This window comes from Vibrio thalassae (assembly GCF_900089835.1).
GTDB classification, from domain to species: domain Bacteria; phylum Pseudomonadota; class Gammaproteobacteria; order Enterobacterales; family Vibrionaceae; genus Vibrio; species Vibrio thalassae.
On sequence record NZ_OANU01000025.1, the window covers coordinates 1 to 57,671 of the forward strand.

Sequence of the window (57,671 nt, forward strand, 5' to 3'; positions counted from 1 at the left end):
TATGTTCATCATGCTGACTACCTAGCACTCACCCGATTTTGTGGTTATCAGGAGGATCGTCCTCTCACGATTTAGATCCCGATTGGCAAATGCCAACCTTCGTTACATTGTCAGAGCCGCTACTTTATTCAGGCTCCTAGGTTCATCTGGTGATACAGATGGTTCACTCGTTAAGCGGTGAACAGCGCTTCATACGACTTCACGTCGCACACCCCAGGGTTTATTGTTTGAGTTTTTGTTGCCATAGAGTCTTGTGAAAATTTGATAAAGATGGATTTTAGATTGGTGGTTCATAGTCATCTCACAGTCAAGTTAGAGGTCTTGATATAGAAAAAATCTATTATATGGTTGGAGTGTAGAGTAAGGCCGAGACAAAAAACTCATCCTTTTGGGTGGAAAATAGGGGCGTAGGTGTGAGGTGTGTGGCAAATGCAGACAATGGCGAGGTCATTGCCTGCATCGGTTAAGTCGATGTGCTTTTTAGCTAGACGAGTGGGTTATTTAAGATATTTAACGTGTGCTTCCATCTCTTCGCCGATCTCTTTGCGCATGTTCATCAGTTTGATGGCAGAATCACGTAACTTAACGTCTTCTTCAGTTTCAGGAATCCATTCAGGGACGGAAGTGGGTTTACCATCTTCATCAACCGCCACCATAATGACAATGCAGTGAGTGGTAAGACGGTTTTTAAGTTCTTTAGGGTCACTGGCTTGCACGCCAATGGCGATATGCATTGACGAGCGTCCGGTGTAGATAACTTTGGCGCTGACTTCGACGAGGTTGCCAACGTGTATCGGTTGAACAAACCGAATTCCGCCAGCGTAAGCGGTAATGCAGTATTTGCCACTCCACGCTGCCGAGCAAGCATAAGCGGCTAAGTCGATCCACTTCATGACCGCACCACCGTGCACTTTTCCGCCGAAATTTACATCACCCGGTTCAGCAAGAAAACGCAGGGTGATGTCTCTTTTGCCACGACTCATTTGAACATGTCCTTATTGTTATTTGAGACTTCGATGAGTATGACAAAATTGTTAACAGTAGGCTACAAGGATTGAAGACCAATCGTCGTTATTGTTTATCTATGGTTAGGCTCTGTTCCACCGCATTCGTGGCTACTTTGCGACGTTTTATCTTAACTTGAGAAAGAATAACGCCCGAGATGACCATAAGCCCGCCAATAACGTGGAATTGAGTGATAGTTTCACCTAGTAAGGCCGCAGCAAGAGCCACCGCGATGACAGGTAAGAGGTTCATGAACATTGCGCTGTTGTCAGCACCAATAACGTCAATAGCTTTAACCCAACAAAGTGGTGCAACGAGTGACGCCAATAAGCCCGCATAGGCAATAAGAGGCCATGAAGCCGGTGTTGGCAGTATTGTTTCGCTGGTCAACAGCAGAGGGAACAGCATAATCACGGCAAATACGCCTTGCGTGTAAATAAGCATCCAACTAGATAATTGCATTTTCCAGCGTTTTAGAAGCACGCAGTAAGTAGCATAAACAAAAGCAGCAATCACCATTAAAATGTCGCCTTGGGCAACCGTTTGTTGCATAAAGAAAGCAAGGTCGCCTTGACCTAACATGAAAGCCAGACCAGCTAAGGAAATAACGCCGCCAGCAATACTGAGCATCGAGATTTTCTTGCCCAGCAGAGGCACCGACATAAATACGCTGATAAGTGGCACCAAAGAGGTGATAAGTGCCATATTAGAAGCGGTCGTCGTCAACGCGGCGTAGTAGCCCAGAGACTGATTGAGTACCATGCCCAAAAAGGCGAGAAAAGCGAGTTTGCTAATGTTGCGACGAATTTCTGGCCAATAACGTTTTAGCTTAGGTAAGCAAAACGGGGTCATGATTAGCATCGCAAGCGCCCAGCGATAAAAGCTCATTGCACTTGGTTCGATGATCGATGACGCGATTTTATTCACAATGGCATTCCCGCCCCAAATAAGTACGGTTAGGAAAGGGAGTAAGTAAACCATTGTGAGCCTCGTCGCGTTTTGTGGATTGATGCATAGTGTGACAGGTCGTTATAATTATAAATATCTCCACTAAGACATTCAGCGCGATAGGAAGACAAGTTGAAAAAAAAGTCACGTAACCTTCATCCATCGCTTTCTATTGATAGAATGCCATCTGATGTGTTTATGAATTTCGATGCGTTTCTTTCCAATACAGAGACTCGGGTTCATTGCCACCCTTGGGGGCAAATTCAGCTAATTAGTGGTGGGATCCTTGAAATGGAAGCACAGGATACCCGCTTTCTTGCTCCCCCTCATTTGGCGATTTGGGTACCTGCTGGTGTCATGCATTGCAGTTATAATCGTAAACCACTGGAATATTGTTCACTGAATATTGCACATGAGCTCACATCCACTTTCCCAGAAAAAACTAGCTTAATTAAGGTGACGCCAATTGTCTCTTCTATTATTGAGGACTTTCGCCATCGACATATCAACGTGGCTCAATCAGACAAAGACAAACGTTTAGTGCAAGTTTTATTGGATCAACTGAGCGATCAGCAAGAGCAACATCACTTTTTGCCTTCTAGTAACAATAAGTATCTCGCGCCAATTCTGTCAGCTATCGAAGAGGATCCAACCAATGACATCAGTTTAAAGGAGTGGGCGAGTCGGGTGCACACCACCGAAAGAACGTTGGCGCGCTATTGCCAAAGTGAACTAGGGATGAGCTTTACTGAGTGGCGATTAAGAGTACGTTACTTGTATTCCATGGATTTACTTCGCGGCGGTCATTCTGTTAAAGAAGTGGCGTTTACCTTGGGCTATAACCAAGCTAGCCCCTTTATTGCCATGTTTAAGAAGTATTCGCGCCAAACTCCGGAGCAGTACAAGAACAAACTGCTTCAGGAGTGATTGAAATGAGACGACAAGCAAGTTCAAAAAAGGAGTATGTAACATACTCCTTTTTTGTTTTTTGAAGACTAACCGCGGTTGGTTACGGACTCTCGCGTGACTAAACGTCCGGTAATTAGAGGTCTTGGGCTCATAGGTTTGTCATCCAAAATGGCATCCAATTGTTCCATTGCAAAATCGACAATTTGTTGCGATGGGTAGCTGATACAGGTAAGCGGTGGATTGAGCTGGCTTGCCAATTGAGAGTCTTCGAGTGACACGATGGACACCTCTTGCGGGGTTGCAAGGTTAAAGTCTCGAAACAAATTCATGGCTACCGCAGCTTGGCTATCACGCATAACCACAAGCGCGGTAAAAGGATGATAGCTATTGAGTAATGACATGATGGCTTGTTCGCTGTTGCCGTTGGCGGTCACAATCAACTGGCGATTTACAGGCATTGCTGAGTTTTGTAATGATGTTTTATAGCCGTCAATGACTTGGCTCGAGGCGAAGCTGTCATCATCGACGACAATGGCAATGCTGGAATGTCCTTTGCTTGATAAAAATCGACACGCGCTTTCTGCGGCAAATTTGTAGTCGTAGCCAATGGCATGAGAAACATCGGCTAAGCTATCGATAGCAATGATGTTGTCATTTTTCAGCTCTTCGACCGTTCCACCGAGAGAAATAATTGCGTCGCAATGTCTTTGATTAAGATCCTCCACCATACGGACTTGCTCGGCTGGGGTTTCCGCAAACTGTACCAGCATGTGTTTACCTTTGGCCTTTAGTGCCTTTGCTAACAAGGGCAGGTAGCTGGAAACTTGGCCTGCATCGGTAGAAGATAGGATCACGCCGATATAGTCAGAACGCTGATTTGCCAATGTTTGCGCGGCCGCGTTTGGGCGGTAATTGAGCTCTTCAGCGGCGCGAAGTACCGCTTCACGACTCTCCGGCTTGACTCCACGACTACCGCTCATTACACGCGATACCGTGGCTTTCGACACGTTTGCAAGCAAAGATACGTCTGTAATAGTAGCCATGAAAACAACCTTATTTCATTTGCAGAATTTTTGATGTTGGGAAACCGATTCCCGAAATTTCCAATATTGTACTCTTTTACTAGCACGTAGCTCAAGCTTGATGAAGGTAGGTGTGTCGTTAAAACTGAGATAAATAAGTAAAAGTGAATAGCGGTTGAAAAAAGCAGCTCTCGAAAGTAGGAGCACAAGAAAGCTGCTTCGACCAAATGTAAGATGCTCCTAGAAAACACCTTCCCTCTGACTCGTTCCCTGAATGATCGACAACTGTGAAAAAATGAAAGGTTTTAGCCGCTTATTTTGCGGTGCGCTTATGAAGTTCAATCATTTCCGCTACAAGCTCTTTCGCTAACATGGAAGTCATAAGGTGGTCTTGTGCATGAACCATGACTAGGGTCATCTTCATTTTGCCAGTGCCTTCATCGGCTTCAATGAGCTGTGTTTGCACAAGGTGTGCTTGGTTTGCAAATTCTTGAGCTTCTTTCATCAAGCCTTCTGCTTCATCAAATTCGCCATTTTTAGCGTGGCGTAGTGCTTCGTAACATAGGCTACGAGACTGGCCTGCGTTGATGATGATGCCCATTACTTGCTCTTCTAAATCCATTGTGTCCATTTGATACCTCTTAATTCTAAATGACTCTATCTCAAAGATAGGTGCCGCCCCTTTGCTTATTCCCAACTAAGACTGAGGGGGCGACGGTGTGAAATGTGATGCTCTGGGGGATTACGCTGTGACAGGTTGTCCTGCAGCTTCTTGTTGTTTCTTCTCTTCCGCCGCTTCTTGGTCAAGAAGCTGTTTCTCATAGGCTTTCAAAAATGGTAGGTACATCATTGCTGACATAGCCATACAGATAAAGCACATGATGACAGGACTGAAAGCCCAGTTGGCTGCCCATGAAGCGCCGATAGGACCTGGAGTTGTCCAAGGTGTTAGAGAAACAACGCGCTCAACTAGTCCCCAATCAAGAGCGAACCAACCTAATGTTGCGTTAACCATAGGAACCAAAATGAATGGTAGGAAGAACACAGGGTTCATGATGATTGGTGCACCGAATAGGATAGGCTCGTTAATGTTGAACATGCCTGGAACTGCTCCCATTTTACCGATAGTACGAAGATGAACGGCTTTACTACGTAGTAGTAGGAACGCAAGTGGAAGCGTCGAACCTACACCACCGATCAGTAGGTAGTGATCCCAGAAACCTTGAACAAAGATATGTGGGATCGCTTCACCTGCTGCCATTGCCGCTTGGTTTACCGAAAGGTTTGCCATCCAGAACGGGTTCATAATACCTGTCACGATAAGCGCACCATGAATGCCAGCAAACCAAAGAATTTGACAGACAAGAACCGCAAGAAGTACCGCTGGTAGAGTATCGGAAGCTGATACTAGTGGCTGTACAAGCGCCATAATTGCTTCAGGAATGATCATGCCTGTTTGTGCTTCAATGAATAGGTTCAATGGATGCAGGGTCATGATGATGACTAACACTGGGATTAGGATTTCGAACGAACGAGCAACACCGGTTGGTACTTCTGGTGGAAGTTTAATGGTGATGTTGTTGCGTTTTAGGTAAGCGTAAACTTCTGTTGAGTAAATAGCGGTAATAATCGCAGTAAAGATCCCTTGGCCTGAGAAGTACTGCATAGACAGCATACCGTCTTGTACTGGTGCAGCAACCAAAAGGAAACTCATCAATGACAGTAGACCAGTGGTGACAGGGTCGAGATTATGATGACGTGCCAAGCTTGAGGCGATACCCACAGAGATGAATATCGTCATAATCCCCATACTTAGGTTAAACGGCAACATCAGTTGTTCACGGTAAGTATCAGAAAAGTTTAGCCATGCTCGTGCAAAACCCCACGTAGTTTCCGAAGAAAATGGAGGGAAGATAAACACCAGCATGAATGAACCAACAATCATAAAAGGTAGTGCCGCGATAAAGCCGTCGCGGATAGAGGTGATATATTTTTGTTGGCCGATTTTACCAGCAATAGGAGTGACCTTTTGCTCGATAACATTGACCATTTTGTCGTACATAGCGCCCATGTTGAAGCTCTCGTTTGGATGTTAAGAAAAAGAGAGCTCGGTGTCGGAATATGACTAAGGGGGGACACCGAGCTGAAAACCTAGCCAATAAGTTCTAGAGCGAAATCAAGAACTTTGTCGCCTTTCTGCATGCCGTAATCCATCATGTTGATAGGCTCAACTTTGATGCCGTGAGCATCGGCTTTCTTTTGGAAATCGGCTTGCATGTATTTCACTTGCGGGCCAAGTAGAACCACTTCGTAGTTACCAACTTGCATATCAAATTCACTTGCGCCGAATGCTTTAATCTCAGCCGCGATACCACGTTCTTGAGCTGACGCCTCCATTTTTTTAACTAGTAAAGAAGTAGACATACCAGCAGAGCAACAAAGCATAATTTTTTTCATTTTTAGTTCTCCAGAATCTTGAATTCCTTTTTACTATGCTCTTTTGGAAAACATTTGGAAACCGGTTTCCAAATGTTTTCCAGTCAAGTGTGAAAACGATCACTAGAAAAGGATTAACAAAGAAAGATTTCGTGACTCAGTTAACGAACTATAAGATGTTTGGAAACGTTCAATGAAATACTCCAGTTTCCCTAGGGAATACTAAAGAACATTCGTTTGATGGGTGGTGTCAGTTGAAGGTAACAAGTGTGACTTGATCAAATGGTAATAAAAAGTGTGCAGCACTCATCAGAATTGGATGCTGAGTTTCCGCCTTATTGAGTATTACGTTATTCTTGCTCGCGTCTCGATATCCGGTAACTCAAATGAACCACTCCGTAATGCGACTGTTTGCTAATCAGGTTGAACAGTTCATGAATCCTATCGCTAAGTTGCTTATGCGCAGTCAGCATTTGATGGCAATGCGTGATGGTTTTCAGCTGGCTATGCCGTTTATTTTTGTTGGGTGCATGTTTGTACCCATAATTTTTCCTCCTTTTGCTAATCCAGAATCATGGATGTCCGTGGCGTGGCTAGATTTGTCTTATACATTGAGACCGATTTTGCTGCCTACTTACCAGTTAACCCTTGGTGTGGTCGGACTTATTGTATCGTTTGGGGTATCAGCCAGCCTGGCCAAAAGTTATCAGTTACCAGAACGGTTATCAGGACTTACAGGCTGTATGGCGTTTCTCATGCTCGCTGGGTTTTATTTGAATGGCCAAGAGGACGTACGGTATTTAGGTGGCGCTGGGCTATTTACCGCACTGATCGCTAGTATTTACTCTATTGAAGTGGTGAGGCTTTTCATTCGTAAAGGTTGGTACATCAATATGCCTGAAGATGTCCCAATTTTGACCATTCAAAGCTTCAAATTGATGATACCGATTTTTGTTATTTTGAGCACTATTTCAACGTTTAACGTTGCATTAGAAGCCCAGTTTGGTGTTCATTTTCCTCAATTGATTGAAGAGTTATTTAGGCCATTGGTGCTAGCTTCAGATAGCCTAGCAGCAGTATTGGTATCAATATTAATTTGTCAGCTTCTGTGGTTTATGGGTATCCATGGGGCGTTGATTATCACAGGCATCATGAATCCATTTTGGATGTCGAATTTACTCGAAAATCAAACGGCTTTGGAAGCGGGAGAGGCGGTATTACCGCATATTTATCTGCCAGCCTTTTGGGATTTCTTCTTGCTAGTTGGTGGGGTTGGGTCTACTTTGCCATTGGTCTATCTAGCCATCAAAAGCCGCTCTAACCAATTGAAGTCCGTAGGTAAAGTTGGTGCGATTCCCGCGATCTTTAATATTAATGAGCCCATTCTCTTTGGTTTTCCCATCATAATGAATCCATTGTTTTTGGTGCCGTTTGTAGTGGTGCCTATGATCAACGCAACCTTAGCTTGGTTTCTTACGTCGGCTGAGATTCTTGATCGCGTTGTGTTGATGATTCCCTGGTCAGTTCCTGCGCCTATCGGTGCCGCGTGGGCCGCTAATGGCAGCGTGATTAACGCGTTAATGGTCGGTTTTGCGATGCTCAATTCGTATTTTATCTACCTACCTTTCTTTAAAGCGCATGAAAAAATCTTGGTGGAACAAGAAGCTGAGCGTGCTGAGAGAATGCAGAAACGAACCGCGAGTTCGTAGCGCTTCACACTAAATTGGAGTGTCAAAGGTTTGACCCGTCTATAGGTATAGGGTTTAGGCTTCATTCAGGTTTGTTTGTTGTTATTAAGCGTCGGCGTCAGCGCGTATAAATATGGCGAAGCCAATGTTGTTTCTAGCGTCGAATACATAAAAATCGTTTACGCTATGGCTATTGGTTATCTACTATTTTCAGAAGTGCCAAACCAACTTGCGCTCATTGGTGTTGCTTTGTTGTTCTTGAGCGTATTGGTTCCGAGATTCATCGTGAAGAGGGCTAAACAACCATGCTAACCGTTACACAACTTACACGTGAATGCCATGTGTCTAGAACCACGGTTCTTTATTATGAGCGGGCTGGGTTGTTATCACCCGCTCACCGCTCTGATAATGGGTATCGATGGTACGGTGATAAACAGATTACGCGTTTAAAAAATATTCTTTCATACCGCTCTTTTGGGTTGCCTATTCAAGAAATCGGGTTGTTGCTTGATAAACAAAGTGAGCAAGTTCAAGAGCAAACGTTAAGAGAACAGTTTGACGCTTTAGAACGCGAGATAACCGCATTACGCCATCAGCAAAGAGCGATTCTGACGGCATTAGAGGAGCCGAATCTGTTGGAAACCAACTCCATGAACAAGACTCAGTGGTTAGACATCATGAGAAATTCAGGGTTTGACGAACAAGATATGGCGAACTGGCATCGCCAATTTGAAAAAATGCAGCCTGACGCTCACCAAGAATTTCTCGAGTCACTCAATATTAGTAGCCAAGAAATTGAAGAAATTCGTAAAAATTCTCGATAGTTGAGAAACGTGAGGGTGCAATATTGAGTTGAGATAAAGAAACCGACATTAGTCAAATGTTATGATTCTCCGTCTTCATATCCTTTTTATCGATACTTATGATAACCAGACGGACTTGGCAAAACCTCTCTCTGATTTTTCTTTACACTCTGCTGATTGGCTGCGTCTATCAAATGATGACCTTTCGCGAAGAACTAAGTTGCGATGCTGAACTGATTATCGAGCGTATCGACAAACAGTTATCGATGATCGAGACAGAGCTGCGCTCCATACCTATCGATAAAAAATGTCCACCTGAAACCCAGACTGCATTGGCTCACCATGTTTTCAACAGCGTGGGCATTCGAGGCATTGTGATGGCTAATACGGTGAATGAGGATCCAAATTACTGCAGCAATTTCGGTCAACACGAACGCCTAATTGATGAAGCATTTTGGGACGCTAGACAAGTCGATGATGTGATATTTGCCCGTCTCCATGTTACAGAGTTTCGTCGAGATCTTTCCTTTGCCTTGGCGGTTTATCGTGGAGAAAAAATCGTAATCGGAACGATTAATCCCAGAGTTATCCTCGGCTGGTGGATAGAGCCTTATAACAATGATGCGCGTGTTACTATGTCTTTCCCTGGTTCATCCAACATCATCCTGGATCGAAATCAAACCGCTTTTAGTGGCAAAGAACTGTCGATTTCCGTTGCCTCAGAGCGTTATCCTGTCGAGATTAAAGTAACCAAAACTGTGGGGTTGCTGACTAACCGAATCAAAACTTTTTTTATTCGCTTATCCGTCTTAGGGCTGATTGTTTTTGGGGCTGTCTTCGCCTTTGATATCTACTCACGATTGCGCAATGAACGAGGTGTTTATGAACACTTTTAATTCACCTTGGGCAAAATTAACGCTTACGCTTACCGTTGCTTTGATGTTTAGCGCTACATTAGCTTATCAACATATAACGGATGAGATAAAAACGAGTGCAAAGCAATCGGTACAGAATATAGATGACAGTATTAAAGAGATCGTCACCGAAATTAGGCAGTTACCTTATGATGAATCGTGCCCAGAATCTTTGATGCATGGCTACGCAAATTTAGCGTACGAAAATGAGCGTATAAGAGCGGTGGGTTATATCAGAGAGTCTGAGGAAGGGACGTTTGTTTGCAGCATGCTAGGAAAAACCTCATTGCACCAAAAATACTGGCGAGGCGCACTTGGTGGGGATGTGTTTATTGGTTGGTCGCTGCTCACCGATTATTTTCCTGAAACATCATTTGTTGTTGGTGTGGACGAGGGAGATAGACGATTTTTTGCTTATGTTAACCCACGTCGCCTAGTAGGACACTGGTTGGAACCAACACTACCTTATGCCAATTATGCATTCAAACTAGAAAGCGATCTTCAACCAAACTACTTCAGAGCGCCACTTGAAGCTGATGACAAAGGGATGAGCTATGAAGTTAGCTCATCTCAGTATTCGTATTCTGTTACGGCATTTGCAGACTACCATACCCTAGTGAAGCGCAGTCTGATTTATTGGCTGCGCGCTCTTGTGGCTGCTGTGATTATTTTGTCTACGTTATGGCTATTAAATCAGTCGTTTCGAGATAACCGCCCTAAGCCAAAACAAAGCAGAACGAGCGTTTAACTATGCCGTTTAAATGGAAATCGCAAATCTTTGCCTAGTACATTAATCAGTGCGCCGACGACGATTAGCGTGCCTCCGAGATAGGTCCAAATGGATGGTAACTCGTTGAACAAAATAAGACCGAGCAATATCGAAAATACGATCTGAATATAAGAATAGGCCGAGGCTTTCCCTGCCGCTTGTGTTTGCATCGCTTTGGTTAAGCCTAGTTGCCCGATTTGAGTAAATACGCCGATAAGTACTAGCATGGTCGTTAAGTGCGCATCGGGCATGACAAAGTCATCACCGATGAGTAATAGAGACAAAGGCAGGGCCACTAATGGGAAGTAGAATATGATAACGGAACTGTCTTCGGTTTGACTCAGCTTTCTGACGATCACATAAGCGATTGAACTACCCAAAGCACCGAGTAAGGCAACACCAACACTAAATAGCGGCAGATGTTCTGTACTATTAGCACCTAAAGTGGGGCTGACCATAGTATATAAGCCTAACAGGCTTAAAAAGATACAAATGAATGTCGAAAATTGAACGCGTTCTTTTAAGAACACGAAAGCCAGCAATGCGGTGAAGACAGGGTGGATATATTGCAAGATGGTTGCTTCGGCTAACGGTAGTGTGGTTACGGCATAGTAGACACAAATTAGTGCTAGTGAGCCCATCACACCTCGAGCTAATAATAGCTTTCTGTTATTTCCCCATATCGAAATACCTTTCCTTTTCACATCAACATAGCTCAGTATCAATGAGACTAATGCCCGCGCGGCTACTATTTCAAACACAGGTATTCCATAAGTGCTGACGTATTTTACCGATGCGGACATCAAAGCGAACCCAAGTGCAGACAGCACCATATATCGGACGCCAACGGGCACTAGTTGGTCAAAGCTTACATTCATTTGAGACTCTAATTGGCGAGTGGCAGAGTCTGTATTACATCATACCGCGGGAGTCATTTCACACTATGATTCAATTTATATATAGAAAAAATCCATAAGTGGTTTAGTTATCGTTTCTGCTTGAGGAGAAACTGCTGTACTGAGGCTTTGGGTTGTTTGGAAAGCTTTTGCATCAGTTCAAAGCTCGGGTCTTGGATCTGAAAATTATCAGTAATTGACTGAACCAATAGTAACCATAGTGACGCCGTGACTTCAGCATCGGCTAAAGCACGGTGAAATACACCGTCGTTATCGATACCGTGATATTTGACCAAGTCTCCGAGTTTGTGCGAGTGGGTTTCCTGGTTCAATCGGCGTGACACCAATAACGAACAGGCAAACTCACCCGTGTAACCCGCATTAATAAGTTCCAACTCGGCATCCAAGAAACGCTTATCAAATGATGCGTTGTGAGCGACGAGATTGCTGTTATCAATAAATGAAGAGAACCGACTCATCACCTCATGACAACTTGGAGCATTAGCCAACATAGCGTTGCTAATGCCAGTGTAGTTTTCAATGAATCCACTGACTCGAAACCCTGGATTCATCAGCGATTGGAAGCGGTCGACTATTTTGCCGTTTTCGAGTTTGACGGCACCAATCTCAATCGCTCTATCGCCTTGATTTGGAGAAAGCCCGGTAGTTTCAAAGTCGAGTACAACGACGGTTTTAGCGGAGGCAGACATCAATAGAATCTCGTATTTTACTTGGGGCGCAGAGTCTAACGCGAAGTCATACGAAGGGGAACATTAAACAGGGTTGTATGACGCAAAAAAAAGAGGAATCCTAGGATTCCTCTTGTTCAATATTGTTTAGTATTAGAGTTTCTTCGAAAGAATACCTGTCAACACGATGATACCGATACCCATCAACATGATCGGACCTTTACCACTGTCGAAACCGCTTGAGATGCCTGCAAACGCAACGATGGCGACTGCTACAGGAATAACGAATTTAACTAGGTTGTACCAAAGACCGAATAGTGGGAATTTCACTTCACCGTTATTTGTGACTTCTTTCTCTAGTTCTTCGCGGCTTAATCTCCAACCTGCGAAGATACATACCAACATACCACCAACAGCTAGGAAGATCTTATCTGTCATCAGGTCGAAGATGTCGAACGCACCCGTATCAAACAGTGTTGGACCAACGCCACCTAGAGACAGAGAAGCAAAGATACATAGTACTGCCATTACTGCAGCAGCAGTTAGTACTGCGGTTGTACGCTTGAACCCTTTTTCATCAATTAGGTAAGACACTACAACTTCAAGTAGAGAAACTGAAGACGTTAGCGCTGCAACAGTTAGACCTACGAAGAAAAGTAGTGCGAAGATAAGACCAATGCCGCCCATTTCTGCGAACAATTGAGGTACAACAACGAAGACAAGACCCGGGCCCGCTGCTGGTTCCATACCTAGAGCAAACATGGCAGGGAACATTGCAACACCGGCTAGGATTGCCACACCCGTGTCCATTGCCGTAACCATACCTGTAGTTTGAACAAGGTTCTCTTTCTTCTTCAGGTAACTACCGTATGTGATCATACAGCCCATACCTAAACTTAGAGAGAAGAATGCTTGGCCTAGTGCAGCAAGCACAACACCACTGTCTACTTTGGAGAAGTCAGGGCTAAATAAGAACTCAAGGCCAGCCATTGCACCTGGTAGAGATAAACCTTTCACTGAAACAATGATAAGAATCAGGAATAGGATTGGCATTAGTATCTTACCTGCTTTTTCAATACCGCCAGAAATACCGCGGCTAACGATGATTACGTTCATTAGCAAGTAGATACCCATCCACATCAATGGCTGAATTGGGTTAGTGATGAAGCCACCAAAACTATCGCCGATAGCTTCAGGGTTACTGAGAAGACCAGTAGACACTTTTTGAACGTACGCTAGAGCCCAACCACCTACAACAGGGTAGAAACCCATAATAAGTAGACCACTCAGAACGCCGATGACACCTACGAAAGTCCAGCGACCGTCTGTCGACTTAAACGCACCTACTGCACTGCGACCAGTCTTACGACCAACTGCAAATTCAGTAAGCATGACGCTAAAGCCAATAAAGATTACAAATGCAAGATAGATAACGATAAATGCACCACCGCCATTTTCACCTGCTGTGTAAGGGAATTTCCAAATATTACCAAGACCAACTGCAGATCCTGCAGCGGCCATTACGAAGCCTAGCTTCGAACCCCAATTTTCACGGGGTGTTGTGTTTGTATTACTCGTTGCCACGATAACTCCGATAATCTGTTGTGTTTGTCCGTAACTTTGGCGCCGAAAAGTATGTGTATTTATTTTTATACACTTTCTAAAATTTGTAGAGGCGCTCTAACAGTGACAAGTAAAACAGTTTATGATTTGAGTTGGAAGTCTAAAAGGTGTTTTTTTCTAACTTTTGTCATCAAATTGTTGTCAACTGCTGATTTTTTAAACATTAATTGTTTGATTTTCCAAATTTGCTTGACCGAAATGCCAAGTTTATAGAATTTCAATAATCAGTTTGTTGCATAAAGCAGCGGTTTGTTCTGATGCCAGTATGATTTTTAGCATCTCTTTATGAAAAAAGAGGATATTGTTTCGTGAAATTCGAGAATTACAATTCGATAAAAATTTCATCAAATATGACTAAAAATGCAATACAAATCGCTAACAAATGGGGTGGCTTTAAAGAGTTTTTATGTCAAAATGAACTTGTCAATATGTCTTTCTTATAAAAGCATCTTTAGATGATGTACAATATAGTTTGCACTATTTTTGGCGTATGAGTTTGAGTAATGTGTTCAATTTAGATGGTTGTGTTATTAATCTGACTAAATCTAGTTGATTACTTTAATTATAGTCATTTTGAGGCATATTGCAGATAGTGAAACGGGTACTGAAATAATCATAATGAGATAAGCATAAAAAAGCTCCGCCAATCTGGCAGAGCTTTTTCGATTTTGTTGCAGTTACACTTTGAATCGGTTGAGAATATTTTCTTGTTGATGAACGTTATCAGACTGTTCTGTCATAGCAATGTTGGCATTCTGAGCCGAGTCTGCCACTTGTTCACTGAGGTCTTTAATTTTGATGGTATTGGCATTAATTTCCTCTGCAACTAAGCTTTGCTCTTCTGCGGCAGCAGCGATTTGCATATTCATGTCAGAAATTTGTGCGATGGATTGACGAATACGTTCCAACGCATCGTTCGCGCTTTGTGCTCTTTCCACAGCAAGGTTAGCACTCTCTTTACTTTGGGTCATCGCGCTAGAAACAGAGTGTGCACCGCTTTGCAGTTGCTCAATCATATTTCGGATTTCAGTAGTAGATTGCTGAGTACGTTGTGCAAGTGTACGTACTTCATCGGCAACGACGGCAAAACCACGTCCAGATTCACCAGCCCGAGCGGCCTCGATAGCAGCGTTTAAGGCAAGTAAGTTAGTTTGGTCTGCAATGTCATTAATAACTTTTAAGATAGTTTCAATATTGTCTGTTGCTGTTTCCAGTCCTTGAACTTCGATTACCGCATCTTCGATACTATGTGACAGATTAGTGATTGCCGTGGTGGTATCGAGCACGACAGAGGAGCCTTCTTGGGTTGCGTTATCAGCCGCTTGTGCAGCGCTTGCTGCACCTTGAGCGTTATTTGCCACTTCTGCTGATGTACTTGCCATTTCATTCATTGCGGTGGCAAGTTGCTCTAACTCTTGCAGTTGTATATTCATTGCAGATGCAGATTGCTTTGAGCCTTCAGTGGTTTGTTGGGTAAGAGCCAAGATCTTGGTTGAAATTTGCTTCGACTGAATGATTTGTTGTTGTAGGTTGGCTGTGAAGGTATTAAACCCTTTAGCCAGTTCGGCAAATTCGGCATCTGTTTCGGTATCTAAACGATGGGTGAGGTCACCGTCTCCGTTCGCGACATCTTGTATAGCAGCATTGAGGTCATTGAGCGGGCGCATGAGGAAGCGAATTAATAGCGTTAAAGCAATAACGCTGACAACCAAGCCCATTAGAGTAAAGAAAATAGACTGGTTTCGCAGTTCGTTAATCGCAGAAAATGCGATGTCTTTATCGATAATCGCACCTACGTACCATTTTTCATCCGGTACTTGGACTAAGTTCACCTGATAATATTTGCCGTCAAGCTTCAACTCTTGAACACCTTCAAAAAGTGCAATGCCGGGCAGGAATTTATTGATCGGTTCGCCATTTAGAGTGCTGTTCGGGTGGGCGATAGTCATTCCTTTCTCAGTCACGACAAACAGATAACCCGCGTTGAATAAATCGGTTTGGTTAACGAGATCCGTAAGGGTGGTTAGCGTTACGTCAAATACAACGCTACCAATAAAACGACCAGTTTCATCATTAAGCGCTGAACCTAACGATATGATTACGCTCTTAGTGGAAGAGTCGACATAGGGATCCGTGATGATGGTACTACCCGAGCTTTTCGCTTCTTGGTACCAAGGACGAGAGCGTGAATCATAGGAGGAATCGGGAATCCAGCCATCATTGCTCACTAATGATCCGTCGGTTTCGTAGCCAACGCCAACTGCCTGAAAGCTGGATTTTAGGGTTGGCGTTGTAATGATATTTTCAACAAAGTTGCTGTCCGTAGGGGCAATCTCTAGAGATTCAGTGACGGCACTGGCTAAGTCGCGCTTGGAGTTGAGGTCATAAGTAATGGTGTTTTTTACACCGGTAATTAGCTCGTGAATACTACTGTTGATATGACTTTGCAGTTCTGAGCGAACAGTAACAAGTTGGGTAATTGTAAGGGTGGAAACGGCTGTAAGCAGCAAAGCTGCTGAGGCCGAAACAATTTTGTGACTAAATTTCATACTACGTCCTAGATTGGCTTAAACCTATAGCCTTTGGGCTAGCCAGTACTTTATTGATATTTATCATTATTTTGTGAGTTAATAAGAACACTATCTTGTATGACTCTTAATGTTATCGGTGGATAACCGCAATACTTTAGCCTTTATATGATCTAATTTCACTGGTCGGTGCTTTGATATATCAAAGGTTGATATAGGTGCTGTTAAGACACGAGAAGACCGTGATAAAACAAAGGCAAGAACGTTGAGAAGCAAAGGCTCTCATCGCTCTTTATTCCACTGTGTGATTTGATATGAGGCCGTGATGAAAACGATTGGTTTATTAGGTGGTATGAGCTGGGAATCAACGGCGAACTACTACAAAGCGATTAACGAGGGTGTGAAAGCCGAGCTTGGAGGGTTTCACTCCGCTAGAATAGCGCTGTACAGTGTGGATTTTGCTGAGATCGAAGTTTTACAACGTCAAGGTGACTGGCAAGGTGCGGCAGTTGCATTGAGTGGAGCAGCAAGAGCCATTGAGTCAGCAGGTGCAGAATGCTTACTAATTTGTACCAATACGATGCATAAAGTAGCCCCTGTTATAGCTAGCGCGATTTCTATTCCTTTGCTCCACATTGCCGATGCGACAGCTGAGCGCCTGAAACGAGACAACATAACAAAAGTAGGTTTGTTAGGGACGGCATTTACCATGGAGCAGGCGTTTTATAAAGGTCGCCTTGAGCAAAAGTATGAGATAGAAGTCATTGTGCCTGATTCAATCCAAAGAGGCATCGTACACGATGTTATTTATGGAGAACTCGTGAAAGGGCAGGTTAATGATGTTTCTCGACAACGCTACCTAGAGATTATCGAGGACCTTCAAGCGCAAGGCGCACAAGCGATTATTCTTGGCTGTACTGAAATAGCGATGTTGGTGGAACAGAAATACACCACTGTTCCTCTTTACGATACAACACAAATACACAGTGAGGCAGCAGTAGCGTTTGCTTTAGAAAAATAGCTGAAGGTTCTCTCACGGTGATTATTATAGACATTGATGACTTCAAGAATATCAATGACACCTATGGACATATTCAAGGTGATAAAGTCATTAAAGTCGTAGCGAATACCTTACGGTCTTTGTTGAATAATGACTATGTGTTAGCCCGTATTGGGGGGGAAGAATTCGCCCTAGCTTACGTTTACCAGGGATTTGAATATTCCTATCAACTGTCGCAGAATATTTGTCGCTCGGTACGAGAAGCAAAAGTAAATGATGCCTGCACTTCACCAGTGACCGTTAGTGTAGGTTGCGCGATTTATGAGGCTGCTACGGAGTTTGAAACACTGTATGAAGCAGACAAACTTATGTATGCTGCTAAAAAGCAAGGAAAAAACCGGGCGGTGGTAGAACTACTGTCGTCACGAGAGAAGAGGATGTCAGTCATCGATTAGAAATGGCATCTCTTTTTTTACAGCGATGTCGGACGAAATGAATCAAAAACCTAATCTGAATTTACTCTATACATTGGAAGTGCTTTTGGCAGAAAAGCACGTCAGTCGAGCCGCAGAGCGGCTTAATTTGACCCAGTCCGCGGTGAGTCGCCAACTAAGCCATCTGCGCGACATCTATCGTGATCCTTTATTGGTTAGAAATGGAAATCACTACGTCTTAACACCGCGAGCGCAAAGACTTGGCGAAGAGTTAGAAGGTTTATTCCATAATATTACCAAGGTTCTCGGACACACAGATTTTGACCCACAACATTTTGATGAAACGTTCACATTCTCTTCTTCCGATTATGTGGCTCAGTTCATTTTGCCGGAACTGGTGGATAAATTGACCAATATGGCACCAGCGATGCAATTTGCCTATCGATTGTGGGAACCTGATAATTTGATCAAGCTTGGCGAAATTAATGTGCAACTTGCATCGACGATGTTGCCAGAAGCACCCTTGGGGTTGAGCTCCCATCAAATAGGAGAGGACATTCCGGTTATCGTTACTCGAGACAAGCATCCACTATCCGAGTCAAAAAGTATCACAGAGCAGCAATTGACTGATTATCCCCATATTCGAATTTCCGGTGGCGGTGACAAAGACAGTTTTCTTGATAAAGAAATGCGGCTGCGTCACTTAAAACGTAAAATCTTGGTGTCGACGCCGTTTTTCTCATCTGCTTTCGCCTTGTTGCAGCAAACCGATGCCTTATTGACCGTGCCTTTGCATATTGCCGTTAACCTCAAGAGCACCCAAAAGCTGCACGTCATTGATATTCCATTTAACGTTCCAACACATAAATACTGGCTGCTGTGGCACCCCAAATATGACCACGAACCTTCTCATCGCTGGACCAGAGAGCATGTGTTGTCGATCATGCGTAGTTCCATGTACTCAGTTCAAAAACTGAACGTCACCGAGTAATACGTCTTAAATTGTCTTAGTATGATTTCATCTCATTACGATAATGAAAAATGGTGATTTCAAATCATGATTGGCGGGTGATACAGTCATTGCAGTTATTTGAGGAGCTGTTATGACTTTTACTATTTGGTTATCGCTAGTAGCGATATGTCTTCTTGGGGCGATGTCACCGGGACCTAGTTTGGCCATTGTTGCAAAGCACAGTCTGGCTGGTGGAAGAAATCATGGTCTGGCTACTGCGTGGGCACATGCTTGTGGGATAGGTGTGTATGCGCTGGTCACTGTATTAGGTCTGTCGGTGCTACTGCATCAATTCCCTGTTATTTTCAAAACGATTTCGTTACTTGGTGCGCTCTATTTGGCTTGGCTTGGCTTTAATGCCATTCGCTCGAAAGGAGGCATCGTTGAGAGATTAGAATCAGGAAAACAGGTGTCGGTCATTTCTGCTGCTAAAGAGGGGCTGTTTATCTCGCTATTAAGCCCTAAAATTGCGCTTTTCTTCACGGCATTATTCAGTCAATTCGTAGCGGTAGGCAGTGAGATGTCTGATAAGACCATTATTGTCGCTACGCCACTTATTATCGACGGGCTTTGGTATACATTCATCACCTTTATGCTTTCTTCGCCAAGACTGCTCGATTCATTGAAGTCACGAGCGAAGTTTATCGACCAGTTATCGGGAGCGGTGCTGATCCTATTGGCAATACGAGTCGTCTTTACTCTCTAACTCGATTTCTGTCAGACTAGGATAGTTGAATCAATAACTTGAGAGATGTCATTTAACTTCTTACACTTAAGATAATTATGGACTACGTTAGGACCACAAATTGAAATTAACAAAGTTATTGATTCTCTCTTCACTGACCATTGGCCTGTCTGGCTGTTTACATAGTGCATCAGACGAACCAAGACCCAGTGAGTTCACATTGGAAAACGTGGAACGTTTGGTCAAAGAAGACATTTTAAAGCCAGAACAGCTCGATCCCAGCGAGAAGGACTACAAATACCTAGTCGGCGCTACTGACCTAAACAATGATGGTAGCGAAGAGTTATTGGTGTTAATGCAAGACTCCTATTTCTGTGGTTCCGGTGGCTGTACTGCCTATCTCTTTTCTTCCGTAGGAGATGTCATTACAAGGATGACGGTGACGAGAAAACCTATTCTAGTTTCCGATCGAATAACCAATGGCTGGAGAGATTTTTACGTTTGGAGCAATGGCTCTTTACGTGTTATGAGCTTCGATGGTAAATCCTATCCGAGTAATCCATCGGTTGAACCCGAATATAGTCGTGAACGTGAAAAAGAGACAGCGAAACAGACGCTCGAAGTGCAAGAGGTTGTAGTTCAAGATGGCTACGGTATAGAGCTTGTCGAAGACCTGCCAATTTTTTATCCCGCTCATAGTTATCAATTTACGTTTAGGCACTATGGGGACCCACAAAATCTATATTTGTTTAAAATAAACATGGTGACAGGTGTGTCCGAGCTTGAAACGCTACCGATTCCTGAGCAAAAGGCGGATACCCAACCGTAGCCACTCTCAATATTGAGCTTTGCTCTTTTATTGTTGAAATGGTGTTACACAAAAAAGCCGAGCAATGCTCGGCTTTAATAGTACTTAACTAGCGTGAGTGTTAAGCGAGTAGTTCTTTCGCTGTATTGACGACATTTTCTGTGGTAAAGCCAAACATCTTGAATAGCTCATCTGCAGGTGCCGATTCACCGAATGTTGTCATGCCGATGATCTTGCCTCCAAAGCCAACATACTTGTACCAGAAGTCAGCAATGCCCGCTTCGATAGCGATTCTTGCTGCCACATCGGAAGGAAGCACTGACTCGCGATACGCTTCATCTTGCTTATCAAATACGTCTGTTGCTGGCATTGAAACAACACGCACTTTATGGCCTGCTTCATGCAATTGTTGAGCTGCAATTACCGCTAACTCAACTTCAGAGCCTGTTGCAATCAGGATTAACTCAGGTTTGCCTTCGCAATCTTTAAGCACGTAGGCGCCTTTAGCGATATCGGCCACTTGTTGAGTGCTGCGCTCTTGCTGAGCGAGATTTTGACGAGAGAAAATCAGTGACGTTGGTCCGTCTTTGCGCTCGACAGCAAATTTCCAAGCCACCGCAGACTCGACTTGGTCACATGGGCGCCATGTGCTCATGTTTGGTGTTAGACGTAGAGACGCCATTTGCTCAACAGGTTGGTGTGTTGGACCATCTTCACCTAGACCGATGGAATCGTGAGTGTAGACTTGGATGTTTTGTACTTTCATTAATGCTGCCATACGCATTGCGTTGCGAGCGTATTCCATAAACATTAGGAAAGTTGCACCATAAGGAACAAAACCACCGTGCAGTGCGATACCGTTCATGATAGCGGTCATACCAAACTCACGTACACCGTAATGGATGTAGTTGCCAGACGCGTCGTCAGCAGTGAGTGACTTAGAACCAGACCACATGGTTAGGTTCGATGGTGCAAGGTCAGCAGAGCCGCCTAGGAATTCAGGTAACATAGCACCAAACGCTTCTAATGCATTTTGGGATGCTTTGCGTGATGCGATGTTCGCTGGGTTTGCTTGAAGATCAGCGATGATTTGACTTGTCTTTTCTTCCCACTCTGCCGGAAGTTCACCGTTTACACGACGCTTGAATTCAGCGGCTAACGCTGGATAAGCGGCTTCATAGGCGGCTAGCTTTTCGTTCCATGCCGCTTCTTTAGCGGCACCTGCTTCTTTAGCGTCCCATGCTGCGTAAATTTCTGTCGGAATTTCAAACGGGCCGTATTCCCAACCTAATTGTTTACGTGTTGCTGCGATCTCATCGGCGCCTAGTGGTGCACCGTGGCAGTCATGAGAGCCAGATTTGTTTGGAGAGCCGAAACCGATAATCGTTTTAGTACAAATAAGAGTAGGGCGAGGGTCTGCTTTTGCAGCGATGATCGCTGCATTGATTGCTTCAAAATCGTGACCGTCTACGGCTGGGATAACATGCCAGCCATACGCTTCAAAACGTTTTGGAGTATCGTCTGAGAACCAACCTTCTACTTCACCATCGATAGAAATACCGTTGTCATCCCAGAAAGCAATAAGTTTACCAAGGCCTAATGTACCGGCAAGAGAACAAGCTTCATGAGAAATGCCTTCCATCAAACAGCCATCACCCATAAACGCATAAGTGAAGTGATCAACGATGTTATGACCTTCTTTGTTAAATTGTGCAGCAAGTGTCTTCTCTGCTAACGCCATACCCACAGCGTTAGTGATACCTTGGCCTAGTGGACCGGTTGTAGTTTCAACACCTGGTGCGTAGCCATACTCTGGGTGACCTGGTGTTTTTGAGTGCAGTTGGCGGAAATTTTTGAGGTCATCAATGGAAAGCTCGTAACCAGAAAGGTGAAGTAGTGAGTAAATCAACATTGAACCATGGCCGTTAGACAGTACAAAACGGTCACGGTCAGCCCATTCAGGGTTTGATGGGTTGTGGTTTAAGTGAGAGCGCCAAAGTACTTCAGCGATATCAGCCATGCCCATAGGAGCACCAGGGTGGCCAGAGTTAGCTTGTTGAACACCGTCCATGCTCAGCGCACGGATAGCATTTGCTAGGTTTTTACGTTCCATAATAAACACCGAATAAATTTGATATTGGAAAGGGGGGAATTAGAGAGGGGAACGCAAACGTTCCCCTCTTATTAATCGTGTGAATTAAAGCTTAGCTTCAATCATCGCTTCTAGTTTGCCTTGGTCTACGGCAAAGTTGCGGATACCTTCAGCCAGTTTCTCTACTGCCATTGGATCTTGGTTGTGCTCCCATAGGAACTCGGCGTGGGTCATCGTAGCTGGACGAGGCTTAGAGCCTTTAGAGTCAACAAGTTTTGCAACCACTTCACCTTCTGCGGCTTCAAGCTCAGCAAGAAGCTGTGGAGCGATAGTTAGGCGATCACAGCCAGCAAGTTCTAAAATCTCACCGATGTTACGGAAGCTTGCGCCCATCACAACGGTATTGTATCCGTGGTCTTTGTAATAGTTGTAAATGTTGGATACCGACACTACACCTGGGTCTTCTGCTGCTTCAAAGTCACGACCTTCTTTCGCTTTGTACCAGTCCATAATGCGACCAACAAACGGTGAAATCAGGTAAACATCCGCTTCAGCACATGCGCGAGCCTGAGCGAATGAGAATAACAGTGTTAGGTTACAGTTGATGCCTTCTTTCTCTAGGATCTCAGCGGCACGGATACCTTCCCAAGTAGAAGCAAGTTTGATCAGGATACGATCATTCGCGATACCAGCATCATTGTACATTTTGATTAGCTGGCGAGCTTTAGCAACGCTGCCTTCGGTATTGTATGAAAGGCGAGCATCTACTTCTGTAGAGATACGACCTGGAATGGTTTTAAGGATCTCTTTACCGATGTTTACCGCTAACATGTCGCAAGTATCTTGGATTTGTTGAGCCTTATCGTTACTTTGAGCCTTAGCGTATTCAATCGCTTGGTCGATAAGCGGCGCATAGTCAGCAATTTGTGCGGCTTTTAAAATCAGAGATGGGTTAGTGGTCGCGTCTTCTGGTTGGTACTTACGAATGGCTTCGATATCACCAGTGTCTGCTACTACAGTAGTTAATTTACGAAGTTGCTCTAATTTGTTGCTCATCGGTACGTTCCTATTCTTGAGGCATAAATTTGTGAGGAATGGCCTCATACGACAAATGTTATGTTACGAGCCAAAGTTTCAACTTAGTGACGATTTAACTCGTTAACTGTTTCCGTGTTAGTGAACAAATATGCGTGAGCATATGTATCACTTATGAGTAAATGTTGAACCCATATTTACTCTATGTAGAAATAATGTCAATCAATTACTGGTATGAAAACGGCGATTACTAGGGTTATTTTTGTTTTTTGATAACGCAAGCGTACTTCGTTGCGGATTCTAGGTTTAATAAGGTCTGCAGTACGCTTTTGTTGTTGAAGTTTTGACCTGAGAAAATGTAATGCTATTGAGCGAATGCTTAGTTCTGTTTATGATTGAGCATATGTTTTCGGTGTGAGCCAATGAGCACCATTATTTTTGCGTAACTAGGTAAGTGATGATGAACAATGAAATTAGCGAAACAGGCAATGATCTACTGACAGAAATAGCGGTGGCTTATTATCAAGACGGCGCGACACAAGAAGAGATCTCCAAGAAGTTTGGTGTGTCTCGCGCCAAAATTGGTCGACTGCTTAAACAGGCAAGAGATGAAGGCATTGTTGAGATTACAGTTAAATATCATCCAGTATACAGCGCTAAGATAGAACAGCGATTAATTGAGCGCTTTGGTGTCAAACGAGCGTTGATTGCGCTGGACCAAGTCGATGAAGACGCACAACGAATGCAGGTAGGTGGACTAGTGTCTAACTACTTAGCGCAAACCCTAAAAGGAGGTATGGTGGTGACGGTTGGGCAAGGCCGAAACGTTTCAGCTGTCGCTCATCATATGGGGGTGATTACGCCAAGGGACTGCAAATTTGTTTGTGGCATTGGTGGCATTCACCCAAGAGGTGGTCGTTTTAATGCGGACCACATTTGCCGCCAACTAGCGAAGAAGTACGGAGGCAGTTCGGAAACCCTATATGCCCCTGCTTATGCGGAAAACAGGGATCAAAAACAAGCGTTTATGCAGAATGCGACCGTAAAGCAGACACTTGATTTGGCCCGTAAAGCGGATATGGCTATCGTGGGCGTCGGCGATATGAGTGAAAATAGTTACATGGTGGACCTTGGTTGGTTCACACCTGACGAGGTCGTTCAATCTCGATTGAATCAAGGTGTCGTTGGAGACTTTGCTGGCTATGATTTTTTCGATATTCAAGGGCTAGTAGCAAATACGGTCATGAGCGACCGCGTAATAGGTTTGGGACTTGAAGAGTTTCGTATGATATCAGAAGTGATAGCGATTGCGTCTGAAAATAGCAAACCGATGGCACTGCTAGGCGCATTACGAACGGGTGTGATTGATGTCGTAGCAACGAGTGTCAGTAACGCCTTGACGGTCCTAAACCTTGATGAACAAATGAAAAATCTATCGAATTAAGGTCGTTAGGCGAACTCTGTGGCCTTAATCAAATCAAGTAAGAACTCGTATCTTGCGGCAAGCTTCTTTCTTTTCTTCTTCACAAAATAAAGTGGTTCACTGACCGAGTGTTCAGTGGACCAAACGTCGACCTTGTCTTTATAGCCAGAATACTCAATAGCAACTTTAGGTAGAACAGTCACGCCAATCCCCATCGAGACTGGTTGGAGAATCTGACTATGCTGATTGATATAAGTGACTTTGCGAAAATCTTGCCACGCAGCGTCTTTGAGCTCATTAAGATGGCTGTCTTCAATGTACTTCTGTAGGTAGTATTGAGCATCAGGGTGGTCAACAACGCCAAGCTGTTTAATCGCATCTATCGCTGATAGTGTTGATACGGCCTCTTTACTCCCAATCAAACACAATTCAAGCTGCCCAATGTACTGGGCGGTTAATTCTGGATTCTGAATGGTTGCGGTAACCATACCAGAGTCGATATGACCTTGACTAATACTCTCAATAATCCTGCGGTTTGGCGCTGCTTCGACATTGACTCTCAAGTTTGGATACTGTTGCTGCAGTGACAACAAGCTCGGGTAAAGTGCTGTGATGATAGCTCCAGAAGCGGAAAAACTAATGTGACCAGCCTCAGGGTCATCATATCGAAGACATTCAAGTAATACGTTCTCTCTATTTGCTAGCTCAAGGGCGTATTCGTAAACTAAACGCCCTTGTTCTGTTAACTCAAAGCTTTTGCCTTCGCGAGTCAGCAGCTCAACATGGAGACTGGTTTCTAATTTCTTGATGTGTTGACTGACGCCAGGTTGTGTCATGAACAGCTTGTCGGCGGTTTGAGTAAAATGTCCGATTTCGACAAGCGTTTTAAACGTATTGAGCCAAGTAGTATTGATCATGACGATGGTCGTCTCATAGATAACAATTGATTATTGTTTTTAGGTTATAGGATAACGATTGGTTAAGCTACTGTGAGATGACTATCCTGAAATAGCCACCGCGACTTCACTGTGTATTTCTCAGTGCTATTTCGCCGCGGCTAAACCACGCCGGTCATGAAGACCGGCTCAGTCCTGACCTATTTTTCAATCGGTAAGTCAACACGTTGGCCCCATTCTGTCCATGAACCGTCGTAGACAGACAGGTTGTGATAACCACATATATAAGCGCCAAGTGCCAAAATACATGCGGTGACGCCAGAGCCACAGCTAAAGACGAGATGCTCTCGCTTACTTGCCGAGATAGCCGAGAACAACGGCGCGAGATCTTCGAATGGTTTCATCGTGCCACTATCGATGAGCTCAGCAAAGGGTAAGCAAACAGAGTGGGGGATATGACCACTTCTGACTCCTTGTCTTGGCTCTTTCACTTCGCCTTTAAAGCGAGCTAAGGAGCGAGCGTCGACAATATGGGCATTGTGTTTCACTGAGTGGGATAGCACTTGCTCTGCCGACAAGAAAAAATGTGGGTCTAGCAATAGAGACGCTGAGCTCGGCACGTGGCTAGTGTAATGATCAATGCACTCGTAACCTGCGGCTTTCCATGCGGGTAAGCCGCCGGAAAGAACGTAAACATTGCTGATGCCCATTGCTTTTAGCATCCACCATGCTCTAGGTGAGGCGTAAGTTCCTGAATTATCGTAGACAACAATGGTACTTTCTTGAGTAATGCCTAATGTCGATGCCAAGGTGTTGAAGCGTGCTTCGGTTGGCATCATATGAGGAAGCGAACTGTCGGGGTCGCAAAAAACGGTATCATAATCAAACCGTTGTGCTTTGGGAATGACACCATCTTTGTCTTTTTCAGGCTCTAATGGAATTTGAAATTCAATACTGGCGTCAAGAATAATGATGTCTTTATTCGCATCTAGTTGCTGTTTAAGCCACGTTGGAGTAACGAGAGGTTGAGTCATCAATGATTTCCTTGTCTGTTGAGGCAATGTTGAAGGCGATAGGTTTTAGTATTAGAAATAGCGCTTCGCTGCGTATTAAGCATGACGTCTGTGTCTACGGGGCACAACGTTGTTTTGTCGGTGGGGACACGACTACTGCTCCCATCCAAGTGTTCTACGATAAGGTAATAGCGGTTACCATCTAAAGACTGGGTAACAACATGGCTGATAACTTTCGCTGTCGTAGATGATTGCGTGTCTGTTTCGGATGAATAAAGGAGAAGCAATAATACACCCACACCCAAAGCGAGAAGACTAAAAGCGATGGTTAGTGGTTTCATAAAAGCTGCCCCTTAGATTATGTTGCTTAGCTACAGACCTTACACTGTTTTGATTTTGGCAAACCCATTTCACGCCAGCTTAACGTCAATCCATCGAAAATCAAAAGCTTGCCAATTTTAGGTTGTCCATAGTTTGCCAGTACTTTGATTGCTTCAAGAGCCTGAGTAGCGCCAATGATACCTACAACTGGTGACATCACTCCCGCTTCAACACAGCTCAACGTCGTATCGCCAAACAGCGCACTTAGGCACGCATAACAAGGCAGGGTATCATCTTCATAAGTGAAGACAGAAACCTGACCTTCCATTCTGATCGCAGCACCGCAGACCAATGGCTTTTTATGTCGATAACAAAGACGATTCAGTTGATTACGAGTTTCAACGTTGTCTGTAGCATCCAAAACAAGGTCGTGATTGATGATTTGTTTTTCTAACGCCTCTTCATCTAAGCGACGATTGATCGTTTTGATGGTAACGTTTGGATTGATCTTAACTAACGCTTGGCGAGCAGACTCTACCTTATCGATACCAATAGATTCATCGTTGTGAAGGACTTGTCGTTGAAGGTTGGACAATTCAACTTTATCGTCATCGACAAGGGTGATCGTACCAATTCCAGCTGCAACAAGATATTGGCTGGACGCACACCCTAAACCACCGGCCCCGATGATTAAAATAGACGATTTTTTGAGTGCTTCTTGCCCGTCAAAATCGAAATTCTTTAGGATAATTTGACGGTTATAGCGAAGCATCTCTTGATCAGACAGTATGTCCACAGTGACCTCGTTAGAATAGCGTTGGATTAAACAATTGTATCTGAACCGTCTCACCAACCTCTATTGAAGCGCGCTCTCTCTCTAAGACGACGAAACAATTGGCTAGACTCATCGATCTAAAAGCACCAGAACTTTGGTTTCCGGTACTCTCGACCACGAACTGTCCATTTTCGATCGAATAGATACCTCGTTGATAATCGGTTCTTCCCGGTACTTTTTTGAACGCGCTGCGAGTCGTTGCTGGAATGGATTCTGGTGCTTTCCACTCGCTATGCCCTGATAGTTTAGCAACAAGAGGTTGTACCAGCACGTACATCGTCAAGACTGCCGACACAGGGTTGCCCGGTAAACCACAGAACCATGCGTTATCAAGTGCTCCAAACGCAAAAGGTTTGCCAGGTTTTATCGCCAGCTTCCAGAATCCGATTTGCCCCAGCTGTTCCAAAATGTCTTTGGTATAGTCTGCTTCGCCCACACTCACCCCACCGGAGGTAATTACCACGTCAGCTTGCTGCTGGGCTCTCTCGAAGGTGGATTTTAGCGTCGCAGGGCAATCAGGGATAATCCCCAAATCAATGGCTTCACAACCAAAATTTTCGATAAGAGGTTTAATACCGTAACGGTTGCTGTCATAGATTTGGCCGTCTTGAAGTTCCGTGCCCAGCGGACGTAACTCATCACCAGTCGAAAAGAAAGCTATAACAGGTTTACGGAATACCTTGATGTGACTAATTCCGAGTGTAGCGATCATTGGAATATCGCGAGCGGTTAAACGCGCTCCTTGCTTTAATACAACATCGTTGACCTTAATATCATCACCAGTAGGGCGGATATTCATATTAGGTCGCAAAGAGAGCTGATTAAACGTAATGTTATCGCCATCGACTGTCGTGTTTTCTTGCATGATGACCGCATCACAACCTTCAGGGATTTTTGCCCCAGTCATAATTCTAACTGTGGTCATCGCAGGCCAATCACCTTCAAATGGTGCACCAGCGAATGACTTACCAATCATCGGTAAGGTTGGGTTTTGCTCTAAATCACTGAGGCGAATGGCATAACCGTCCATTGCTGAGTTATCAAATGGCGGGACGTTAATTGGAGAAAGAATATCTTCTGCCAACACATATCCTAGTGCATCAGGCAATGGCAGCGTGAGAGTCTCGGTAACAGGAGTAATTGGTGTGAGCATTTTATCCAATGCTTCTTCTATAGGCATCAAGCCTGGTGCATCGCAGCAACCCATAAGATAAGCCATCCTAATTGATTCAGTGGAACTAATGAAATTCAATAAAGTCTCCGGAATGTAACACATTTTTACGGGGGAAAGGCTGACTCCTATGGATAAAATAGCCAAAAACATGCTTCAAATCATAGTGACTACAAAGCAATACAGAATTTGTGGGTGTAATTGATGAAAATTCCGAGTATCCTTGTGCCCCCTTACGGGTGTTAGTGCGAGGAAGTAAGATGTCAGGATTAAGTGAATCAGCAAAATTGGTGAAAGCCGCGTTGTCAGAGCGAGGGCTAGAAACACCGATGCTGCCAAATGAAGTCAGCCGTGAAGAAAAGAAAGAGCGTATTGAACATCATATGCGTGAAATTCTTACGTTGTTACAGCTTGATCTACAAGACGATAGTTTGATGGAGACGCCGCATCGCATTGCCAAGATGTATGTGGATGAAATTTTCTCTGGCTTGGACTATGAGAACTTCCCTAAAATCACCGTAATCGAAAACAAGATGGACGTTAGTGAGATGGTTCGTGTTAAAGACATCACGGTAACGAGCACTTGTGAACACCACCTTGTTACCATTGATGGTAAAGCGGCAGTCGCCTATATCCCTCGAGGTAAAATCATCGGTTTGTCTAAAATTAATCGTATCGTCAGGTTCTTCGCACAGCGTCCACAAGTTCAAGAACGTATGACGCAACAAATTCTGGTTGCTCTACAAGCATTGCTTGAAACGGACGATGTCGCAGTAACGATTGATGCAGTACATTACTGTGTGAAGTCTCGCGGTGTCATGGATGCTACCAGCGAAACGACGACTACAGCATTGGGTGGCATCTTTAAATCCAAACCAGCGACTCGACATGAGTTTTTGCATGGATTGCGATAACCGTCGACTATTGAATGCATGTCTCTATTCAACGCCTTCGAATTTCGAAGGCGTTATTGTATTTACAACTGCTTTTCGTTCATACTATTGATTACATAAAGGATTTACTCCGAAAGAGCAGGATAAAATTGATGGGCGCAATACGACTAGAACAGAGTGCTCTAGAGTCTGAAGTCTCTTTCAGTTGGATTAGGTAGATGAATAGACTTCAGAAAATTTATAGTTATGCTGAACCAAATACCACATTAGTGGTTGTCATGGGAGGACTTGGTTACCCTGTGTACTATTGGGTTTGGCAATATTTGTTTACCCAACCTTATGAAAATCTGTGGCTCAGATTACTTTGTTCTCTATTAGTGTTTGTTTTAGCTTTTAGAGACGTGATGTCTAACAAGCTAAAAAAGTTTCTGCCACACTACTACCTTTTTGCCATTGGATTTTGTTTGCCGTTTTTCTTCTCATACATGATGCTCATGAACAACTGGAGTGATGTATGGGTATTGTCATTCATGTCCTCTATCTTTCTCCATATTCTTTTGGTGTATGACACAAGGGTAATGCTTCTACATGCTTTTATTTGTGTGGTAGCTGCTGGTTTAATTGCCCACCTTCAATTGGAGGGCGGAATCCAACTTGCTGAACATGTGGTCTATTTGCCAATCTTCGCCTTCACCTACCTGTTTGGTAACCTCTTTTACTTCAGAAACCAAACGGAGCATGAAGCTAAGTTCTCAATCGCTAAGTCGTTTGGTGCTGGCATTGCCCATGAAATGCGTAACCCTCTAAGCGCATTATTGTCTTCTTTCGAAGTCATCAAAGGAATTATTCCAAATGGCAACTCATCCTACCGAAATACATACCAACTAAATGCGCAGGAAATTCAAATACTCAACGATTTAGTAGACGATTCAATGAAAGTTATTTGGACAGGTAATGAGACAATCGACTTGTTGCTTACGTCGATTGACCAGAACCGCGTTTCCACCTCGACGTTTTGCAAGCATCACGCCCACAAAGTGGTAGAGAATGCAGTTAACAGCTTTGGTTATAAAAATGCTTCAGAATCTAGATTAGTGCAGGTTGATATTGAGAGTGACTTTGAGTATTTGGGTAGTGACACATTACTGAAGTATGTCATCTATAACCTTTTGAAGAATGCATTTCGTCATCGTGGAACTTCTAAATTTACAATTTCACTTAAGGCTAAGAGAACGGCGGATGGAAATAGTATTCTAGTTCGTGATACGGGGCAGGGTATTGAACCTGATCTTATCAAAAACATCTTTGAAGATTTTTATACGACAGGCAAAAATGGAACGTTTGGCTTAGGTTTGTCTTTTTGTCGAAAGGTTATGATGTCGTTTGGCGGTAATATTGAGTGTCGTTCTGTTTATGGTGAGTGGACTGAGTTCGAACTCAAGTTTCCGGATTACAGTTCTAATAAAATCAGTAATATCAAGTTTGATCTAATGAAAGCGAAAACACTACTTTACATTGGTGATGAGGACTCACGTGTTGGGGCTGTCATTAAGAGAATTAGCCTTGAAGCGGATATGAATCTCACGTCTATAACTTTATCCAAAGCGGCTGCTCGTGAAGAGCATCAGTTTGAGTTTAACTTGATTATCATCGATGGGGAGCTAGATCGCCATGGCTGGTCTCTGATGTCGAGATTAGAAGGTAAATTGGGTTTTACCGAGGCTAGAATTGCGTTCATCCATGACGAGAATGCGACTCGTAATCTCTATTTCCAGAGATATGTTGACATTGAATTGTACAGTCACCAAGATTTTATCAACTCCCCTAGAGATGCGCTCGACTACTTAATGTTTGATGAACTGAAAGTGGATATGCCAATTCAGTCATACAACGAAATTTCGACTAAACGTACCGTTATGATCGTAGACGATAATCATTCGTTGCGGTCTATTACTAGTATTATGCTAGAAAAGCAGGGGTTACATGTCATCCAAGCAGAAAATGGCAAGGTGGCACTGTCGACACTGGAACAGGAAGATGTTGACTTGATTCTAATGGATATTGAAATGCCAGTTCTCGATGGATTGACAACAACTAAAATGATTCGTGAATCAAACGCATCCTACGCATCGATTCCTATCGTTGGTTATACTGGCGATAAGAGTGAAGAGACGGTCACTAAAATCAACGAATATGGTATGAATGATTTTATTGTTAAGCCAACACCAAAAGACGAGCTAATTGATAAGGTTGCTACATGGATTTAAAAAAGCCCACCAATTGATGTGGGCTTTTTAATATACTTACTTAAACGCTATCTCTTCATTGTCCCAAGCTTTTTGACAAACATTTACGACTCTCGCAAGCTCTTCAATTGTATGATCTGCATTTATGGATAAACGGAGAATATGCCTACCGTTTGGAGTAGCTGGTGGAGCAAAAACAGAGCCAAAGATGCCGTTGTCTTCGAAAAACTCTCTCGCTCTTATAGTGTTTTCAACATCACCAGTGTCAATGCCAATAATCTGGGACTCACTCGGAATGCTAAACCCTATTTCACGTAACTTGTGATTGAGGTAATCTGCATTTTTCGCCAATGTCTTTCTCTTCTCATCGGCAGCGACGATGACATCAAACGTTTTACTCAGCCTTTTTAGTTCATAAGGTAACATTGCGGAGCTAAAAATAGCGGGAAACGCGACCATTGGGACACAATAATTTGTCTTGTTGTTTGCAAGTATAGCACCTGCTCGGTACGCAAAGGTCTTCGCTAGACTAGCAGTGATATAGTCGACATGCTCGGTGAGGCCTAGCTCAGCAACGAGACCTGCACCATTTGGTCCATGAGTACCTAATGAATGTGATTCATCAACGACGAGTGCGCAGTCGTATTCATAAGCAAGAGAGACCAGATCGACCAATGGGGCAATAGTTCCACTTGTACTGTAGATAGAATCAACAAGAATAATGCCGCTACCATGTTTGTTCAGTTGTTTCTTTAAATGACGCACATTGTTATGCATAAACATGTGAACGTTGGCACCTGCGATACGGGCACCTTCCCAAAGTGAGGCGTGGGCAAAGAAATCTACGTATACATTGGTGTCTTTATCGCATATTGCTTGAAGCAAATTAACGTTTGCTGTCCAACCTGACTGAGTAACTAAGCAACTATCAAACCCCGTCAAAGTTGCTAACTTAGTTTCGAAGTCGGTTTCTTTTTCGGCTCCGAGTAAGTAAACGCCAGACATCAGTAAGCTTTCATCATTCTCCATGATTCCTTGGATATGAGCTTCCTTGATTTCACTATGACTATTGAGATTCAAATAATCATTTGTTTGCATCACAACGTCACCCTTTGATGGGCGACCACCGCAAACAACTGGCCTCTGGTCCGAATTAGAACTAATTCTGTCAGCGATGAAGAAGTCATGCTTCTGTGAAATAAAGTCTGGGAGAGCCTTCTTGATTTTTGTTAAGTGCATAACAGTTATTCTCTATGTAATTGAAGTCATATGTCGGCCGATGCATTAATTTATTGCCGAATAAAGAATAACTGTCACTAGTGTATATTTATTTCTTTGGTTATCTTTGCAAAATGAACTATAGTCTCTGTGAATTTATTAATTTTGTTTATACCTGTACGGGGTCTCAGCAATATCATTTCTGTACTCAACTGATGTTTATTGATATTTGTGTCACAAAAGGTTATTTTTCTTGTGCTAACTCTGGCCAATACATTTTGATAAAACCAAAACTCACCCAGATAACCGCCAAAGTTGCTACAGATAACTCCAAAAAACCGAAGTTGTGAAGCCAATGCCAATGTGGGTACTCGCCCTCGAAGAAATCCGTTAACCTGTACATCGCTATCGAACTGATGACTGAGGGAAAGGTAATCGCAGCGATAGATGGTTGAAATTTAAGTCTTAATAATCTGAAGTAACACAAATAGATAAGTAACGTCATCGTGATGGCAATACCAGCTAGCGCACCCGTCAGTATAGGATCAGGTTCAGGAAAATTGACTAAGTATGCTGATAATGTGAGGTTGATCGGCGCTGCCATAATAGCGATAGTAGGCCTGGCACGTTTGCGAAGCATACCTTCAAACACCAATCGATATAGAACCAGTGGTAGCATAAAGAAATATATTGCTATGCACACACTAGCAATGGTTTCAGAATATACCGTATGGCCAAATTGAGTTCCTGCTAACGAACTACTAATAAGGCCAACAGGATAAAGAAACCAGCTTGGAACTATATTGGCTATTTTAAAATTCTTAATTTGATAGAAAAAGAATAATATCGCCATGAGTATATGCAACATCAACGCAGCAAACCAAAGAGGATAGGCGATGAGTGGCCTTATAACGGCTAAATAATCACACAGGATTAATAATGCCATACTCATTGGGGCCATTAAGCTACCTGTTAATGGGTGCTTTATATCAGCCGAAAATATATGACGATTGAGTAGATATTTTAACAGTACGGGAATTAGCAGTAAGGCCCCGATAGTGGCTAAGACTGGCTGAATAGTCTTACCAAGTTCTGGTACGTACATTGCCCAAGCGTGGCCGAGGCCGATCATTCCTAAAGCCAGCGAGGCTTGAGATGTGGGGACACTGTGAAACTGTGTCAGTCGTTTTAGGGCAGCAAGACTTGTTGTCACGAGGAGAGCTCTCTTTAATATCCTTATTATTATCTGCTAGCTCTTCTTGGAGAACCAGCAGTCTAGCCGTCTAATTATACACAGTTTGGATAGAAAACGCGCTCAGTTTTCCTTTCGTGGTAGATCTTCTTGTCGTAGTTTTTCGTTTTTGATGGTTCGGTGGAGGAGTTGGCTATAAATAGGTTGTCCCCCCATTGCTTGAGCAATTACTGTTGCACCCAACGCTGTGATGATAAGTGGTAAGATTAAGTGGTAGTTATTGGTCATTTCAATGACCAGTAAAATTCCAGTAATCGGTGCTCGTACCGTTGCAGAGAAGAGAGCACCCATCCCTGCGATTGCAAAGACAGCGGGTTCTATTGGTAAGTTAGGAAATAGTGCTTTCGCTGTTAATCCGAAAGCATAACCGAAGGACGTTCCCAGTGCCAGCATAGGTGCAAAAATACCGCCAGGCGCACCAGAGCCAAAGCAAATAAGGGTAGTAAGTACTCTACCGATAAACAGCAATACCAAGATGGAAGCGCTAAAACTGCCATTTGTAATATCAGGAATTATACCGATACCGCCACCAGTTAATTCTGGTACATAGAGGAGGAGTAGCCCGAAACATCCGCCAATAATAGAACCCGTAAACAGGAAACGCTTAAGGTCGTTTTTATGAATGCGTACAAACAGATCTTGAAACACGGTAACAAGTTTATTGAAAGCAACGCCAAATACACCGAAAAGTGCACCTAAAACTAGAAATAGCCACAACACATTGAGTTCTGGTGAGCCATATTGTGGGATGGAGATGACGGCGCTTTGACCATTAATATAGCGAAAAACCAAAGTCGCGGTTACTGCTGAGATAAGTACGGCTTTAATAGAAATAAGAGAGTAGCGAAAATGCGGACGCATCTCTTCGATAACAAACATGATACCGGCAAGAGGGGCGTTAAAAGCAGCTGCGAGACCGCCTGCAGCACCGGACGCAAGCAAAGTATGGCGACTGTCATCGTTTTTTACTCGGAAGAGATCTGTCACCATCCGAGCTAAGTTGCCGCCCATTTGTACCGTTGGACCTTCTCGACCTAGTACCATACCTGAACCGAGAGCTCCTAAGCCACCAAAGAACTTAACGGGTAACACGCGCCACCAACGAACTGGTCGCATATTATCCATCGCCCCCTCAATTTCAGGAATACCTGACCCTGCCGCCTCAGGTGCAAATTTATGGACTAAAAAATAGCCAATGAAGGCGAGTAGTGCACTAATTAGAAAGGCGGAAAGCCACAGAGGCAGGACTGAACCGATTTCGTCGCGAAGCCACTCTGTACGCGTCTCAGTCACGAAGTGAACACCAAGCTCAAACAATGTGCCTACCAAACCTGCAAGCACACCCACAACACAAGATAGCAAAAGCACTGAGATAGGTGTCGTATCTCTCGAGAGAAACTGATTAATCGTTCCACGTGGCACATAGGCAAGTAACGATTGTTTGATTCTTTCTCTCTTTGTCATTGTATTTAAAGACCTTAGGTTCTAATGATAGGAATGTATAAGTAAAATTATACGACTTAGAACAATTGGCAACAGTGGCAAAGATGAAAAGTAGTATTTCAAATTTAATGTTGCTTTTTTTGCATGATTTTGTGAGATACGTCAATTTTATTTCCTTGCATTAATTGGAATCTGTACCATATTTAAAACGTAGGGATGGTATTCGACTAGCGTGGAGGATTTGAAAACCCTACATACAATTTGGATGTGCAACAAACACATACTACTGCCCCGTCCATAATCTCAGCCGCGTTAATAGGGTTCAGAGATTCGCAAACTCACGATTGAGTAACGGGGGATTAAGGCGCGCGCAAAGTGCGCCTTTTGTCTTTCTGCCTACTTAGCTTCTTTACTCTAAAGCGCTCACTACTTGATATATTCAATCTAGAACCTCAAAGTCGGTTAGGTATATACTCCTACTAAAATAATGTTTAGAGAGTTCATCATGTCACATCAAGTGCCTACCAACATCATAACGGGATTTCTGGGTGTGGGTAAAACCACAACAATCCTCAATCTACTTAAAGCGAAACCCGAGAATGAAAACTGGGCGGTCTTGGTCAATGAATTTGGCGAAGTCGGTATTGATGGTGCCATGATGGCTGAGGGTGGGGCGTTAATTAAAGAAGTACCCGGCGGCTGCATGTGCTGTACTGCTGGCGTTCCGATGTCTGTTGGGATTAATGTTCTGTTGAGACAAAAGCCCGATCGCTTGATTATTGAACCCACAGGGTTAGGTCATCCAAAACAAGTGATGAAAACCTTAACATCGGAACAATACACTAACTACATTGATCTCAAAGCGACAATCGCTCTGGTTGATCCACGTAATTTGTCCGATGAACGACATTTATCAAATGCTAACTTTATTGATCAATTAAGTGTTGCTGAAGTGGTTGTTGGCAACAAAGTAGACCAATGTAGCGCTGAAGATATTGATGTTTTTAATGACTGGCTCACTGATCAAAGCCCAGCGAAAATTTTCCATAAGTTGGTGAAAAATGGAAATCTACCAATAGAAGTATTGGATATTGAGCGGCGCATTCCCAATCAGACCACTTCACAGGCGCAATCACATGAATTTCATGACCACAGTGATTTAGAGCCGGTATTTGAACTATCTCCCGAGCTTCCATTTGTTCGACGTGAGAATAAAGGTCAAGGTCATTTCAGCTGTGGTTGGATTGTTGGCGCAGAGCATAGTTTCGATTTTGACCAATTATTCTCAATGTTGAGTGACCTCAACGCTGAACGGGTTAAGGCGGTCGTCAATACTGACAAAGGATGTTATGCCTTTAATGTCGCCAATCGGGTTGTTTCGGTAAACCAAATGTCTTTAGAAGGTTATGAATCAAGAGTTGAAGTAATAGACAGTGAGCTGCTTCCATGGGATCAGCTGGAGTCAGTGCTGCTTGAGTTGTGTGGCTTACGTTAATATATGGATTCAAATGAACTCCTAGAAACGGCATCTACTCGACGGATTATCGACGTTCAGTGGCTGTGTGCGCTTGATGAGGCTGCCAAACGTTATGGTGTTGATATCGCGTCTTATAGAGGCGGTATCAAGGATTGGCATGAGCAGATGGAAAGAACTAAGGTCTCCCTTGATGCGCTAGAAGAAGCCATTACGTTATTGGAGGCTCATCCGTCTGCGTTTGATATTGTTATCGATGCGGGGACCAACATTACGGCGAATCACCTTGGTATTTTGGGGGCGTTTTTGTACAGCTCTCCAAGCGTTGATGTTATGTTGAAGTTCTTTGAGCTGTTTTCGCTAGTGTTTTGTCCCGCAGTAAAGCTGGTGTTTATTCATCGACTAAATGAAAAATCCGAACTGTGGATGCTCAGGCACGATAACGACAAAGGGATGCCAACCTTTTCGAACTTGGGTTTCAGCTATTACTGCATCGCACTGATTACTTTTATTCGGTCGACTCAAAAAGAATCTTGCTCTGTTGAATTTTTCTTTGAACGCGATCCTTTAGACGAAGATGTGATTGAATCATTAGAGCAACGATTTAATTGCCATATTTTTTACGGGCATAAAATTCGGCGTATCACGCTTCCAAGTTGGTACGTCAACAAACCGTGTACCTACGCGAATCCAGAGCTCAATGCCACATTGGTAGCGCCGATGCATTATAGCGCTGAAAGTACTATGGATTCGAGCTTGGCGGAGCAAGTGTTTTCTGTGTTCAAGCAATATGACGTTACAGACATCACCATAGACACGGTATCTCAGCATTTTCATATGAGCAGTAGAACGTTGACGAGAAAACTCAGTGCACAATCGCTATCCTTTCGGACGTTGCTTGACCGATACAAATTAGAAAAGGCTATTTCCCTATCTGCTAATCCAAGCACTAACTTGACCCAAATCGCTCTAGAAATTGGTTTCAAAGACCTAAGTTCGTTTTCAAGAGCGTTTAAGCGTTGGACTGGAGAATCACCCAAATCACTGCTAATTAGTCGGTGAGCGCTATCTATGTTACCCAGCTCAACCATCCGTTACCTGATACCTAGTTGGTGTCTCTTTCTGGCTCTTACCAACAACTACTCTGTTTTTTTATCTCAATAACAATAATCGGCATGTATTGAAAAGGGATCTAAATAGGTGTGGTGATACGGGTTTGATTTACGTTAGTGAATGTCGATTTCAGTCGTACCAATCTAGGTAACGTATATGTCGCTCAAGGTAACACCAAGCTGGCTATTACCGAGTATCTTAAAGTGCGATGAGCATTATCAATATAACTAAAAGTTATGACCGCTAAAGATAGTATGAAGGATATGTGTTATCGCCTAAATTATGTGTAGCGGGAAGGGTAAACGAATGAATCAAGCACAAACAGAGCTTAATCGCCTAATATCTGAAGTTGGTGAGTCAGTGATCGGACAACAGCATGTGGTCACGGCACTGGTGGTTGGGCTTATTACTAATGGTCATATTCTTCTAGAAGGCTTGCCAGGTACGGCCAAAACGCGCTCTATCAAAGCGTTAGCGGGCTGTCTACACACAAGTTTTGGTCGTATTCAGTTTACCCCCGATTTGTTGCCTTCCGACGTGACAGGCACCGAAATCTATCAAGATGTGGATGGGAAACCTCAGCTACATTTCCAATCCGGACCTATCTTCAACAGCATCGTATTGGCGGATGAGATCAATCGAGCTCCTGCTAAGGTTCAAGCCGCCTTGTTGGAAGCAATGGCAGAAGGCACGGTCACCGTAGGTGGTGAAAGCCACTCTCTCCCGGAGCTCTTTATGGTGTTAGCGACACAAAACCCTATTGAGCAAGAAGGGACTTATCCATTACCAGAAGCGCAAATGGATCGCTTTATCATGAAAGTGATGGTGGATTATCCAGAAGACGAAGCCGAGAAAGACATTATTCGCCTAGTTCGTGATGAAGAGCCGGGAGCGCGTTCGAGTACAACAAAGCGCAATAGCTCTGAATCGTCCATCTCACCGGAGTCGGTGTTTGTTGCTCGTGAACAAATGGCCAAGATAGAAGTATCTGACATCGTTGAAAACTACATTGTCGGATTAGTGATGGCGACGAGGCAGCCACACCGTTATCCAGATTCCTCGCTACAAGATTGGATTTTAGTGGGCGCTTCGCCTCGTGCGTCTATCGCTCTGGATAAATGCAGTCGAGCCTATGCGTGGTTACAAGGCCGCTCTCACGTAGAGCCAGATGATGTGCGCGCCGTGGCTCATATGGTTTTGGGTCATCGGGTAGCGCTGTCATACAACGCGCTCGCAGAGCAAATCACTCAGAAGGATGTCGTCGACCGTCTATTGGATGTTGTGGCTATTGGCTAACCGCAGAGGTAGATAATATGGCTCACAATACCGAGGCATCGCTCGATACTCGCATTTATACTCCATACGCCCGATTGCTGAAACTGCAATCGCAAGTTCAAGCTTTATCACTATTGCCACACTTGATGGCGCAGTCGGCAATGTCTGGCAGACACAGTTCTCCGTTTCGCGGTCGTGGTCTTAACTTCGAAGAATTGCGACATTATCAGCTTGGTGATGACATTCGTAATCTCGATTGGAAGGTCACGATGCGTACTGGTAAACCGCATGTCAGAACCTATACCGAAGAGAAAGATCGTAACTTTATTCTGTGTATTGACCAGCGAAGCGGGATGTATTTTTCGTCAGTCGATACGATGAAATCGGTCGTTGCAGCTGAAGTTGGCGCACTGGCTGCTTGGCGAATCATAAAAGACAACGACCGTGTGGGTTTTATCATTAATCATAGTGACCACATCGAGTACATAAAACCACAGCGCTCGCAAAATCATCTGCTACATGGACTTAAGCGCTTGTGTCACGCAAATCAATCCCTTGGCTTACACAGTGAAGACAGTGACAGCGTAGGCTTTGCAGCGACCATATCTATGCTTGGTAATCTGGGGTTAAAAAACGCCACCTTAGTTTTCATATCGGATTGGTCAGACGCAACAGAGCATGATATTGACCGACTGAAATACCTACAACAGCACAATGATATCCTCAGCGTAATTATCTCGGACCCACTAGAACGTCGGCTACCTGACGAGATTCTTGATGCGTCAACGTTAGTATTTGGCGATGGTAAGTATCAGCTAAGTGTGACAGAGAAACATAAACTCAATGCCGCCAATGCTGGTTTGGCTGCCCAATCTCAAAGCAAACTGGAAAGCTTACGCCAGCTTATGTCGATAAAAAAATTACCTGTGATTGAACTGACGACCGATGGTGACCACATTGCCAGGTTTAAACGAGCTGTAGGAGGGTTTAGCTCATGACTCAACCTGCACCTAGCTCTTACATTTTGCGTAACATGCTCGAAGTTCCTAATCCTGATTCTGTTAGTTGGTTGCCACAAACCATTGGATGGCAACTTATCGGATTACTTATCGTTCTACTCATTGGCGTTAAACTTTTTCGCGGCTATTGTCGCCATTCTATGCTTCGTTACCGAAGAGAAGCACTCGCTATTCTGCAAAGCAACAAAACATCACCACAACGCGACCAGATGTGTTACGACGTACTAAAAAGTGTCACGCAGTACCTTAAAATCTCTCAATCTCAGCAATATGGAACAGCATGGATAGAGCAATTGAACCGCTATGTCAGTCCTGATGCTCAATTTAATGTTGAGTTGGGTGGAAAATGGTTACGCACTTTACTGAGTTCAAAAGTGACACTAGACGCTTCGGAATCAGAACATATTTATCAACAAGTACATAGGTGGATTGAACATCACCCCGTACCTAATTGGCTTAAACAGTATTGGCAGGCAAAACAAGTGATTGCTCGCAGTCTCAGTAGAATGGGTATTCAAGGAGGTCAGCGATGAGTTGGTCTACCTTAACATTGACGTATCCGCTGTGGCTTTTGCTTTTGCCGCTGCCAGTGGTTGTCTATCGATTTGTACCTGCATACAAGACCAAACAAAGTGCCATCAAAGTCCCTTTCTTTAATAAGTTGCTGGATATTTTGGGTGAGCAGCCAGAACTTGGTGCCAGCCAATTGCAGCCGTCTTGGTGGCAACGTGGAATACTGATCGTTTCATGGTGCTTATTGGTTATTGCAATGACCAAACCTACGGTATTGGGCGAGCCACAAACGAGAGAGAAGCTTGGTCGAGATGTGATGGTCGCGGTTGATTTATCGGGCTCTATGTCTGAGATGGACTTCTCTTCGTCAGATGGTCAAGCGGTCTCAAGGCTTGATGCTGTCAAAAGTGTCTTGCATGAGTTCGTTGCAACGCGAGAAGGTGATCGACTTGGTCTGATACTGTTTGGTGATGCGGCTTATCTTCAAACGCCTTTCACCGCGGATCACGATGTCTGGCTTGCGTTACTTGATCAGACTGAAGTGGCGATGGCAGGACAGAGCACACATCTAGGGGATGCGATAGGTCTCGCGATTAAGGTATTTGAACAATCTGAATCGTCAAAAGACAAAGAGAAAGTCGTCGTGGTACTGACCGATGGTAATGACACAGGCAGTTTTGTAGAGCCTAAAGATGCCGCTATTGTCGCGGCGGCAAAAGGAGTGCGTATTCACGTGATTGCGATGGGTGATCCCGCCACCATCGGTGAGCAGGCTCTGGATATGGCAACGATCGATAATATTGCTAGCCAATCAGGTGGTCAGGCATTTCAGGCCCTAGACCAAGAAGCACTTCAACAAGCGTACCAAACGATTGGTGAGTTAGAGCCGAAGTTGTACGAAAGTAATCAATACCGACCTAAACAAACTGTGCACCAGTATTTTTTGATGGTAGTCGTCATCTTGTATTTGATTGCCTTTTCAACCGCAACGCTACGCCGTCGGTATGGTCAACCTCGCGAACTTAACGAGACCAATCAAACAGGGAGAAACCTCTAATGAACTCCCTAGTCGTCGAGCAAATTAGTTCTCAGTTCCATTTTATGCGTCCCTATTGGTTGCTTGCTTTTGTGCCATTAGCCTTGCTGTTGTTACTTCGTTTGCGCAGAGAATCATCTGCTGCTTGGAAAACCATCATTCCTGAGCATCTGCAAAAGGCGTTGGTAATTGGCGAGCAAGGGTGGAAAAGCCAGCTGCCACTTAAACTCCTTAGTGCGATTCTTGGATTAGCTATTATTGTTTGCGCAGGGCCGACTTGGCAACGTGAGGCCTCGCCATTTGGTGAGGACCAAGGCGAGTTAGTGATAGTACTCGATACCAGCCAATCGATGATGCAAAGTGATCTACCGCCTTCTCGACTCGAGCGTGCCAAGTATAAAATCCGCGACTTACTGCAAGCTCGTCAAGGAGGAAAAACATCGCTTATTGTCTTTGCTGGCAGCGCTCACACCGCGATGCCAATGACAGAAGATAATCAGGTGTTCTTGCCGTTCTTAAACGCTATTTCACCAGAAGTGATTCCTGTTCAGGGTAAAAGTGCCCAAGCCGCTATCCCTCAAATACAGTCGCAGCTTAAAGGCAGCTCATCGGGTTCAGTGCTCATTATTTCAGATGGCGTAGCATCAGAGGCGATTGACCAGTATAAGACGGCGTTTGAAGACTCAAACGTGCTTGTCATGGTGATGGCGGTAGGCAGTGAACGCAACCAATCAAGCGCAGCAACAGACTGGGACAGCCTAAAGCAGCTTGCCAATGACACAGGTGGAAGGTACTACGCGTTGAGTATCGACAACGCCGATGTTGAACAAATTGCTACTGATGTTGAAAGGCATATGCAAATCTCGGGAGAGTCAGCTATGCCTTGGCGTGATATGGGCTACTATCTGGTCTTTCCGATTATGCTGCTGGCCTTGCTTTGGTTCAGAAAGGGGTGGTTGGTGCAATGGATGTTCATCGCAACCTTGTTAAGTCCAAATATTTTGGTTTCAGAAGCACACGCAAAAACGGTGTCGTCGGTGGCAAAAACCGAGACAACGGCACAACCTATGTCCCAAGTGGATCAACTCTGGATCTTTGCGAAACAAGCGTGGATGAATCTTTGGCTGACTCCCGATCAACAAGGTCAGTGGTATTTTGAGCGTGGAGAGTTTCTAAAAGCGGCAAAGCATTATCAAGAGCCCATGAATAAAGGCATTACCTATTACTACGGGCGCGATTTTAAGTCAGCACAAGCGCAGTTTTTGCAAGTTCAGAATAGCGAACTAGGTACTCTATATTTAGGCAATGCATTAGCAAGGCAACGAGAATACTTGGCAGCAAGAAACCTCTATCGCGCGCTTGCTAAGGACACGCAATCCGTGGATATTGCAGAAAAAGCGACCCATAACTACCAGGTGATGCAATCGCTGGTTGACGAAATAAACCAATTCAGTGAAAGCCAAAAAGGGACCACAGATGGGCCGGAAGAATCTACAGAGCTTGGTGATAATCCTCAAACGGCAGATGGCGCTGATGAAACGACGACATGGGAAATGATGCTAAAAGAGACGCTCAATGCACGGGAAATTCTAGGGAGTGAAGAACTGGCTGATAAATGGCTAAGCCGAGTGGAAGCCGATCCTAAACACTTCTTACGCAATAAATTCCAGATTCAACTGCGTGACACTCAGAGAGGTCAAACTCAATGATTTTTCGATTTGGCAATGTAAAACAATTGAGCTTACTGCTTGTTAGCACTTTCTTAATGATGTTCTCTGTACAATCTAATGCGGCTATGTCCATAAACGAGCTTGAACGTATAGGAGGCGTAGAAATCAAATCTTGGCTCAGTAAAGGAGCAACCGCGTCTGAACCTGCTGCCATTAGAGAACAGGTGATATTGTACATTGAGGTATCGACACCCCGTTGGTTTACAGGAGGTACTCGCATTTCGGCTTTTGGTATGCCCGATCTTATTGTCAAACAGCGAAATCAGCTTGCGACCAATTATACTGAGAGAAAAAATGGCCAAACATGGTCACGTCAGCGTTGGGAGATTACGCTTTACCCTCAGCAAAGTGGTGAATATCGTTTACCTAAAGTTCCAGTTAGAGTTCAAGTGTCAGCACCTGATGGGACTAACGTGCAAGGTACACTCTATACCAAACCGATGTCGCTTTTTACTCAACTTCCAGATGCTTCCTTTACTCCAAATAAGCCTTGGTTTGTTGCTAGTAAGGTCAAGATTTCGGAACAGTGGCAGCAGTCATCTGAGAAGTTGGAAGCAGGAGATAGCCTGACAAGAAAAGTCACTATTACGGCTGATGACACGTTATCGATACTGTTGCCTCCGTTAGACAGTGAACAATCCATCGGTGGCACGAAATCTTATCCCAAACCAAGTGCGTTGACAGATAGTCAGACTCGTGGAAACTATCAATCGACCCGAACCGATGAGACTGTTTATATACTGACAACAGGTGGTGAGGTCACGTTTCCTAAGCAGACGATTCGTTGGTGGGATAGCGAGTCACAGTCTGTCAAAGAAGTTACACTAGCGACTAAAAAAGTAACCGTTGCTCACACTTGGCGATCTTTATTGAATACCTATTGGTCGCAGATAGCTATACTAATCAGTACCTCTATTGTATTGATTAGCTTGATGATATTTGTAAGTCGTTACTATAAGTATCATCCTAAACCGCCTTGGTGGCTGTTCCAACAAGCTGTAAGACGACAAGACTGGCCTAAGGTAAGAACATTACTTTATCTAAAAGGTCGAAAGCGCACTGGCAATCTAGAGCTAAAGCGAATGCATGATGGTGATAAGTGGCGAGAGGCAAGTGAGCATGTTCAAAGGCAGACGCCAACCAAAGAAAACAGCTATTGGCTTTGGCGTCATTTGAAAAGTAGCAAAGAACAACAGTGCGTAAGTGACTTAAAAGGCCTTGATAAATGGCGCTGAGCACCGTGCGTTAAGTTAAGGTAATAATGAAAAATACTGAGCTAAACCTAATTCCTGTATTCGTTGCAATCTATGAAGAGCAAAGCCTTTCTAGTGCCGCTTCAAGGTTGGGAATTAGTCAGCCTGCCGTTAGTAAGGCTTTAAAGCGGTTAAGAGAAATCTACGATGATTCGTTATTTCATCGAAATGCGAGCGGTGTGGAGCCGACCACATTTGCCAATGATATCTATCCGGCGTTAGCCACTTCGTTGAAAAACTTCACATCAACGCTAGAAGCTTCACGAGATTTTAACCCGAAGACATCAACCAAGACCTTCTCAATAGCCTCAGTATCCGCTGCCAATTATGCGATATTGCCAGAGTTACTCGTTCGCATTGCTAAAATCGCACCGAAAGTTTCGCTGGAAGTTCATCCTCTATTTACAGAAGACCACGAATCGGATCTGCGGTTGCAACGATATGATTTAGTGATCGATAGAACTCGGGATGAGACGTCCACACTCAAAGTGAAAGAAATTTTCCGTGAAAAACTCTATGTAGTGGTCGCAAAAGACCATCCTCGTATCACTGGCAATACCATCACCACAGAGCAATATCTTGCTGAACAGCATGTTGTGATGTCTCAATGGCAAACTCGTAAGAGCTTTTTCAACGAGAAAGATTTTCCGGAGTTTGGTAAGCGTAAAATTATGTATCGAGCGGCTGGTGAGGTTGATATGCTGCCAGCGATTAGCCAGACTGACGCAATCGGAATTATCACTCACTCCACTTTTCATAAATTTGCGAATGGGTTAGACGTCAAAGCACTAAGCATGCCATTCGGGGCGTCGGATTACGGTCTGAGCATGGTGTGGCATCCAAGTCGAAATTCGGATTCTGCTCACCAATGGTTGAGGCAACAAATCGTAAAAGTTGCAGCTCAGGTAGCCTAGAATTCAGTTACTGCTTATACATGTGCTGATAATCTGGAATATGGGCTTCCCAACGAGCAGGCTCTCCAATATAGCTCTTCAATTGATTAATAAACTCGGAAACAAGCAAGGTTTGTTTCCGGTGAGGGTATATTGCATAAATACCCGTGTCTTGAGTTGAAAGCGTGTAATCAGTTAGCAGAGGCACCAAGCCGAGTTCATCAATTGGCCTTTCGAGGTTGAATAGGTCGATCACACAATATCCGATGCCATTTTGAGTTGCCGACATCATGGTTCGAACATCATTAACCTTGTAATTGCCCTGCATCTTATAATGATTCATTTCCTGACAATGAGGCGTTCGACTCATTTTAAAGCTATCAAGACAGACATCACCGTTATTGTAGATAACAGCAGGTAGGGTCACTAATTCCTCGGGCGTCTTCGGCGTACCATGCTGGGTGAGAAATTCTTTTGATGCAACAATAGCAAAATTGGTTTTAGCCAATTTTTTTGCGATAAGGTTGGAGTCAGTCAGTTTTCCCATACGAATGGCTAAATCGAAATGGTCGGCAATGATATCCGTCTTGCGGTCATCTAAGTGCAAGGTGACTTGTACATTTGGGTATTTTTGCATAAAACAGCTAATGACGGGTTGGACATATTGTTGACCTAGAAACACAGCAGATACAATTCGGATGATGCCTTTGGGTTCGGATTGGTAGGAGTCTGCGATACCTTTAATATTGTCTAAAGACGCTAATAAAACGTGAGCCTCAGCAAGAATATCCTCACCTGCCGAGGTGAGAAAAAATGACCGAGTAGAACGATTGAGTAACTGTACGCCCAACGTCTCCTCAAGTTTTTTTATTTGCTTAGAGAGTGAGGAGTTATCCATATTGTTGAGGGTTGCAGCTTTGGCAAACGAACCTTGTTGAACAACATCAACAAAGAGTCGAAGTTGGTGAGTGATTGACATGTTACTCAAATTCTTTGTGGAAGACCGTTTTTATACTAGTGGAGTCGTTTCCAGATTGGAAGCGACCGAGTATTTCTATCGTCTGGTGAATCACTCTTCAACCGAAAGAATACGATTTCGCCCTTGTTCTTTAGCTTGATAAAGCAATTGGTCAGCGCGTTCCATAAAGTACATGAAATCCTCATATCCTTCGGGAATATGGGTAAAGACGCCGATTGAAGTAGTGATTGCACTTATCTCTGCAGCGTCATTTGAGGTCAAGGACTCAATAGCACTGCGGACTTGCTCGGCAATCTCCATGACTTGTTTATGCTCTGAACCGCAAACGACAACTAAAAATTCGTCACCGCCCATGCGGAAAATATAGTCGCTCTCTCGACAAAATTTCGAAGATAACACACGACTGAACTGGACAATCGCTTCATCACCTTTGACATGTCCTAATGTATCGTTGAGGTGTTTGAAGTTATCGAGATCGAGGGAGATAAAGCTTAATTTACTATTTTCGACTTTAGCTCGAAGTAGAGTTTCTGGTGTCATCATCATAAAGTAGCGACGATTGAACAGCCCCGATAGTTCGTCCGTTACGGCAAGTTTTTGCAACTTGTCGTTTAGCGCTTTTAGTTCTTTTTCTGCAATGATGCGACGATTCTTTTCACGAATCAGTTCGATAGCATGAGAAGAAAGCTCAAAGTACATATTTAGTATGGTATCGGTTAGCGTGCCATGTTCGTCTATCAACTTAGCTTCCGCCGCGATTTTCGCTTGTTGTAAGTCGATTGCTCCATCGGAAAGAGCACTGAGTACCAATCCCATTTTTTTGTCTTCATGGAGAATGTGTAACAGTAGCCAACGAATCAGGAAGTGGAGTATCTGCTCTGTTGCTTCATGCCAACCACTCTCTTTAGTCCTGCTTTGCAGGTTGAGAATCTCTGGTAAAAATGACTCATGGTTCGCTTTGTGAAGTTGACACCAACTATCATGCTCAAAGTATTGCTGCCATACATGTTCCTCTTCAGAGAAGTGATAGCGAGCGTAATCAGCCAATTCGTCGAAAATGGTGGAAACTTGGAGTTGGTTATCGTAAACCAACGCATTAGCCAGTTTGTTGATCAACGAGAACAGGTTTCGGTGTTGCTCGTCGATAACGGGAATTCCGGTTTCGAAGTTGGTGTTCCAAGGAAACAGTTCTATTTGATTGCTAGGCATCATTGGACTATCTGTGATGACAAGAGGAGCCTGATGGTATCGAAAATAACCAGAGTGAAAAAGCTCGAGTTAGCCTAAATTTACTAAATTATCATCAAATCATAAGGTTATGTGTGGTTTATTCAAAATGATACTAGGGTGCTGTATCCTTGATTCAGTGGTAACTTCCCCTTTTCTTACACAAATTGTGAGTAGTAGCGTAGGAATTGATGTGCAACCAAGAGAGTGTCTACTCTCTTGGTTGGGCTAAAGGCTAGTTTTGAATCACTTCTGGCAACATCTCGCCAGTTGCACCACTTGGGGCACTCACGCTTAGATAGCCTGACAGTGTGGGAGCGATATCGTAAGGGGTAATCGGGCGAGTGACAGTTCTGGGCTTGAGGTTGTGGCCGGCAAATATCACCGGAACATGGGTATCGTAGCGCCATGGTGAACCGTGCGTGGACGCAATAGTAAGTCCATCCATGTCATTGATATAAGTACGAGGACCAAACACCATATACACGTCACCCGAGCGAAGAGGGTGGTAGTTGTTGCGAATCAGTTCATTTACCCGTGAGTTCGCCACTCGATTGTTCGCAATATCTTCACTGGTTACTGCAGTCGCCACACCTTTTACTTTCATTACTTCTTCCGCAATCACTTTTTGCACATCACTGAGGGATGCTTTGCTCGCTGAAATGAGTTGGTGATCGAGGTAAATATAGGGTTGGGCATAAAGCTTAATCACTTCCTTTCCCAAACCAAATTCACTGCTAAGTCGTGTCATAAGTGCGTCCGTTAGCAACGCACCCTTGTTAAAGTAGAACGGCTGTCGAAAGCCCAGTGTATTGACAGTTGGAGACGCCTCGGGCACGCCGTGATCAGCAGAGAGCACGATAAGGGTATTCTCTAGACCGATAGAATCGTCAACATACTTGAATAGCTTGGCAAGAGTGTTGTCTAGGCGAATTAAGTTGTCTTCGGTTTCTAGGCTCGATGCCCCATAAAGGTGAACAACGTAATCATTGGAAGAAAAACTGATAGCGAGATAGTCTGTCGCGTTTCCGGTTCCTAACTTTTCTTGAGCCAGCAGCGTCTTGGCGAAGTCAGCCGTGATCTCATCGCCAGCTGGGCTTACTGTCAACATTGTTGAGTAGTACTTATAAGATGCGGGGCCGTAAGGGTGAGGAAAGGTGCGAGCAAAGCCGCCTAAATCCACTTTATGTTCTTTACTGTTTTCTTGCAGAGAGTATTGTTCTCTCGGCAGTGATAACTCCCAGCGCTTGCCTGAATACTTGGCAGGAATAGCTTTCTCATTCCATCGGTCAACCCAGAAAGGGTTACGGTTATAATAATAATCACTGGTGACAAATTGAGACTGTGCTTTTGAGAACCAAAAGGCTTTACCACCATGTCCAGCAAGAGAAATAGCGCCGCGGTCTTTCACTGACACAGAGAAAACGCGTGATTGTCCATTATTGCTAATAACGAGCTCATCACTAAATGTAGTGGAAAGAATAGGTTCTGGTGAACGACCGTCACCAGCCGCTGCTTTTTGTGTTGGATCGATCTCCGTGGATTTATCAACGCCAGCCCCAGACGTTAACATGGAATAGCTCGGGTCTTCGACATTGTAGACCAGTCTATCTAAGCTACGGTCAAACCAAACATTACCTACCATACCATGAACGGCTGGTGGTGCTCCTGTTGCGAGGGAAACATGACCGACAATGGTTTCTGTGTTGGCATGCTGGTAATTGGCATTTTTATAGTAAACGCCTTGATCCATAAGGTATTTAAAACCATTGTCAGAGAAATTGTGTTTGTAACGTTCTATAAGGTCTGCTCGCAATCCATCCACGGTTATTTGTAGCACAAGGTTGGGTTTTGCTTCTGCGGCTAGCGCAGCGCTGGTGTTCAAGCACAGTGCGACCAATAGTGACGCCGTCACTATTGGTTTGGAGAATTTGTTATTATGCATAGTATGTCCTTGCCATGACGATAAAAGGTTATTTGTCTTTCGCGAGTCTAAGGCCCATATCCGACATAATGATTGATTGACTCGCAAAGTCGCGTCGGAAGTTTTCAGATTCGTTCGCGTCGTAAGAGAAACTGCCACCTCTTACGGATTTATGTGAAAGCCCTGAATCTGAATGTTTAGCGTTATTTGGGTTATCAACAGGAGAAAAACGATAGAAGCCGTCGTCGAAAGCATCTTGGACAAACTCACCTACGTTTCCTGTCATATCATACAAACCGAGTTCATTCGGCTGTTTCATTCCAACTGGGTGAGCGCGATTCTTAGCGTTCTCTGAGTACCAAGCGACATCATTGATGCTGTCAGAGCCAGCGTAGAGATAGCCTTTAGAGTGGATACCACCTTTCGCTGCAAACTCCCACTCAGCTTCTGTCGGTAAGCGATATTTTTCACCGGTCATTTCATTAAGTTTCTCAACGAAGTAGTTGGCTTGTTGCCAGCTTAAATTATTCACGGGTACATCAGGCGCTGCGAAGTAACTCATCGATGAACCCATAACGGACTCGAACAGCTCTTGGGTGACTTCAAACTTGGACAGATAAAAGCTATCGACTCGGACAGGATGGGCGGGACGCTCTGACTTTGCTGCGGTGTTGGAGTCGGACCCCATAGTAAACTCACCACCTTCAACGAGAACCATATCTTGGTTGATACTCATAGCGATAGGATGGTTGGACGGACTCACGCAGCCAGAAAGTAGTATAGGTAGCGCAATGATGGCTAAAACAACAAGTAGTTTTGTTGTATTCCATGCCCTTTTTTCCTCTGAGTAATCAGTCATAGTTTGGCTCTGTAGTGTTAAGAAACATCTCCTCAATTTTAACGACTGCCCACTTTCTTTTTGGTTATAAGCACTATAACGCCCGCATGTGTCGCCCTGATATAAAATGCGATGAGTCTCAACACAAAAGGTGCATGGTTTATGGTATTCAGTGTGAATTCAGCTCAGTCGTTAGGCGGTTCTCAAAAGACAGAGTCCTCACAGCCAATCCACTTATCGCAAGGTCCCCAATTTCAAGGGAAAGCTTCCAAAAGAATGCATGTGATGGCGAAACCCATTGGCGCGGTGTGCAACATTGATTGCAACTACTGCTATTACCTGAGTAAACAAGACCTGCTGGAATACAAAAAAGGCTGTTCGCCAGAGATGGACGAAGGGCTTCTCGAGCAGTACATCAAAAACTACATTGAAGGACAGAATACGCCGGAAATTATCTTCTCGTGGCAGGGGGGGGAGCCAACTATGCTTGGGCTGAGTTATTTCGAAAAAGTGGTTGAGCTACAAAAGAAATATCAGCCTGTCGGGATTAAGATTTCAAATGATCTGCAAACGAACGGTACTCTGCTTGATGACAAATGGTGTGAGTTTCTTGCTAAGAACCAATTCCTTGTTGGACTGAGTATTGATGGCCCACAGATGCTACACGATGCTTACCGAACCAACCGAGCAGGGCGTGGCACGCATAAGCAAGTGATGAAGGCAGTTGAACTGCTGCACAAACACAAGGTGAGCTTTGCCACTTTGACCTGCGTTAATAACCTCACGAGCAAGAATCCTTTAGAAGTGTATCGTTTTTTGCGTGATGAAGTGCGTTCACCACAAATGCAGTTTATTCCAATTGTTGAGCAGAAGTCGTTCCGAACTACCGCACCGCAAACATGGAAATCAAATGAGCAGCTCAAGCAAGGAGACAAAAGACTCATCCCCGGAAACGCCAACTCGATTATGGAATCATGGTGTGTCTCTGATGAGGCTTGGGGTAACTTCCTTATTGCCATCTTCGATGAGTGGATTCAGCGAGATATTGGCCGTGTGTTTGTTCAGTATTTTGAAGCGAGTGTGGAAACTTGGATGGGACGAAAAAATCCGTTATGTACGCTTGGTCAATTGTGTGGCAAAGGCTTAGCAATGGAGCCTAATGGCGATGTTTATAGTTGTGACCATTATGTATACCCCGAGTACAAAATTGGCAATATTAACGAAACTAAATTGGAAACAATGGCTTATAGCCAAGTACAACAAAATTTCGGATTTGCTAAATCTAAGACGCTAACGGCGCAGTGTCAGCAGTGTGACTATCAGTTTGCATGCTATGGCGAATGTCCCAAAAACCGATTTATTAAAACCCGTACCGGTGAGCCTGGGCTCAACTACCTTTGTGCAGGGTGGAAAAAGTTCTTCTCGCACGCAGATAAAGCGATTGCCTATATCTTACGTGCCACCGGCAATCCGGTAGCTCATGGAAATTACAGCGACCAAGCCATTCGCAATGTTGGATTTGCAACCAAGTTCTAGGAGCCGACCAATGAAAAATAGACATCTGTTCGCGTTAGGTGCGATGGCAACGATCTTTAGTCTTTTGGCAGTCAGTGCCGAACCACAGAAAGATCAAGTGACCAAAACCAAACCACAAAGCGTCGCTGCTTCAGCTCAAGAAAGTACGGCGCAACAAATTCAGCGCCTTTCTTATACGGCGCAGAATCAGTCAGAGAACGTACAATGTCGCGTTGATGCTTTGCATCAGCTTAGTCAGTTTCCAAATCAGAATGCACTGGTTGCAGTTTCAAGAGCGCTTAAAGACGCAAACTCTGATATTCGACAAGCAGCCATCGTAGGTGCCAAGCCTTATCAGTTTGAATATCGATGGAAGTTGGTAGCTCCATTGTTAAACGATGAAAGTAGTGACGTGCAGTTGGCAGCTTTAGTAAATTTGATCCCTGATTACACCAATATGAATGAGCAGCAGCAACAACAGCTTGATAAGATTTACCCAAGCGCTATTCAGCAGTTGAAGCAGCATTCTGGCAGTGAAAAGCAGTTACTTCTAGCGGATGTTTACCGTTGGCATCAAGACTTCAGCAGCGCTGAACTAATCTATCAACAGTTGATAACGAACCCTGCAATGGCGACGCAGGTCTCTCTGAGTCTATCGGATAATTATCGAGCGCAACAACGAGATGAGAAGGCGCTAGAAGTGCTAAATCGTGCTATTGAAAACGATAGTATGTCGGCTCAACTATATTATTCAAAAGCGCTAACCCTAGTTAGAATAGGGAACAAGAATGAGGCGGCTAATGCTATCGAAAAGGCGACGAAGTATGCGCCTGACAATAGCTATTATTGGTACTTAAACGGCGTACTTCAAGAACCCATTGATGTCGCGAAAGCGACGAACTCATTTGAAAAGGCGTATCTGATTTCTGGTGCGCCAGAACAGCTCTACGCGGTTTGCGATATTTATGTACGAACTGGACACGCAAAAGCAGACGTGTGTTTGGCCGAACTGCAAAAAGTAGCCCCTCCCTACGTTATTGAAGAACTCAAGAAAAAGTAAGCAATAATTAAAGTAAACCGGTAAATATAAGTTACCAAAGTTAAAATTTTCTTAATAAAGAGTTGGATAGCATAGAGAATAAAGGCATTCTGTTCGGTATCGTTTTCTAACAGGATGTGGAACACATGATTATTGAAGATGGCGCTGTCCATATTGATTCTTTTTTAGCGGTAACTCTGGGTATTGTCGTTCTCTTTGTTGGTCGAAGACTGAATCAGGTTGTTGGATTCCTCAAAGAATTCAGCATTCCTGAACCGGTCTCCGGAGGAATCGTCTTTTCGGTTCTTTTTGCTCTGTTCTACATGGCGACATCCATAGAAGTCAGTTTCGATCTGATGGCTCGTGATGTCTTGCTCGTCTACTTTTTCACGACTATCGGTATCAATGCGAGTTTAGGAGATCTGAGAAAAGGTGGGAAACCTTTGGTGATCTTACTTGCGGTGACCATTGCTTACATGATAGTTCAGAACTTGACGGGTATTACCGTTGCGACCGCGTTTGGTTTAGAGCCAGTAGCAGGGCTGCTAAGTGGAACAGTATCACTGATTGGTGGGCACGGAACGGCGATAGCCTGGGCGCCTAAAATTCAAGAGCAGTTTGGTTTAAATTCTGCCATGGAACTGGGTATTGCAAGTGCTACGTTTGGTCTTATTCTAGCGAGTATTATGGGAGGGCCAATTGCCAAGTTTCTCATCAAACGTTACGACCTTAAACCTCAAGAACAGCAGTCATTGGACGTTGGTGTTTCTGAAAACCAACCTGAGCCTAAAATTACTTCCTACGATTTTCTTGATGCTATGTTGGCAATCCACACCTGTATTATCGTGGGTGTGTTCTTGAATGAAGGTATCGAGCATTTAGGATTGCAGCTTCCATTGTTCGTTACGTGTTTATTCGCTGGTATCATTCTTTCTAACCTAGTGCCTCATAACTATCCAAGAATTACAGGGACCTCATGGCCGGCCAACAAGCCAGCGGTGGCTTTGATCGCCGATATGTCACTTGGTGCTTTCCTTGCGATGTCGCTGATGAGTATGCAATTGTGGACGCTGGTTGATTTGGCTGGACCAATATTTGCCATATTGGCGGCTCAATTTGTCGTGGCTATATTGGTTAATCTTTTTGTTATTTTCCCTGCTATGGGTAAAAACTATGACGCTGCCGTGATTTGTTCAGGTTTTGGAGGGATCTCGCTGGGATCGACACCAACAGCGATGGCAAATATGTCAGCGGTCGCGCAAAAGTATGGTAATTCGCATCAAGCTTTTATCGTGGTTCCATTAGTTTGCGCGTTTTTTATCGACCTCGCGAATGCAGTGATCATCCCTTACTTTATGGGTATTCTTATGTAAGCTGTTTCGAAGAGTCTCTGACTAAAGCCTAAATGTGGTGCTGTATTCCCTAGTTGATGACAACTTAGGGCTACAGCGCTGAAACAGACCAAAACCCTTCACCGAAATCATTCAACTGAGCACGACTTCTCCTGAGGTAATTTCTCAGTCCGTACTGACAATCTCACTTTGTAGTTACAAGGCGGGCAATGAGACCGCTCATACTATTGCGTAGGTTATAACGGAACGATCAGTTAGATAAAAGGGATGACAATGAAGTTATATGAACAAGCGGCAACGGTAAGCTGCAAACGACTGAACTTTTTTTGCGTGAGATTAACGCTCAGGGTTTTGAGCGTGTAGAAATCAATGTGCGTGAAGGAGACAACTTAAGTGACGACTATAAAGCGAAAAGCGCAAATGGAAAGGTACCGCTTCTTGAGCTTGACGATGGCACGTATTTAAGTGAAACCGTAGCCATTAGCCGCTACTTTGACGAAATACAGCCCAATAGCCTGAATTTATTCGGCGGCACTATCTTGGAACGTGCAAAAGTAGAAATGTGGAACCGTATCGTTGAAATAGACGGCATTCAAAATGCTTTTCAGGCGTTTCGTAACTCTACCGGACTTTATAAGGATCGAGAAAACTGCGTGGAAGCTTGGGGTGTGGAAGCTAAGCATCGAGTAGAACTGTTTTTACCTAAATTGGATAAACAATTATCGGAATCTGAATACGTCGCAACAGAAAGTTACACTATTGCGGATATCAGTGCCTACATATTGGTCGTAGTGGCGATAAATGCGTTAAACATTGAGGCGCTAGAGCCATACCCACATATAAAGCGCTGGTTTGACAGGGTGTCATCTCGTCCGGCGATGCAAGCTTAATAAAGACCACTTGGCTTCTCTTATGTCGAGAAAGGGAAGCCAAGCATGTGGCTGGATTTGCGTTTGGATTTGAAAATTCTCGCAAACTCACTAGGTTTATAAGAAAGCTCGGATAGGAGACTTCTTAGTGAGTCGAAAGAAAATACTGATGGTAATCACCTCTCATGATCGTTTGGGGGACGGCAATGAAAAGACAGGTTTTTGGCTTGAAGAATTTGCCTCGCCTTATTACGTATTCAAAGCGGCAGGATTGCACATTACGTTATGCTCTCCCAAAGGAGGGCAACCTCCCATCGATCCTAAAAGTGCTCTGCCTGAGTTTCAGACTGAGGCCACGACAAAATTTAACCAAGATCCTGTCGCCCGTACTCACCTTGCGCAAACATTAAGACTCGTTGAGGTACAAGCTTCTGATTATGATGCGGTCTTTTATCCCGGAGGTCATGGGCCTCTTTGGGATCTAACTTGCGACCCTGACTCGGTATCGCTGATAGACGATTTTTTTGTCCAAGGAAAACCCGTGGGTGCGGTATGCCACGCTTCTGGTGTGTTGATCAACGTTGTTGGCGAGGATGAAGAGCCGATCGTCAACGGTAAACGAGTAACGGGATTTAGTAATAGTGAAGAACAAGCCGTGGGTTTAAGTGACGTGGTTCCTTATCTCGTCGAAGAAGAATTGACCAATCGTGGAGGACTTTATCGTAAAGCAGAAGATTGGAGTAGTCACATCGAAATCGATGGACAGCTCATTACCGGACAAAACCCAGCAAGTTCCTCCGCGGTAGCGCAAGCGCTAGTAGACTACCTAAATGCGAGGTAGAAGGACAATCCAAATAATGTCGGTTTTTTATTGTAAGCAAGACACGCTACAAAGTGTGACGGTGGCGAGATTGTTTGTGTTGTTCTGGTTATATCTGACGTTTTATTGACAAAGCAAATAGTACAATAGAGTCAATTAGAGCAATCTATTTTCATTAATTACTCTAATGACACTTATAATGACTACAAAAACCGAACGTGAAAAAATGCTTGCCGGTGAAGCCTATAAAGCGTGGGATGAAGAACTGGTTAAAGCGCGTCTGAATTGTCGAAAAACACTTAAGCTGCTCAATGACAGTATTCCTAATACCGACCAATGGAAACAAGCTCAAGAAGCACTCATTCCTAATCGAAGTGGAAATTTATATATCGAGCCACCATTTCGTTGTGATTATGGGGAGAATATCCACGTTGGAAATAACTTTTATGCCAACTTCAATTGCGTGATATTAGATGTCAATGTCGTTGAGATCGGTGATAACGTACTTTTTGCTCCTAATGTGCAGATATATACTGCGGGACATCCACTAGACGTGAAAGGACGTGTTGATGAGGAAGTTGAGTTCGGGTTGCCGATAAAGATCGGCCACAACGTTTGGCTAGGTGGTGGTGTGATAGTGTGTCCTGGTGTCACTATTGGTGATAATGCCGTTATCGGTGCGGGTAGCGTCGTCACCAAAGATATTCCTGCGAATAGCTTAGCGGTTGGTAATCCGTGTAGGGTTATTAAAGAAATCGATAATGGCCAATGATTTGTTCAATAACTGCCGATTTC

The 57,671-nt window shown here is 44.0% G+C and carries 51 protein-coding genes and 1 pseudogene; 28 read left to right on the plus strand and 24 right to left on the minus strand.

The features are described from left to right. Nucleotides 1-497: 497 nt before the first annotated feature. Both VTH8203_RS10035 and VTH8203_RS10040 read right to left on the minus strand, forming a co-directional pair. Complete coding sequence (locus VTH8203_RS10035) at nucleotides 498-983, minus strand: acyl-CoA thioesterase (RefSeq protein ID WP_096993550.1); 486 nt, start codon at nucleotides 981-983, stop codon at nucleotides 498-500. 88 nt (nucleotides 984-1,071) lie between these two features. Continuing rightward, on the minus strand, nucleotides 1,072-1,986 hold the full coding sequence (locus VTH8203_RS10040) for a DMT family transporter (RefSeq protein WP_096993551.1): 915 nt from the start codon (nucleotides 1,984-1,986) through the stop codon (nucleotides 1,072-1,074). A gap of 99 nt (nucleotides 1,987-2,085) precedes the next feature. On the opposite strand from VTH8203_RS10040, the gene VTH8203_RS10045 reads away from it, so the two are divergent. Beyond that, on the plus strand, nucleotides 2,086-2,880 hold the full coding sequence (locus VTH8203_RS10045) for an AraC family transcriptional regulator (RefSeq protein WP_096993552.1): 795 nt from the start codon (nucleotides 2,086-2,088) through the stop codon (nucleotides 2,878-2,880). A 68-nt stretch (nucleotides 2,881-2,948) separates the two neighbouring features. Here the strand turns inward: VTH8203_RS10045 and VTH8203_RS10050 are convergent, their stop codons facing one another. The 4 genes from VTH8203_RS10050 to VTH8203_RS10065 form a co-directional block, all read right to left on the minus strand. Further along, complete coding sequence (locus tag VTH8203_RS10050; RefSeq protein WP_096993553.1) at nucleotides 2,949-3,905, minus strand: LacI family DNA-binding transcriptional regulator; 957 nt, start codon at nucleotides 3,903-3,905, stop codon at nucleotides 2,949-2,951. A 292-nt stretch (nucleotides 3,906-4,197) separates the two neighbouring features. Next, nucleotides 4,198-4,530, minus strand: a complete 333-nt coding sequence (chbA, locus tag VTH8203_RS10055) for a PTS N,N'-diacetylchitobiose transporter subunit IIA (protein ID WP_279627172.1) — start codon at nucleotides 4,528-4,530, stop codon at nucleotides 4,198-4,200. 96 nt (nucleotides 4,531-4,626) lie between these two features. Then, nucleotides 4,627-5,955, minus strand: coding sequence for a PTS sugar transporter subunit IIC (locus VTH8203_RS10060; protein WP_096993555.1), 1,329 nt, complete (start codon nucleotides 5,953-5,955; stop codon nucleotides 4,627-4,629). Nucleotides 5,956-6,035: 80 nt separating this feature from the next. Further along, nucleotides 6,036-6,341: a PTS sugar transporter subunit IIB gene (locus VTH8203_RS10065; protein ID WP_096993556.1), complete on the minus strand. Its 306-nt coding sequence runs from the start codon at nucleotides 6,339-6,341 to the stop codon at nucleotides 6,036-6,038. Between the two features lie 365 nt (nucleotides 6,342-6,706). On the opposite strand from VTH8203_RS10065, the gene VTH8203_RS10070 reads away from it, so the two are divergent. The 4 genes from VTH8203_RS10070 (at nucleotide 6,707) to VTH8203_RS10090 (ending at nucleotide 10,473) form a co-directional block, all read left to right on the plus strand. Beyond that, on the plus strand, nucleotides 6,707-8,029 hold the full coding sequence (locus VTH8203_RS10070) for a PTS sugar transporter subunit IIC (RefSeq protein WP_167385811.1): 1,323 nt from the start codon (nucleotides 6,707-6,709) through the stop codon (nucleotides 8,027-8,029). Between the two features lie 284 nt (nucleotides 8,030-8,313). Beyond that, nucleotides 8,314-8,832: a MerR family transcriptional regulator gene (locus VTH8203_RS10080; RefSeq protein ID WP_096993558.1), complete on the plus strand. Its 519-nt coding sequence runs from the start codon at nucleotides 8,314-8,316 to the stop codon at nucleotides 8,830-8,832. 173 nt (nucleotides 8,833-9,005) lie between these two features. Continuing rightward, nucleotides 9,006-9,707, plus strand: coding sequence for a hypothetical protein (locus tag VTH8203_RS10085; RefSeq protein ID WP_096993559.1), 702 nt, complete (start codon nucleotides 9,006-9,008; stop codon nucleotides 9,705-9,707). Beyond that, nucleotides 9,694-10,473, plus strand: coding sequence for a hypothetical protein (locus VTH8203_RS10090; RefSeq protein WP_096993560.1), 780 nt, complete (start codon nucleotides 9,694-9,696; stop codon nucleotides 10,471-10,473). Before VTH8203_RS10085 ends, VTH8203_RS10090 begins: the two co-directional genes overlap by 14 nt. On the opposite strand, the gene VTH8203_RS10095 is transcribed toward VTH8203_RS10090, so the two are convergent. The 4 genes from VTH8203_RS10095 to VTH8203_RS10110 form a co-directional block, all read right to left on the minus strand. Further along, nucleotides 10,470-11,372 carry a DMT family transporter gene (locus VTH8203_RS10095; RefSeq protein WP_096993561.1) on the minus strand — a complete coding sequence of 301 codons (903 nt, stop codon included), beginning with the start codon at nucleotides 11,370-11,372 and terminating at the stop codon, nucleotides 10,470-10,472. The two genes, VTH8203_RS10090 and VTH8203_RS10095, sit on opposite strands and share 4 nt — an antisense overlap. Before the next feature lie 107 nt (nucleotides 11,373-11,479). Further along, nucleotides 11,480-12,100 (minus strand): 3'-5' exonuclease, encoded by a 621-nt coding sequence (locus VTH8203_RS10100; RefSeq protein WP_096993562.1) that lies wholly within the window; start codon nucleotides 12,098-12,100, stop codon nucleotides 11,480-11,482. A gap of 132 nt (nucleotides 12,101-12,232) precedes the next feature. Then, nucleotides 12,233-13,663 (minus strand): sodium-dependent transporter, encoded by a 1,431-nt coding sequence (locus tag VTH8203_RS10105; protein WP_096993563.1) that lies wholly within the window; start codon nucleotides 13,661-13,663, stop codon nucleotides 12,233-12,235. Between the two features lie 716 nt (nucleotides 13,664-14,379). Further along, a complete protein-coding gene (locus VTH8203_RS10110; protein ID WP_096993564.1) occupies nucleotides 14,380-16,251 on the minus strand; it encodes a methyl-accepting chemotaxis protein in 1,872 nt (623 codons plus the stop codon). Nucleotides 16,252-16,555: 304 nt separating this feature from the next. On the opposite strand from VTH8203_RS10110, the gene VTH8203_RS10115 reads away from it, so the two are divergent. The 5 genes from VTH8203_RS10115 (at nucleotide 16,556) to VTH8203_RS10135 (ending at nucleotide 20,190) form a co-directional block, all read left to right on the plus strand. Beyond that, entirely contained in the window at nucleotides 16,556-17,251 is a 696-nt protein-coding gene (locus VTH8203_RS10115; RefSeq protein ID WP_096993565.1) for an aspartate/glutamate racemase family protein, read from the plus strand. Then, complete coding sequence (locus VTH8203_RS10120) at nucleotides 17,248-17,685, plus strand: GGDEF domain-containing protein (protein WP_096993566.1); 438 nt, start codon at nucleotides 17,248-17,250, stop codon at nucleotides 17,683-17,685. Before VTH8203_RS10115 ends, VTH8203_RS10120 begins: the two co-directional genes overlap by 4 nt. 37 nt (nucleotides 17,686-17,722) lie before the next feature. Next, on the plus strand, nucleotides 17,723-18,655 hold the full coding sequence (locus VTH8203_RS10125) for a LysR family transcriptional regulator (protein WP_096993602.1): 933 nt from the start codon (nucleotides 17,723-17,725) through the stop codon (nucleotides 18,653-18,655). 112 nt (nucleotides 18,656-18,767) lie between these two features. After that, the gene (locus tag VTH8203_RS10130; RefSeq protein WP_096993567.1) at nucleotides 18,768-19,382 is read left to right on the plus strand and encodes a LysE family translocator; all 615 of its coding nucleotides are present in this window, start codon (nucleotides 18,768-18,770) and stop codon (nucleotides 19,380-19,382) included. 100 nt (nucleotides 19,383-19,482) lie between these two features. Continuing rightward, nucleotides 19,483-20,190 (plus strand): COG3650 family protein, encoded by a 708-nt coding sequence (locus tag VTH8203_RS10135; protein ID WP_244181188.1) that lies wholly within the window; start codon nucleotides 19,483-19,485, stop codon nucleotides 20,188-20,190. A gap of 100 nt (nucleotides 20,191-20,290) precedes the next feature. Here the strand turns inward: VTH8203_RS10135 and tkt are convergent, their stop codons facing one another. Continuing rightward, on the minus strand, nucleotides 20,291-22,282 hold the full coding sequence (gene tkt / locus VTH8203_RS10140) for a transketolase (RefSeq protein ID WP_096993568.1): 1,992 nt from the start codon (nucleotides 22,280-22,282) through the stop codon (nucleotides 20,291-20,293). 84 nt (nucleotides 22,283-22,366) lie between these two features. After that, nucleotides 22,367-23,317 carry a transaldolase gene (tal, locus tag VTH8203_RS10145; protein WP_096993569.1) on the minus strand — a complete coding sequence of 317 codons (951 nt, stop codon included), beginning with the start codon at nucleotides 23,315-23,317 and terminating at the stop codon, nucleotides 22,367-22,369. Nucleotides 23,318-23,756: 439 nt separating this feature from the next. Between tal and VTH8203_RS10150 the strand changes: the two genes are divergently transcribed. After that, nucleotides 23,757-24,740 (plus strand): sugar-binding transcriptional regulator, encoded by a 984-nt coding sequence (locus tag VTH8203_RS10150; RefSeq protein WP_370739221.1) that lies wholly within the window; start codon nucleotides 23,757-23,759, stop codon nucleotides 24,738-24,740. 5 nt (nucleotides 24,741-24,745) lie between these two features. On the opposite strand, the gene VTH8203_RS10155 is transcribed toward VTH8203_RS10150, so the two are convergent. From VTH8203_RS10155 to moeA, 5 genes are all read right to left on the minus strand, one after another. After that, nucleotides 24,746-25,636, minus strand: coding sequence for a LysR family transcriptional regulator (locus tag VTH8203_RS10155; protein WP_096993571.1), 891 nt, complete (start codon nucleotides 25,634-25,636; stop codon nucleotides 24,746-24,748). 179 nt (nucleotides 25,637-25,815) lie between these two features. Beyond that, on the minus strand, nucleotides 25,816-26,649 hold the full coding sequence (locus tag VTH8203_RS10160; RefSeq protein WP_096993572.1) for a sulfurtransferase: 834 nt from the start codon (nucleotides 26,647-26,649) through the stop codon (nucleotides 25,816-25,818). After that, nucleotides 26,649-26,969 (minus strand): hypothetical protein, encoded by a 321-nt coding sequence (locus tag VTH8203_RS10165; protein WP_096993573.1) that lies wholly within the window; start codon nucleotides 26,967-26,969, stop codon nucleotides 26,649-26,651. Before VTH8203_RS10165 ends, VTH8203_RS10160 begins: the two co-directional genes overlap by 1 nt. 26 nt (nucleotides 26,970-26,995) lie before the next feature. Then, nucleotides 26,996-27,745, minus strand: a complete 750-nt coding sequence (gene moeB / locus VTH8203_RS10170) for a molybdopterin-synthase adenylyltransferase MoeB (RefSeq protein WP_096993574.1) — start codon at nucleotides 27,743-27,745, stop codon at nucleotides 26,996-26,998. Nucleotides 27,746-27,755: 10 nt separating this feature from the next. Beyond that, nucleotides 27,756-28,991, minus strand: coding sequence for a molybdopterin molybdotransferase MoeA (moeA, locus tag VTH8203_RS10175; RefSeq protein ID WP_096993575.1), 1,236 nt, complete (start codon nucleotides 28,989-28,991; stop codon nucleotides 27,756-27,758). A 224-nt stretch (nucleotides 28,992-29,215) separates the two neighbouring features. Between moeA and folE the strand changes: the two genes are divergently transcribed. Both folE and VTH8203_RS10185 read left to right on the plus strand, forming a co-directional pair. Then, entirely contained in the window at nucleotides 29,216-29,869 is a 654-nt protein-coding gene (gene folE, locus VTH8203_RS10180; protein WP_038226529.1) for a GTP cyclohydrolase I FolE, read from the plus strand. A 197-nt stretch (nucleotides 29,870-30,066) separates the two neighbouring features. Beyond that, nucleotides 30,067-32,115 carry a hybrid sensor histidine kinase/response regulator gene (locus tag VTH8203_RS10185; RefSeq protein WP_096993576.1) on the plus strand — a complete coding sequence of 683 codons (2,049 nt, stop codon included), beginning with the start codon at nucleotides 30,067-30,069 and terminating at the stop codon, nucleotides 32,113-32,115. A gap of 36 nt (nucleotides 32,116-32,151) precedes the next feature. Here the strand turns inward: VTH8203_RS10185 and cqsA are convergent, their stop codons facing one another. From cqsA to clcA, 3 genes are all read right to left on the minus strand, one after another. After that, nucleotides 32,152-33,333 carry an alpha-hydroxyketone-type quorum-sensing autoinducer synthase gene (gene cqsA, locus VTH8203_RS10190; protein WP_096993577.1) on the minus strand — a complete coding sequence of 394 codons (1,182 nt, stop codon included), beginning with the start codon at nucleotides 33,331-33,333 and terminating at the stop codon, nucleotides 32,152-32,154. A 223-nt stretch (nucleotides 33,334-33,556) separates the two neighbouring features. Continuing rightward, on the minus strand, nucleotides 33,557-34,525 hold the full coding sequence (locus VTH8203_RS10195; RefSeq protein WP_096993578.1) for a TDT family transporter: 969 nt from the start codon (nucleotides 34,523-34,525) through the stop codon (nucleotides 33,557-33,559). A gap of 102 nt (nucleotides 34,526-34,627) precedes the next feature. Continuing rightward, nucleotides 34,628-36,028 (minus strand): H(+)/Cl(-) exchange transporter ClcA, encoded by a 1,401-nt coding sequence (gene clcA, locus VTH8203_RS10200; protein WP_096993579.1) that lies wholly within the window; start codon nucleotides 36,026-36,028, stop codon nucleotides 34,628-34,630. Nucleotides 36,029-36,512: 484 nt separating this feature from the next. Here clcA and VTH8203_RS10205 point away from each other — a divergent pair, with 484 nt between their 5' ends. From VTH8203_RS10205 to VTH8203_RS10245, 9 genes are all read left to right on the plus strand, one after another. After that, the gene (locus tag VTH8203_RS10205; RefSeq protein WP_096993580.1) at nucleotides 36,513-37,502 is read left to right on the plus strand and encodes a CobW family GTP-binding protein; all 990 of its coding nucleotides are present in this window, start codon (nucleotides 36,513-36,515) and stop codon (nucleotides 37,500-37,502) included. 3 nt (nucleotides 37,503-37,505) lie between these two features. Beyond that, nucleotides 37,506-38,543: a helix-turn-helix transcriptional regulator gene (locus VTH8203_RS10210; RefSeq protein WP_096993581.1), complete on the plus strand. Its 1,038-nt coding sequence runs from the start codon at nucleotides 37,506-37,508 to the stop codon at nucleotides 38,541-38,543. 357 nt (nucleotides 38,544-38,900) lie between these two features. Next, complete coding sequence (locus VTH8203_RS10215) at nucleotides 38,901-39,890, plus strand: AAA family ATPase (protein ID WP_096993582.1); 990 nt, start codon at nucleotides 38,901-38,903, stop codon at nucleotides 39,888-39,890. A gap of 17 nt (nucleotides 39,891-39,907) precedes the next feature. After that, nucleotides 39,908-40,867, plus strand: coding sequence for a DUF58 domain-containing protein (locus tag VTH8203_RS10220; protein WP_096993583.1), 960 nt, complete (start codon nucleotides 39,908-39,910; stop codon nucleotides 40,865-40,867). Next, entirely contained in the window at nucleotides 40,864-41,421 is a 558-nt protein-coding gene (locus VTH8203_RS10225; RefSeq protein WP_096993584.1) for a DUF4381 family protein, read from the plus strand. The genes VTH8203_RS10220 and VTH8203_RS10225 overlap by 4 nt, the downstream gene beginning before the upstream one ends. Beyond that, nucleotides 41,418-42,458: a vWA domain-containing protein gene (locus tag VTH8203_RS10230; RefSeq protein WP_096993585.1), complete on the plus strand. Its 1,041-nt coding sequence runs from the start codon at nucleotides 41,418-41,420 to the stop codon at nucleotides 42,456-42,458. Before VTH8203_RS10225 ends, VTH8203_RS10230 begins: the two co-directional genes overlap by 4 nt. After that, complete coding sequence (locus VTH8203_RS10235; RefSeq protein ID WP_096993586.1) at nucleotides 42,458-44,146, plus strand: VWA domain-containing protein; 1,689 nt, start codon at nucleotides 42,458-42,460, stop codon at nucleotides 44,144-44,146. Before VTH8203_RS10230 ends, VTH8203_RS10235 begins: the two co-directional genes overlap by 1 nt. Then, nucleotides 44,143-45,402, plus strand: a complete 1,260-nt coding sequence (locus VTH8203_RS10240) for a BatD family protein (RefSeq protein WP_096993587.1) — start codon at nucleotides 44,143-44,145, stop codon at nucleotides 45,400-45,402. Before VTH8203_RS10235 ends, VTH8203_RS10240 begins: the two co-directional genes overlap by 4 nt. A 26-nt stretch (nucleotides 45,403-45,428) precedes the next feature. Then, on the plus strand, nucleotides 45,429-46,334 hold the full coding sequence (locus tag VTH8203_RS10245) for a LysR family transcriptional regulator (RefSeq protein ID WP_096993588.1): 906 nt from the start codon (nucleotides 45,429-45,431) through the stop codon (nucleotides 46,332-46,334). Nucleotides 46,335-46,341: 7 nt separating this feature from the next. Here the strand turns inward: VTH8203_RS10245 and VTH8203_RS10250 are convergent, their stop codons facing one another. The 4 genes from VTH8203_RS10250 to VTH8203_RS10265 all read right to left on the minus strand — a co-directional run bounded on the left by VTH8203_RS10250 (nucleotide 46,342) and on the right by VTH8203_RS10265 (nucleotide 51,302). Then, nucleotides 46,342-47,292: a LysR family transcriptional regulator gene (locus VTH8203_RS10250; RefSeq protein ID WP_096993589.1), complete on the minus strand. Its 951-nt coding sequence runs from the start codon at nucleotides 47,290-47,292 to the stop codon at nucleotides 46,342-46,344. Between the two features lie 90 nt (nucleotides 47,293-47,382). Further along, nucleotides 47,383-48,504 carry a bacteriohemerythrin gene (locus VTH8203_RS10255; protein ID WP_306346040.1) on the minus strand — a complete coding sequence of 374 codons (1,122 nt, stop codon included), beginning with the start codon at nucleotides 48,502-48,504 and terminating at the stop codon, nucleotides 47,383-47,385. A 250-nt stretch (nucleotides 48,505-48,754) separates the two neighbouring features. Further along, the gene (locus VTH8203_RS10260; protein ID WP_208617737.1) at nucleotides 48,755-50,464 is read right to left on the minus strand and encodes an alkaline phosphatase family protein; all 1,710 of its coding nucleotides are present in this window, start codon (nucleotides 50,462-50,464) and stop codon (nucleotides 48,755-48,757) included. A 28-nt stretch (nucleotides 50,465-50,492) separates the two neighbouring features. After that, nucleotides 50,493-51,302 (minus strand): formylglycine-generating enzyme family protein, encoded by an 810-nt coding sequence (locus tag VTH8203_RS10265; RefSeq protein ID WP_096993590.1) that lies wholly within the window; start codon nucleotides 51,300-51,302, stop codon nucleotides 50,493-50,495. A 207-nt stretch (nucleotides 51,303-51,509) separates the two neighbouring features. Here VTH8203_RS10265 and VTH8203_RS10270 point away from each other — a divergent pair, with 207 nt between their 5' ends. The 6 genes and pseudogenes from VTH8203_RS10270 to VTH8203_RS10295 all read left to right on the plus strand — a co-directional run bounded on the left by VTH8203_RS10270 (nucleotide 51,510) and on the right by VTH8203_RS10295 (nucleotide 57,648). Further along, nucleotides 51,510-52,817, plus strand: coding sequence for an anaerobic sulfatase maturase (locus tag VTH8203_RS10270; RefSeq protein ID WP_096993606.1), 1,308 nt, complete (start codon nucleotides 51,510-51,512; stop codon nucleotides 52,815-52,817). A gap of 10 nt (nucleotides 52,818-52,827) precedes the next feature. Continuing rightward, on the plus strand, nucleotides 52,828-53,856 hold the full coding sequence (locus VTH8203_RS10275; protein ID WP_096993591.1) for a tetratricopeptide repeat protein: 1,029 nt from the start codon (nucleotides 52,828-52,830) through the stop codon (nucleotides 53,854-53,856). Between the two features lie 125 nt (nucleotides 53,857-53,981). Beyond that, nucleotides 53,982-55,208 carry a sodium/glutamate symporter gene (gltS, locus tag VTH8203_RS10280; protein WP_096993592.1) on the plus strand — a complete coding sequence of 409 codons (1,227 nt, stop codon included), beginning with the start codon at nucleotides 53,982-53,984 and terminating at the stop codon, nucleotides 55,206-55,208. A gap of 252 nt (nucleotides 55,209-55,460) precedes the next feature. Next, nucleotides 55,461-56,077, plus strand: a pseudogene (locus tag VTH8203_RS10285) (glutathione binding-like protein). Between the two features lie 148 nt (nucleotides 56,078-56,225). Further along, on the plus strand, nucleotides 56,226-56,897 hold the full coding sequence (locus VTH8203_RS10290; RefSeq protein ID WP_096993593.1) for a type 1 glutamine amidotransferase domain-containing protein: 672 nt from the start codon (nucleotides 56,226-56,228) through the stop codon (nucleotides 56,895-56,897). A 178-nt stretch (nucleotides 56,898-57,075) separates the two neighbouring features. Beyond that, the gene (locus VTH8203_RS10295; protein ID WP_096993594.1) at nucleotides 57,076-57,648 is read left to right on the plus strand and encodes a sugar O-acetyltransferase; all 573 of its coding nucleotides are present in this window, start codon (nucleotides 57,076-57,078) and stop codon (nucleotides 57,646-57,648) included. Nucleotides 57,649-57,671: the final 23 nt, after the last annotated feature.

What these genes read in the sequence shown, in the direction of transcription:
- VTH8203_RS10035 (WP_096993550.1), bottom strand. Translation starts at nt 983, where the DNA reads ATGAGTCGTGGCAAAAGAGACATCACCCTGCGTTTTCTTGCTGAACCG.
- VTH8203_RS10040 (WP_096993551.1), bottom strand. Translation starts at nt 1,986, where the DNA reads ATGGTTTACTTACTCCCTTTCCTAACCGTACTTATTTGGGGCGGGAAT.
- VTH8203_RS10050 (WP_096993553.1), bottom strand. Translation starts at nt 3,905, where the DNA reads ATGGCTACTATTACAGACGTATCTTTGCTTGCAAACGTGTCGAAAGCC.
- VTH8203_RS10060 (WP_096993555.1), bottom strand. Translation starts at nt 5,955, where the DNA reads ATGGGCGCTATGTACGACAAAATGGTCAATGTTATCGAGCAAAAGGTC.
- VTH8203_RS10065 (WP_096993556.1), bottom strand. Translation starts at nt 6,341, where the DNA reads ATGAAAAAAATTATGCTTTGTTGCTCTGCTGGTATGTCTACTTCTTTA.
- VTH8203_RS10070 (WP_167385811.1), top strand. Translation starts at nt 6,707, where the DNA reads ATGAACCACTCCGTAATGCGACTGTTTGCTAATCAGGTTGAACAGTTC.
- VTH8203_RS10080 (WP_096993558.1), top strand. Translation starts at nt 8,314, where the DNA reads ATGCTAACCGTTACACAACTTACACGTGAATGCCATGTGTCTAGAACC.
- VTH8203_RS10085 (WP_096993559.1), top strand. Translation starts at nt 9,006, where the DNA reads ATGATGACCTTTCGCGAAGAACTAAGTTGCGATGCTGAACTGATTATC.
- VTH8203_RS10090 (WP_096993560.1), top strand. Translation starts at nt 9,694, where the DNA reads ATGAACACTTTTAATTCACCTTGGGCAAAATTAACGCTTACGCTTACC.
- VTH8203_RS10095 (WP_096993561.1), bottom strand. Translation starts at nt 11,372, where the DNA reads ATGAATGTAAGCTTTGACCAACTAGTGCCCGTTGGCGTCCGATATATG.
- VTH8203_RS10100 (WP_096993562.1), bottom strand. Translation starts at nt 12,100, where the DNA reads ATGTCTGCCTCCGCTAAAACCGTCGTTGTACTCGACTTTGAAACTACC.
- VTH8203_RS10110 (WP_096993564.1), bottom strand. Translation starts at nt 16,251, where the DNA reads ATGAAATTTAGTCACAAAATTGTTTCGGCCTCAGCAGCTTTGCTGCTT.
- VTH8203_RS10115 (WP_096993565.1), top strand. Translation starts at nt 16,556, where the DNA reads ATGAAAACGATTGGTTTATTAGGTGGTATGAGCTGGGAATCAACGGCG.
- VTH8203_RS10125 (WP_096993602.1), top strand. Translation starts at nt 17,723, where the DNA reads ATGAATCAAAAACCTAATCTGAATTTACTCTATACATTGGAAGTGCTT.
- VTH8203_RS10130 (WP_096993567.1), top strand. Translation starts at nt 18,768, where the DNA reads ATGACTTTTACTATTTGGTTATCGCTAGTAGCGATATGTCTTCTTGGG.
- tkt (WP_096993568.1), bottom strand. Translation starts at nt 22,282, where the DNA reads ATGGAACGTAAAAACCTAGCAAATGCTATCCGTGCGCTGAGCATGGAC.
- tal (WP_096993569.1), bottom strand. Translation starts at nt 23,317, where the DNA reads ATGAGCAACAAATTAGAGCAACTTCGTAAATTAACTACTGTAGTAGCA.
- VTH8203_RS10150 (WP_370739221.1), top strand. Translation starts at nt 23,757, where the DNA reads ATGAACAATGAAATTAGCGAAACAGGCAATGATCTACTGACAGAAATA.
- VTH8203_RS10155 (WP_096993571.1), bottom strand. Translation starts at nt 25,636, where the DNA reads ATGATCAATACTACTTGGCTCAATACGTTTAAAACGCTTGTCGAAATC.
- VTH8203_RS10160 (WP_096993572.1), bottom strand. Translation starts at nt 26,649, where the DNA reads ATGACTCAACCTCTCGTTACTCCAACGTGGCTTAAACAGCAACTAGAT.
- VTH8203_RS10165 (WP_096993573.1), bottom strand. Translation starts at nt 26,969, where the DNA reads ATGAAACCACTAACCATCGCTTTTAGTCTTCTCGCTTTGGGTGTGGGT.
- moeA (WP_096993575.1), bottom strand. Translation starts at nt 28,991, where the DNA reads ATGGGTTGCTGCGATGCACCAGGCTTGATGCCTATAGAAGAAGCATTG.
- folE (WP_038226529.1), top strand. Translation starts at nt 29,216, where the DNA reads ATGTCAGGATTAAGTGAATCAGCAAAATTGGTGAAAGCCGCGTTGTCA.
- VTH8203_RS10185 (WP_096993576.1), top strand. Translation starts at nt 30,067, where the DNA reads ATGAATAGACTTCAGAAAATTTATAGTTATGCTGAACCAAATACCACA.
- cqsA (WP_096993577.1), bottom strand. Translation starts at nt 33,333, where the DNA reads ATGCACTTAACAAAAATCAAGAAGGCTCTCCCAGACTTTATTTCACAG.
- clcA (WP_096993579.1), bottom strand. Translation starts at nt 36,028, where the DNA reads ATGACAAAGAGAGAAAGAATCAAACAATCGTTACTTGCCTATGTGCCA.
- VTH8203_RS10205 (WP_096993580.1), top strand. Translation starts at nt 36,513, where the DNA reads ATGTCACATCAAGTGCCTACCAACATCATAACGGGATTTCTGGGTGTG.
- VTH8203_RS10210 (WP_096993581.1), top strand. Translation starts at nt 37,506, where the DNA reads ATGGATTCAAATGAACTCCTAGAAACGGCATCTACTCGACGGATTATC.
- VTH8203_RS10215 (WP_096993582.1), top strand. Translation starts at nt 38,901, where the DNA reads ATGAATCAAGCACAAACAGAGCTTAATCGCCTAATATCTGAAGTTGGT.
- VTH8203_RS10220 (WP_096993583.1), top strand. Translation starts at nt 39,908, where the DNA reads ATGGCTCACAATACCGAGGCATCGCTCGATACTCGCATTTATACTCCA.
- VTH8203_RS10225 (WP_096993584.1), top strand. Translation starts at nt 40,864, where the DNA reads ATGACTCAACCTGCACCTAGCTCTTACATTTTGCGTAACATGCTCGAA.
- VTH8203_RS10230 (WP_096993585.1), top strand. Translation starts at nt 41,418, where the DNA reads ATGAGTTGGTCTACCTTAACATTGACGTATCCGCTGTGGCTTTTGCTT.
- VTH8203_RS10235 (WP_096993586.1), top strand. Translation starts at nt 42,458, where the DNA reads ATGAACTCCCTAGTCGTCGAGCAAATTAGTTCTCAGTTCCATTTTATG.
- VTH8203_RS10240 (WP_096993587.1), top strand. Translation starts at nt 44,143, where the DNA reads ATGATTTTTCGATTTGGCAATGTAAAACAATTGAGCTTACTGCTTGTT.
- VTH8203_RS10245 (WP_096993588.1), top strand. Translation starts at nt 45,429, where the DNA reads ATGAAAAATACTGAGCTAAACCTAATTCCTGTATTCGTTGCAATCTAT.
- VTH8203_RS10250 (WP_096993589.1), bottom strand. Translation starts at nt 47,292, where the DNA reads ATGTCAATCACTCACCAACTTCGACTCTTTGTTGATGTTGTTCAACAA.
- VTH8203_RS10255 (WP_306346040.1), bottom strand. Translation starts at nt 48,504, where the DNA reads ATGATGCCTAGCAATCAAATAGAACTGTTTCCTTGGAACACCAACTTC.
- VTH8203_RS10260 (WP_208617737.1), bottom strand. Translation starts at nt 50,464, where the DNA reads ATGCATAATAACAAATTCTCCAAACCAATAGTGACGGCGTCACTATTG.
- VTH8203_RS10265 (WP_096993590.1), bottom strand. Translation starts at nt 51,302, where the DNA reads ATGACTGATTACTCAGAGGAAAAAAGGGCATGGAATACAACAAAACTA.
- VTH8203_RS10275 (WP_096993591.1), top strand. Translation starts at nt 52,828, where the DNA reads ATGAAAAATAGACATCTGTTCGCGTTAGGTGCGATGGCAACGATCTTT.
- gltS (WP_096993592.1), top strand. Translation starts at nt 53,982, where the DNA reads ATGATTATTGAAGATGGCGCTGTCCATATTGATTCTTTTTTAGCGGTA.
- VTH8203_RS10290 (WP_096993593.1), top strand. Translation starts at nt 56,226, where the DNA reads ATGGTAATCACCTCTCATGATCGTTTGGGGGACGGCAATGAAAAGACA.
- VTH8203_RS10295 (WP_096993594.1), top strand. Translation starts at nt 57,076, where the DNA reads ATGACTACAAAAACCGAACGTGAAAAAATGCTTGCCGGTGAAGCCTAT.